68 protein-coding genes and 2 tRNA genes (1 of these 70 running past the window's edge) are annotated in these 55,952 nt (G+C 39.4%); 53 read left to right on the top strand and 17 right to left on the bottom strand.

Translation table 11 applies throughout. The annotated features are described in order from the left end of the window. The 3 genes from QZZ23_RS11260 to QZZ23_RS11250 form a co-directional block, all read left to right on the top strand. Positions 1-1,039: the 3' portion of an isocitrate/isopropylmalate dehydrogenase family protein gene (locus QZZ23_RS11260; protein WP_292470134.1), read on the top strand. The gene continues 89 nt to the left of window position 1, outside the view; 1,039 of the gene's 1,128 nt are visible here — the last part of the coding sequence; the start codon falls outside the window, past its left edge; its stop codon occupies positions 1,037-1,039. A gap of 297 nt (positions 1,040-1,336) precedes the next feature. Next, positions 1,337-1,855: a B12-binding domain-containing protein gene (locus tag QZZ23_RS11255; RefSeq protein ID WP_292470132.1), complete on the top strand. Its 519-nt coding sequence runs from the start codon at positions 1,337-1,339 to the stop codon at positions 1,853-1,855. 212 nt (positions 1,856-2,067) lie between these two features. Next, positions 2,068-2,364: a hypothetical protein gene (locus tag QZZ23_RS11250; RefSeq protein ID WP_292470130.1), complete on the top strand. Its 297-nt coding sequence runs from the start codon at positions 2,068-2,070 to the stop codon at positions 2,362-2,364. An 18-nt stretch (positions 2,365-2,382) separates the two neighbouring features. On the opposite strand, the gene pyrH is transcribed toward QZZ23_RS11250, so the two are convergent. From pyrH to QZZ23_RS11235, 3 genes are all read right to left on the bottom strand, one after another. Continuing rightward, the gene (gene pyrH / locus QZZ23_RS11245; RefSeq protein WP_292470128.1) at positions 2,383-3,087 is read right to left on the bottom strand and encodes a UMP kinase; all 705 of its coding nucleotides are present in this window, start codon (positions 3,085-3,087) and stop codon (positions 2,383-2,385) included. An 8-nt stretch (positions 3,088-3,095) separates the two neighbouring features. Further along, positions 3,096-3,833, bottom strand: coding sequence for a hypothetical protein (locus tag QZZ23_RS11240; RefSeq protein ID WP_292470125.1), 738 nt, complete (start codon positions 3,831-3,833; stop codon positions 3,096-3,098). Between the two features lie 166 nt (positions 3,834-3,999). Beyond that, positions 4,000-4,176: a 4Fe-4S binding protein gene (locus QZZ23_RS11235; RefSeq protein ID WP_292470122.1), complete on the bottom strand. Its 177-nt coding sequence runs from the start codon at positions 4,174-4,176 to the stop codon at positions 4,000-4,002. Positions 4,177-4,448: 272 nt separating this feature from the next. Here QZZ23_RS11235 and QZZ23_RS11230 point away from each other — a divergent pair, with 272 nt between their 5' ends. From QZZ23_RS11230 to QZZ23_RS11200, 7 genes are all read left to right on the top strand, one after another. Beyond that, positions 4,449-5,084: a type IV pilin N-terminal domain-containing protein gene (locus QZZ23_RS11230; protein WP_292470120.1), complete on the top strand. Its 636-nt coding sequence runs from the start codon at positions 4,449-4,451 to the stop codon at positions 5,082-5,084. A 52-nt stretch (positions 5,085-5,136) separates the two neighbouring features. Beyond that, positions 5,137-7,314, top strand: coding sequence for an ATP-dependent DNA helicase (locus QZZ23_RS11225; RefSeq protein WP_292470117.1), 2,178 nt, complete (start codon positions 5,137-5,139; stop codon positions 7,312-7,314). 137 nt (positions 7,315-7,451) lie between these two features. Beyond that, positions 7,452-7,859, top strand: a complete 408-nt coding sequence (locus tag QZZ23_RS11220; protein WP_292470114.1) for a spore germination protein GerW family protein — start codon at positions 7,452-7,454, stop codon at positions 7,857-7,859. A 39-nt stretch (positions 7,860-7,898) separates the two neighbouring features. After that, positions 7,899-8,591 (top strand): DUF2953 domain-containing protein, encoded by a 693-nt coding sequence (locus QZZ23_RS11215; RefSeq protein ID WP_292470112.1) that lies wholly within the window; start codon positions 7,899-7,901, stop codon positions 8,589-8,591. Between the two features lie 27 nt (positions 8,592-8,618). Beyond that, a complete protein-coding gene (locus QZZ23_RS11210; RefSeq protein ID WP_292470341.1) occupies positions 8,619-9,578 on the top strand; it encodes a beta-ribofuranosylaminobenzene 5'-phosphate synthase in 960 nt (319 codons plus the stop codon). Then, positions 9,579-10,628 (top strand): rRNA biogenesis protein, encoded by a 1,050-nt coding sequence (locus QZZ23_RS11205; RefSeq protein ID WP_366931349.1) that lies wholly within the window; start codon positions 9,579-9,581, stop codon positions 10,626-10,628. It begins immediately after the preceding gene. Next, complete coding sequence (locus tag QZZ23_RS11200) at positions 10,628-11,323, top strand: fibrillarin-like rRNA/tRNA 2'-O-methyltransferase (protein ID WP_292470110.1); 696 nt, start codon at positions 10,628-10,630, stop codon at positions 11,321-11,323. Before QZZ23_RS11205 ends, QZZ23_RS11200 begins: the two co-directional genes overlap by 1 nt. A gap of 10 nt (positions 11,324-11,333) precedes the next feature. On the opposite strand, the gene QZZ23_RS11195 is transcribed toward QZZ23_RS11200, so the two are convergent. After that, the gene (locus tag QZZ23_RS11195; RefSeq protein ID WP_292470108.1) at positions 11,334-12,731 is read right to left on the bottom strand and encodes a DUF2254 family protein; all 1,398 of its coding nucleotides are present in this window, start codon (positions 12,729-12,731) and stop codon (positions 11,334-11,336) included. Positions 12,732-12,869: 138 nt separating this feature from the next. Between QZZ23_RS11195 and QZZ23_RS11190 the strand changes: the two genes are divergently transcribed. After that, positions 12,870-13,055, top strand: a complete 186-nt coding sequence (locus QZZ23_RS11190; protein WP_292470106.1) for a type II toxin-antitoxin system HicB family antitoxin — start codon at positions 12,870-12,872, stop codon at positions 13,053-13,055. Positions 13,056-13,241: 186 nt separating this feature from the next. On the opposite strand, the gene QZZ23_RS11185 is transcribed toward QZZ23_RS11190, so the two are convergent. Beyond that, positions 13,242-14,504, bottom strand: coding sequence for a penicillin-binding protein activator (locus QZZ23_RS11185; protein ID WP_292470104.1), 1,263 nt, complete (start codon positions 14,502-14,504; stop codon positions 13,242-13,244). Between the two features lie 170 nt (positions 14,505-14,674). On the opposite strand from QZZ23_RS11185, the gene QZZ23_RS11180 reads away from it, so the two are divergent. From QZZ23_RS11180 to QZZ23_RS11170, 3 genes are all read left to right on the top strand, one after another. Next, on the top strand, positions 14,675-15,346 hold the full coding sequence (locus QZZ23_RS11180; RefSeq protein ID WP_292470102.1) for a winged helix-turn-helix domain-containing protein/riboflavin kinase: 672 nt from the start codon (positions 14,675-14,677) through the stop codon (positions 15,344-15,346). A 19-nt stretch (positions 15,347-15,365) separates the two neighbouring features. Beyond that, positions 15,366-16,103 carry a 3,4-dihydroxy-2-butanone-4-phosphate synthase gene (ribB, locus tag QZZ23_RS11175; RefSeq protein WP_292470100.1) on the top strand — a complete coding sequence of 246 codons (738 nt, stop codon included), beginning with the start codon at positions 15,366-15,368 and terminating at the stop codon, positions 16,101-16,103. Between the two features lie 79 nt (positions 16,104-16,182). Next, positions 16,183-16,257: transfer RNA gene (locus tag QZZ23_RS11170), tRNA-Pro, on the top strand. Positions 16,258-16,345: 88 nt separating this feature from the next. Here the strand turns inward: QZZ23_RS11170 and QZZ23_RS11165 are convergent. Beyond that, positions 16,346-16,753 carry a fasciclin domain-containing protein gene (locus QZZ23_RS11165; RefSeq protein WP_292470097.1) on the bottom strand — a complete coding sequence of 136 codons (408 nt, stop codon included), beginning with the start codon at positions 16,751-16,753 and terminating at the stop codon, positions 16,346-16,348. A 189-nt stretch (positions 16,754-16,942) separates the two neighbouring features. Here QZZ23_RS11165 and QZZ23_RS11160 point away from each other — a divergent pair, with 189 nt between their 5' ends. From QZZ23_RS11160 to QZZ23_RS11150, 3 genes are all read left to right on the top strand, one after another. Then, complete coding sequence (locus QZZ23_RS11160; RefSeq protein ID WP_292470093.1) at positions 16,943-17,794, top strand: ATP-binding cassette domain-containing protein; 852 nt, start codon at positions 16,943-16,945, stop codon at positions 17,792-17,794. After that, the gene (locus QZZ23_RS11155; RefSeq protein WP_292470090.1) at positions 17,791-18,582 is read left to right on the top strand and encodes an ABC transporter permease; all 792 of its coding nucleotides are present in this window, start codon (positions 17,791-17,793) and stop codon (positions 18,580-18,582) included. Before QZZ23_RS11160 ends, QZZ23_RS11155 begins: the two co-directional genes overlap by 4 nt. A gap of 117 nt (positions 18,583-18,699) precedes the next feature. Continuing rightward, positions 18,700-19,614, top strand: a complete 915-nt coding sequence (locus QZZ23_RS11150) for a hypothetical protein (protein ID WP_292470087.1) — start codon at positions 18,700-18,702, stop codon at positions 19,612-19,614. An 8-nt stretch (positions 19,615-19,622) separates the two neighbouring features. Here QZZ23_RS11150 and QZZ23_RS11145 read toward each other — a convergent pair whose 3' ends face one another. The 3 genes from QZZ23_RS11145 to QZZ23_RS11135 all read right to left on the bottom strand — a co-directional run bounded on the left by QZZ23_RS11145 (position 19,623) and on the right by QZZ23_RS11135 (position 22,313). Then, positions 19,623-20,366, bottom strand: coding sequence for an MBL fold metallo-hydrolase (locus QZZ23_RS11145; RefSeq protein WP_292470085.1), 744 nt, complete (start codon positions 20,364-20,366; stop codon positions 19,623-19,625). Positions 20,367-20,378: 12 nt separating this feature from the next. After that, complete coding sequence (locus tag QZZ23_RS11140; protein ID WP_292470082.1) at positions 20,379-21,650, bottom strand: ATP-binding protein; 1,272 nt, start codon at positions 21,648-21,650, stop codon at positions 20,379-20,381. Between the two features lie 159 nt (positions 21,651-21,809). Next, on the bottom strand, positions 21,810-22,313 hold the full coding sequence (locus tag QZZ23_RS11135) for a hypothetical protein (RefSeq protein ID WP_292470080.1): 504 nt from the start codon (positions 22,311-22,313) through the stop codon (positions 21,810-21,812). A gap of 85 nt (positions 22,314-22,398) precedes the next feature. On the opposite strand from QZZ23_RS11135, the gene rimI reads away from it, so the two are divergent. Next, on the top strand, positions 22,399-22,824 hold the full coding sequence (gene rimI / locus QZZ23_RS11130; protein WP_292470078.1) for a ribosomal protein S18-alanine N-acetyltransferase: 426 nt from the start codon (positions 22,399-22,401) through the stop codon (positions 22,822-22,824). On the opposite strand, the gene QZZ23_RS11125 is transcribed toward rimI, so the two are convergent. Further along, positions 22,825-23,490: an undecaprenyl diphosphate synthase family protein gene (locus QZZ23_RS11125; RefSeq protein ID WP_292470076.1), complete on the bottom strand. Its 666-nt coding sequence runs from the start codon at positions 23,488-23,490 to the stop codon at positions 22,825-22,827. It abuts the gene before it with no gap. Between the two features lie 25 nt (positions 23,491-23,515). After that, complete coding sequence (locus QZZ23_RS11120) at positions 23,516-24,700, bottom strand: redox-regulated ATPase YchF (protein WP_292470075.1); 1,185 nt, start codon at positions 24,698-24,700, stop codon at positions 23,516-23,518. Between the two features lie 146 nt (positions 24,701-24,846). Here QZZ23_RS11120 and QZZ23_RS11115 point away from each other — a divergent pair. Then, positions 24,847-24,918, top strand: a tRNA-Arg gene (locus tag QZZ23_RS11115). Between the two features lie 342 nt (positions 24,919-25,260). Here QZZ23_RS11115 and QZZ23_RS11110 read toward each other — a convergent pair. Beyond that, positions 25,261-26,127 (bottom strand): CPBP family intramembrane glutamic endopeptidase, encoded by an 867-nt coding sequence (locus QZZ23_RS11110; RefSeq protein WP_292470072.1) that lies wholly within the window; start codon positions 26,125-26,127, stop codon positions 25,261-25,263. 774 nt (positions 26,128-26,901) lie between these two features. Here QZZ23_RS11110 and QZZ23_RS11105 point away from each other — a divergent pair. The 3 genes from QZZ23_RS11105 (at position 26,902) to QZZ23_RS11095 (ending at position 29,179) form a co-directional block, all read left to right on the top strand. Beyond that, positions 26,902-27,276: a hypothetical protein gene (locus QZZ23_RS11105; protein ID WP_292470070.1), complete on the top strand. Its 375-nt coding sequence runs from the start codon at positions 26,902-26,904 to the stop codon at positions 27,274-27,276. Between the two features lie 46 nt (positions 27,277-27,322). Continuing rightward, complete coding sequence (locus QZZ23_RS11100) at positions 27,323-28,132, top strand: hypothetical protein (RefSeq protein WP_292470067.1); 810 nt, start codon at positions 27,323-27,325, stop codon at positions 28,130-28,132. Between the two features lie 750 nt (positions 28,133-28,882). After that, positions 28,883-29,179, top strand: a complete 297-nt coding sequence (locus QZZ23_RS11095; protein ID WP_292470065.1) for a DUF5658 family protein — start codon at positions 28,883-28,885, stop codon at positions 29,177-29,179. A gap of 21 nt (positions 29,180-29,200) precedes the next feature. Here QZZ23_RS11095 and QZZ23_RS11090 read toward each other — a convergent pair whose 3' ends face one another. Further along, positions 29,201-29,488, bottom strand: coding sequence for a hypothetical protein (locus QZZ23_RS11090; RefSeq protein ID WP_292470063.1), 288 nt, complete (start codon positions 29,486-29,488; stop codon positions 29,201-29,203). 211 nt (positions 29,489-29,699) lie between these two features. On the opposite strand from QZZ23_RS11090, the gene QZZ23_RS11085 reads away from it, so the two are divergent. The 13 genes from QZZ23_RS11085 to QZZ23_RS11025 all read left to right on the top strand — a co-directional run bounded on the left by QZZ23_RS11085 (position 29,700) and on the right by QZZ23_RS11025 (position 39,672). Further along, positions 29,700-30,254, top strand: a complete 555-nt coding sequence (locus tag QZZ23_RS11085) for a hypothetical protein (RefSeq protein WP_292470061.1) — start codon at positions 29,700-29,702, stop codon at positions 30,252-30,254. Continuing rightward, on the top strand, positions 30,214-30,423 hold the full coding sequence (locus QZZ23_RS11080) for a hypothetical protein (protein ID WP_292470059.1): 210 nt from the start codon (positions 30,214-30,216) through the stop codon (positions 30,421-30,423). The genes QZZ23_RS11085 and QZZ23_RS11080 overlap by 41 nt, the downstream gene beginning before the upstream one ends. 134 nt (positions 30,424-30,557) lie before the next feature. Continuing rightward, positions 30,558-31,046 carry a hypothetical protein gene (locus QZZ23_RS11075; protein WP_292470057.1) on the top strand — a complete coding sequence of 163 codons (489 nt, stop codon included), beginning with the start codon at positions 30,558-30,560 and terminating at the stop codon, positions 31,044-31,046. A gap of 173 nt (positions 31,047-31,219) precedes the next feature. Next, a complete protein-coding gene (locus QZZ23_RS11070) occupies positions 31,220-31,375 on the top strand; it encodes a hypothetical protein (protein ID WP_292470054.1) in 156 nt (51 codons plus the stop codon). A 281-nt stretch (positions 31,376-31,656) separates the two neighbouring features. Beyond that, a complete protein-coding gene (locus QZZ23_RS11065) occupies positions 31,657-32,652 on the top strand; it encodes an aspartate-semialdehyde dehydrogenase (RefSeq protein ID WP_292470051.1) in 996 nt (331 codons plus the stop codon). Positions 32,653-32,777: 125 nt separating this feature from the next. Then, a complete protein-coding gene (locus tag QZZ23_RS11060; protein WP_292470049.1) occupies positions 32,778-33,191 on the top strand; it encodes a hypothetical protein in 414 nt (137 codons plus the stop codon). 225 nt (positions 33,192-33,416) lie between these two features. Continuing rightward, positions 33,417-35,033, top strand: a complete 1,617-nt coding sequence (gene thsA / locus QZZ23_RS11055; RefSeq protein ID WP_292470047.1) for a thermosome subunit alpha — start codon at positions 33,417-33,419, stop codon at positions 35,031-35,033. Positions 35,034-35,234: 201 nt separating this feature from the next. After that, a complete protein-coding gene (locus QZZ23_RS11050; protein ID WP_292470045.1) occupies positions 35,235-35,777 on the top strand; it encodes a biotin transporter BioY in 543 nt (180 codons plus the stop codon). Then, on the top strand, positions 35,777-36,601 hold the full coding sequence (locus tag QZZ23_RS11045; RefSeq protein ID WP_292470043.1) for an energy-coupling factor transporter ATPase: 825 nt from the start codon (positions 35,777-35,779) through the stop codon (positions 36,599-36,601). The genes QZZ23_RS11050 and QZZ23_RS11045 overlap by 1 nt, the downstream gene beginning before the upstream one ends. Next, entirely contained in the window at positions 36,586-37,419 is an 834-nt protein-coding gene (locus tag QZZ23_RS11040) for an ATP-binding cassette domain-containing protein (protein WP_292470040.1), read from the top strand. Before QZZ23_RS11045 ends, QZZ23_RS11040 begins: the two co-directional genes overlap by 16 nt. Further along, positions 37,412-38,209 (top strand): energy-coupling factor transporter transmembrane protein EcfT, encoded by a 798-nt coding sequence (locus QZZ23_RS11035; RefSeq protein WP_292470037.1) that lies wholly within the window; start codon positions 37,412-37,414, stop codon positions 38,207-38,209. Before QZZ23_RS11040 ends, QZZ23_RS11035 begins: the two co-directional genes overlap by 8 nt. An 18-nt stretch (positions 38,210-38,227) precedes the next feature. Further along, positions 38,228-38,578, top strand: a complete 351-nt coding sequence (locus tag QZZ23_RS11030) for a metalloregulator ArsR/SmtB family transcription factor (RefSeq protein ID WP_292470034.1) — start codon at positions 38,228-38,230, stop codon at positions 38,576-38,578. After that, positions 38,578-39,672: an SO_0444 family Cu/Zn efflux transporter gene (locus QZZ23_RS11025; protein WP_292470032.1), complete on the top strand. Its 1,095-nt coding sequence runs from the start codon at positions 38,578-38,580 to the stop codon at positions 39,670-39,672. Before QZZ23_RS11030 ends, QZZ23_RS11025 begins: the two co-directional genes overlap by 1 nt. A gap of 12 nt (positions 39,673-39,684) precedes the next feature. Here QZZ23_RS11025 and QZZ23_RS11020 read toward each other — a convergent pair whose 3' ends face one another. The 3 genes from QZZ23_RS11020 to QZZ23_RS11010 form a co-directional block, all read right to left on the bottom strand. Further along, entirely contained in the window at positions 39,685-39,897 is a 213-nt protein-coding gene (locus QZZ23_RS11020) for a hypothetical protein (RefSeq protein WP_292470030.1), read from the bottom strand. A gap of 121 nt (positions 39,898-40,018) precedes the next feature. After that, on the bottom strand, positions 40,019-40,564 hold the full coding sequence (locus QZZ23_RS11015) for a molybdenum-dependent transcriptional regulator (protein WP_292470027.1): 546 nt from the start codon (positions 40,562-40,564) through the stop codon (positions 40,019-40,021). 15 nt (positions 40,565-40,579) lie between these two features. Then, on the bottom strand, positions 40,580-40,786 hold the full coding sequence (locus QZZ23_RS11010; protein ID WP_292470024.1) for a helix-turn-helix transcriptional regulator: 207 nt from the start codon (positions 40,784-40,786) through the stop codon (positions 40,580-40,582). A 117-nt stretch (positions 40,787-40,903) separates the two neighbouring features. Here QZZ23_RS11010 and QZZ23_RS11005 point away from each other — a divergent pair, with 117 nt between their 5' ends. The 9 genes from QZZ23_RS11005 (at position 40,904) to QZZ23_RS10965 (ending at position 49,546) form a co-directional block, all read left to right on the top strand. Then, positions 40,904-42,226, top strand: coding sequence for a tyrosine-type recombinase/integrase (locus QZZ23_RS11005; protein WP_292470022.1), 1,323 nt, complete (start codon positions 40,904-40,906; stop codon positions 42,224-42,226). A gap of 294 nt (positions 42,227-42,520) precedes the next feature. Continuing rightward, entirely contained in the window at positions 42,521-42,811 is a 291-nt protein-coding gene (locus tag QZZ23_RS11000; RefSeq protein ID WP_292470019.1) for a hypothetical protein, read from the top strand. A 367-nt stretch (positions 42,812-43,178) separates the two neighbouring features. Beyond that, positions 43,179-43,316 carry a hypothetical protein gene (locus tag QZZ23_RS10995; protein WP_292470017.1) on the top strand — a complete coding sequence of 46 codons (138 nt, stop codon included), beginning with the start codon at positions 43,179-43,181 and terminating at the stop codon, positions 43,314-43,316. A 168-nt stretch (positions 43,317-43,484) separates the two neighbouring features. Continuing rightward, positions 43,485-45,380: a hypothetical protein gene (locus QZZ23_RS10990; protein WP_292470015.1), complete on the top strand. Its 1,896-nt coding sequence runs from the start codon at positions 43,485-43,487 to the stop codon at positions 45,378-45,380. 666 nt (positions 45,381-46,046) lie between these two features. Further along, a complete protein-coding gene (locus tag QZZ23_RS10985; RefSeq protein ID WP_292470011.1) occupies positions 46,047-46,610 on the top strand; it encodes a hypothetical protein in 564 nt (187 codons plus the stop codon). A gap of 151 nt (positions 46,611-46,761) precedes the next feature. Next, complete coding sequence (locus QZZ23_RS10980; RefSeq protein ID WP_292470008.1) at positions 46,762-46,938, top strand: hypothetical protein; 177 nt, start codon at positions 46,762-46,764, stop codon at positions 46,936-46,938. A gap of 700 nt (positions 46,939-47,638) precedes the next feature. Then, a complete protein-coding gene (locus tag QZZ23_RS10975) occupies positions 47,639-48,322 on the top strand; it encodes a hypothetical protein (RefSeq protein WP_292470004.1) in 684 nt (227 codons plus the stop codon). A gap of 5 nt (positions 48,323-48,327) precedes the next feature. Then, on the top strand, positions 48,328-48,819 hold the full coding sequence (locus tag QZZ23_RS10970) for a hypothetical protein (RefSeq protein ID WP_292470000.1): 492 nt from the start codon (positions 48,328-48,330) through the stop codon (positions 48,817-48,819). A gap of 166 nt (positions 48,820-48,985) precedes the next feature. Beyond that, entirely contained in the window at positions 48,986-49,546 is a 561-nt protein-coding gene (locus tag QZZ23_RS10965; protein ID WP_292469998.1) for a hypothetical protein, read from the top strand. Between the two features lie 34 nt (positions 49,547-49,580). Here QZZ23_RS10965 and QZZ23_RS14710 read toward each other — a convergent pair whose 3' ends face one another. Further along, positions 49,581-49,745 (bottom strand): M48 family metallopeptidase, encoded by a 165-nt coding sequence (locus QZZ23_RS14710; RefSeq protein ID WP_366931348.1) that lies wholly within the window; start codon positions 49,743-49,745, stop codon positions 49,581-49,583. A 620-nt stretch (positions 49,746-50,365) separates the two neighbouring features. Here QZZ23_RS14710 and QZZ23_RS10960 point away from each other — a divergent pair. From QZZ23_RS10960 to QZZ23_RS10920, 9 genes are all read left to right on the top strand, one after another. After that, entirely contained in the window at positions 50,366-50,833 is a 468-nt protein-coding gene (locus QZZ23_RS10960) for a hypothetical protein (RefSeq protein WP_292469996.1), read from the top strand. Position 50,834: 1 nt separating this feature from the next. Further along, complete coding sequence (locus QZZ23_RS10955) at positions 50,835-51,449, top strand: hypothetical protein (RefSeq protein ID WP_292469994.1); 615 nt, start codon at positions 50,835-50,837, stop codon at positions 51,447-51,449. A 15-nt stretch (positions 51,450-51,464) separates the two neighbouring features. Continuing rightward, positions 51,465-52,319 (top strand): hypothetical protein, encoded by an 855-nt coding sequence (locus QZZ23_RS10950; protein WP_292469992.1) that lies wholly within the window; start codon positions 51,465-51,467, stop codon positions 52,317-52,319. Then, the gene (locus tag QZZ23_RS10945; RefSeq protein WP_292469990.1) at positions 52,316-52,792 is read left to right on the top strand and encodes a hypothetical protein; all 477 of its coding nucleotides are present in this window, start codon (positions 52,316-52,318) and stop codon (positions 52,790-52,792) included. Before QZZ23_RS10950 ends, QZZ23_RS10945 begins: the two co-directional genes overlap by 4 nt. A 16-nt stretch (positions 52,793-52,808) precedes the next feature. After that, the gene (locus QZZ23_RS10940) at positions 52,809-53,579 is read left to right on the top strand and encodes a hypothetical protein (RefSeq protein ID WP_292469988.1); all 771 of its coding nucleotides are present in this window, start codon (positions 52,809-52,811) and stop codon (positions 53,577-53,579) included. A 20-nt stretch (positions 53,580-53,599) separates the two neighbouring features. Next, on the top strand, positions 53,600-55,105 hold the full coding sequence (locus tag QZZ23_RS10935) for a hypothetical protein (protein ID WP_292469986.1): 1,506 nt from the start codon (positions 53,600-53,602) through the stop codon (positions 55,103-55,105). Positions 55,106-55,185: 80 nt separating this feature from the next. Then, a complete protein-coding gene (locus tag QZZ23_RS10930) occupies positions 55,186-55,392 on the top strand; it encodes a peptidylprolyl isomerase (protein WP_292469984.1) in 207 nt (68 codons plus the stop codon). Beyond that, the gene (locus QZZ23_RS10925; RefSeq protein WP_292469982.1) at positions 55,350-55,616 is read left to right on the top strand and encodes a peptidylprolyl isomerase; all 267 of its coding nucleotides are present in this window, start codon (positions 55,350-55,352) and stop codon (positions 55,614-55,616) included. The genes QZZ23_RS10930 and QZZ23_RS10925 overlap by 43 nt, the downstream gene beginning before the upstream one ends. Before the next feature lie 62 nt (positions 55,617-55,678). Beyond that, positions 55,679-55,952 (top strand): transposase (locus QZZ23_RS10920; protein ID WP_292469979.1); only part of this gene is annotated, 274 nt, incomplete at its 3' end.

Genomic DNA, 55,952 nt, shown 5'->3' with positions numbered 1-55,952 from the left:
CGAGAGATTTGGATTTGATGTCGAATGGACAGAGTTCCCGCATGGTGCTGACCATTATCTCGCAACAGGTGAACTCATTTCAGAAGATTCTCTGAAAGAGCTTTCTAAGTATTCTGCTATTTACCTTGGTTCAATAGGTGACCCAAGAGTGGCACCGGGTGTCCTTGAGAAAGGTGTATTGCTTGCTGCCAGGTTCTACTTTGACCAGTATATTAATCTTCGTCCTATCAAGTTACTTGAGGGCGTCTGGACGCCTATAAAGGACAAGACTCCTGCAGACATTGACTTCACGGTTGTCAGGGAAAACACGGAGGACTTCTACATCGGTATAGGCGGACGTGCAAAGAAAGGTATCAGCAAAGACCTTCTTGAAGTCTCAAGATCCCTTTACTCTGCAAAGTTCGGTCTTGACATCGAGACTGACAGTGAGGAGATTGGGTACCAGATCGGTATGATCTCTAAGGAAGGTACACAGAGAGTTATCAGATATGCATTCGATCTTGCTGAGAAGAGCAAGAAGCACGTATCATCTGTTGACAAGGCAAATGTGCTTTCTGATATCTACGGATTTTGGAGGGAAGAATTTACAAGTATTGCATCCGAGCATCCTGATGTTACTACAGACTTCAACTATGTTGATGCAATGACCATGTGGTTCGTGAAGAATCCTGAGTGGTTCGATGTTGTTGTAACACCTAACATGTTCGGTGACATAATAACTGACCTTGGGGCAATGGTTCAGGGAGGACTTGGACTTGCACCTGGTGGAAACATCAATCCGGAAGGTACCAGCATGTTCGAGCCAATCCACGGTTCTGCACCAAAGTACAAGGGAATGAACAAGGTCAACCCAATTGCCACTATCTGGGCAGGTGCTATGATGATGGAACAGCTCGGTGAAAAGGAAGCTGCAGATACTATTGTTTCTGCTATCGAGACTAACATACTTGATGCAAAGGTCCGTACCTATGACATGGGTGGCTCTGCCGGAACATCTGATGTTGGTGACGATATCGCAAGAATAGTTCTTGGAAAGTAAATTCTTATTTTGCATCCATCATGGATGCATTTTCTTATATTTTTCTAAGGACTGATATTTAAATCTCTATACTAATTTAGTATTTGATTTATTCTGTTGTTTATCTCATTTTGTTCCATATTTCAGATTGTTCTATTTATTTTGTACGTTTTTATTTAATTATGTATATTCGTGATATACTCTGAAGGTATCATCGACGGGTTTATATATAACTGCAAATTTGTCAAAATTGTTACGTAATTGCGCGGGATACAAGCAATTTGAAATGTAACAACTCCACCTTAAAGGGATGATACATTGTCTCAGGATAAAGATAAAAAACAGCTCATAGAGGATGCAAAGAATTCGATTCTTAATTTTGATGAGAAGAATGCAGAAAATGTAGCTAAAGATGCCCTCAAAATGGGTTTGGATATCAATGACTTTATAGAGAAGGGATATCTTGAAGGCATGAAAGCAGTTGGTGACATGTTTGAAGATGGAAACGCATGTCTCCTTCATATTTTTGCAGCATCAAATACTATGAAAGCAGGTATGTCGGTGTTTGAGGAAAGCGACAGCTGCAAAAAGGGAACAGACAGTATGGCCATCGAACTTGTTAATGAAGGTAAAAGAGACGAGAAAATAGATATTCTCGAAACAATGTTCAGGATAAATGGCTATGAAGTTGTGGAGATACCTGACGATGTTCCTATAGTTGATTTTCTTGAAAAAGATAGAGAATTTGTGGATATTCCCAACTCCTGCAAAGAGGACATAAAGGCTGCAATGGCAGCAAATCCTGGATTAACGACTTTTCAGTTGTGTGTTATTTGACAGCTAATCTTTTTTTGCTATTATTTTTTATACTATTGTTTAATTTGTATTAGGCCATATATCATCATTATCATAGTGATTATATACTCGAGAATAGATATTTTTATATATGATAATTTGCACCCTCTTTATGTAAACTGGTGGCATACTAAGGCCTTTAGGGTTAAATGAATGGCTAATGCCCCTTCATTTAAAGGAGTGTGAATTCTCGTATGGCAAAAACAATTGAAGAACTGGAAAACGACCTTGGTCTCATGAATGAGATGTTTAGGAAATATATACAACTTTCTTTAAATTATCAGAAACAGATAAACCGTGCTGACATTCCTGAAGAGCAGCGCAAGGTCCTCATAGAAAAACTAGAAGCTGAAAACGAGAAAGTCCGCCAGGCAAAAAAGAAGATGGCAATATTTGAGCAGACGATCGACTCTCTCAAAAAGTCCACTGATAAATTAAAAGAGGTTACTTCCTGTAAGGAAGAACCGGAATATCTTGTGGCTTATATCTGAAAGTCACAAACAATTTTTTTAATTAACAATGCGTGTTCCAAGGTAAACGCCTTTTTTATCGCCACTTTTCTTTGTTTCCTGTAAAATAACTTTCAGGACATTCTGTGGTTCACTGCCTTCCATCACTATTGTTTCAATGTTGCAGCGTTCTATTATTTTTGCAGCAAGGGGGTCTACTGGTGATTTTGATCCGGCTTTCATTTCAGTTGTCATTACTGTATTAACAAGCTCCTTTGCTGTCATTGTCTCGTATTTGACAGCATCCGGGTCCTTGCGCGGGTCTGCAGAATATACGCCATCAACGGCTGTTGATATAACTAACAGGTCAGCTCGGAGGTATTCTGTGAGTATTGCAGCAACAGCATCTGTAGTCTGTCCTGGGATGACTCCTCCCATTACAATGATTTTACCAGAGGATAACACATCCTGTGCTTCTTTGTAATCCTTTGGAGGTTCAGGATATGCAGCATCACCCAGAGCGGAAATGAGGAGCTTTGCATTGAGGCGGGTTATATCTATGCCTATGTAGTCACATTCCACTTCGTTGGCACCAGTGCTGCGTGCCACACCGATATAGTCTCTTGCAGCGACCCCGCCTCCAGTAACTACTACAACAGTGTGCTCTTTAGCAAGCTCTTTTAAAGCTTGTGCATATCCCAGAAAACTATCTGGTTTAAGTTCTTTTGCCAGTATTGATCCACCGACTGATAATATAATTAACATGATAATCTCTAGTCGTTACGCTGTCTTGATTTTAAAAGTAACGCCATGGAAATGATCGCAATTGCTCCAATAATTGAAGAAAATCCAGGAACGAGTGTTGAAAGCGACAGTGGAGACTTGTTCATTCCTATACTTTCACTGTGAAGTGCTTTTCCATTGTAAAGTCCAAATATTTTGACTACATCCCCTGGTGCAAGGTCTGTGGAACCATAGTAATAGACTTTTAAGGTATTGTTCCCGTTATCCATTATGATGATGGTATATCTCCCCATGGTCATTTCCATGCTGGAAATATTCCCTACGACTGTCATATATTTTCCATTATGGGAAGGTGAATCTGCAATAATTTCACTTATATTTACAATACCCATATCCTCAATTGGATAATGGAGGACATAAGTGGGTATAAGTGTGCTCTCTGCAATTGGTTCATAAATAAACTCTCCTGTAATTAGAGTCTGTTCACTCACATTGAATCCTTCAAAAAGTTCTATTCTTGATGTTTCTATTTTCAATGAATTTGAATTATCAGTAATGGTTGCTGATTGTTTGCTCAGCTCTGATAAATTTCCAATTACGCTAATTTTACGATAGGCCATAGTACTGTCATACGCAGAGGGATCTTTTTTTATTATGGAAATGGGTACAATTTCCAGTTCAAACATTGATGCATATGCGTTTGTAGCAGTACAACTGAGTAACAGTATTGCCATGAATATTGTTTTTATCATTCTGCTTTTTAGCATAATATCCCTTTATTTAAAGTTTTAAATATGTTAAGCTATCTACTCATATATATTTTGCATCAGATATAAATAGTGTGCATAGCTGACACAATTGTCGCGTGGGGATAAAGAAGAATAGGTATGTAAAAGAGTAGAATTTAAAAGAATATGGAATGAAGATTTACTCTTATTCCATTGTTATTGCGTCTGTTGGGCACACATCAACACATGCACCGCAGTCTAGGCATTCGCTTGCTTCTACAAGTGCAATGTTTTCACCGTTAAGTGTAATTGCCTCTGCAGGGCATTCATCTATACATGTTCCACAACCGACACATTCATCGACAGTAATAATTGCTACCATTTGTTTTACGCTCCTTTAGTTGTACACAATGCACGATTGTGCTTGTATATTTATCTACCATATATTAGTAGAACTCTACATCCTATCATAACAGAACTGAAATAAAAAGTTATCGTTATCCTGTTGTAACAGAGGGGCTGCTGTCCTATTTTCATTAATGTGCCTGCTGACTTACAATTCTGCTATATTCTTTAACGTGTATGTATTATGGTGCAGATTATATATTACAACAATTAAGATTAATTTATATATCAGTTATTAAAATTAACCACATGGAAAAACGAATTGTGATTTTATGGGGTGACATAAGAGGAGTTTCTCCTGTTATTGGAGTTATACTAATGGTATTTCTGACGATTTTGCTGGCAGGTGTTACTGTGTCGGCAGTGTATGGTGATGGTATCAGTACATCACTTTCCAGTGCACCCATGGTTTATGTTAAAGCAGGATCTGAGGGGTCTACTGCTTATCATGTAGGCTTAGGTAAGAACTTCATTTTCCTTGAACATGCAGGTGGTGAGCCTTTATCTGTTGATTCCACAAAAATAGTTATAATCGGCGAAGGAAGAAGCTACACCAGTAACTTCATAGGTGGTATGAATCTATATGGTGATGTTCTCGTCAGTTATGATAACCTTCTTTTTGATGGCAAGGAGTCTGCTTATGCTTCAAGGAATTCTGTTCTTTCCGATGGTTTATGGTCTGCAGGTGAAACACTCATACTCAACGGACATGACAGCATTGATGGTACTTCCGCATCTTCAGTATCTGTTAGTATAAACGGTATTACCAACACTTCCAACAACTATGGCTTGAGAGAGAACGTTGAGATAACCATCAAGATATTAGATCTTGAAACACAGTGTGTAATTGCTGAATGTGAATGTAAAGTAGTTCCTGCAGAATGACCTCTTATGTATCAAAACCGTTTAAGTAATGTGAGGTCATAGGGGTAGTTCGATGAGCAGCAAAAGCGGATACATGAAATATTTTCCCAAAGAAACCTGTTATCCAAATCAGCAGGATGCAATGGATAAGATCCATGCTTCTCTCATAAACAAAGAGATCATACTTTTTGAAGGAGCATGTGGCACAGGTAAGACCCTAAGTGCTCTGGCACCTTCTCTTAATGTGGCAAAACAACTCCAGAAAACGGTTATAATAGCCACAAATGTTCATCAGCAGATGGTGCAATTTATCAATGAGGCCCGTGAGATTAAACAGACCAACGATCTGAAAGTCGCAGTGGTAAAGGGCAAGACTACAATGTGTCCTAATGAAACTGATTATGAAGAATGCAGACTCAAACGCGAGAACACATTTGAACTTCTGGAAACCGAAAGGGAGCTTATTCTTAAAAAACAGGAAATGAAATCCGCTTTCGAAACTTACAAACGTTCAAAGGACCCGGCTCTTGTAGCTCTGCGTGATGCTCTTTCAAAGGAGCTGGATGTTGCTGAGGAGAAGTCAAAAGAGCTTCGAAAGCGATCATGCAATGAGCTTTATGAGGTACTTCGCTACGACGGTGAAGCCTTCAGGCAGTGGTTGTTTGAAGATGTACGAAGCCCCGAAGAAGTTAATGATTATGCATCCCAGAAAGGAATGTGTGGCTATGAACTGCTGAAACGTGAACTCAAAAATGCAGAACTGATTATCTGCAATTTCCATCATGTTTTGAATTCGGATATATTCATGGCCGTGCTCAACTGGCTTGAAAAAGAGCCACAGGATGTCATCGTTATCTTTGACGAGGCACATAATATTGAATCTGCTGCACGGTCGCACTCATCTATTACTATTACAGAGCATACACTGGAAAAAGCAATTGCTGAGATTGAGGCAAATATAGACCAGATGCCTGATGGTGGTATCCATAATTTGCTGAAGATACTTCTCAGCGTAATGCGGGAGATATATAATTCCCGTTTCAAATTCGGTGAGCGTGAGAGGGTCGGAAAGCACTGGTATGATATGCGTATAAGTGATCCTTACGAGCGCAACGACATGGTCTGCGGAAAATTCCTTAAACTTGCAAAGGAAGCAGGTTTCGGGGATGAACCGGAGATACAGAAAGTACTTTCTGAGGCAAGTGCATTCGGTGCAATGCTTGAAGACAACTATCGTGAGCAGTATAAAAAAGGTTTGAGCGCTGTCCTGAAAAAGTCACATATCAGATATGCTTCGGATTTCCTTTCATCATATCTTGTACTGTCTAATAACCTGAACTACTATCCGGTTTTGAATGTGAGACGTGACCCTAGTGATGAGATATATGGTCGCATTGAACTTTTCACATGTATTCCCAAGAATGTAACCGAACCTTTATTTGATTCGGTCTTCTCGGCGGTGCTCATGTCAGCTACACTACGTCCTTTTGATATGGTAAAATCCACTCTGGGGATTGGAAGGCAAACTTGTGAGCTCTCTTATGGAACATCATTTCCTGTGGACAAACGCTTGACTCTTTCTGTTTCAATTCCTCCGTTGTTTTCAAAGACAAGGGATGATCCCCAAACTCTGAAAGTCATTGAAGAGGTTCTGTTTGATGCAGTGGAGCAGACACAGGGCAATGTTATTATCTTCTTCCAGAGTTCTTTTGAGGCTAGAAGGTATTACAGTAAGTTGGAATCACATGTTGATGTGCCTGTTTTTCTTGATGAAGTCGGCGTTTCCTCTCAGGAAGTCAGGGAGGACTTCTTCCGGGTAGGAGAATCAGGTGGTAAGGCTGTGCTTGTTTCATATATATGGGGAACGCTTAGTGAAGGCATTGATTATCGTGATGGCAGGGGAAGAACTGTTATTATAGTAGGTGTAGGCTATCCGGCTCTGAATGACAGGATGAATGCTGTTGAATCTGCCTATGACCACACTTTTGGTTATGGTGCTGGATGGGAATATGCTGTGCAGGTGCCAACCATACGTAAGATACGCCAGGCCATGGGAAGGGTCGTTCGTTCTCCGTTTGACTATGGTGCTCGGATACTTCTTGACGGTCGGTTCACTACGGATGCTCCTAAAAAATTTGGCAAATTTTCTGTGTTCGAGATATTCCCACCAGAGGAAAAAGTGGAGTTTATTGACGTTGCTCCTGAGAAGGTAAAATATTCTCTTATGAATTTTTTCCAGGATAATGAATAATTTCCTACCAATATATGTCTACATTCCGTTGTATTTTCAAAATTCACAGGGGCTACTTCTTTATATTTTAAAAACTCTCTCATTTTCAGGAAATAATATTAGCAATGAAGTTCCATTATCATTACAGGGGTTAAAACATGGCATTAGAAGATTTAATGAAAGAAGTATCCGCAGAGCTTGAAAGACTTGTAAGTACAGAGACCGTTATTGGAAAAACTATGGTAGTAGGGGAGACCACCATTATCCCTGTCACAAAGGTTTCATTTGGTTTTGGAACAGGCGGTGGCGAGGGTAAGAAAAATGGCGCAGAAGAAGGCTTTGGCGGCGGCGGTGGAGCAGGTGCAAAGATAGAACCTGTAGCATTCATTGTTGTCTCACCTGAAGGCACAAAGCTGATGAGTTTAAGTGGCCAGACCGATTTTGGGAAAATACTGGAATCTGTTCCGGGACTTATTGAGAAAGTCAGGTCAATGAAGAAATCAAAGAAAGATAGCAGTTGTGGAGACGGTCCCTGCGAGGGAACAGAAGAGTCTTCAGAAGACTGAACCCTTTTATTTTATTAACGGTCCTGCACAGGAGCCGCTATGCTATCTGTTTTAACGGTGATACTGCTTCTTATTGTCTTTGCAGTCCTGCTAGTCCTCTTTGCAGCTATTGATGTTGTTTTTGACGTGAAAGGGACCACAAGTTCTGTTCAGCATAGTGTTGTTGTTCACTGGTTGCTATTTTCCAAAAAGGTAAGTCCCACGGATGAAAGTGACAAGGATGAAAGCAATGAGATTCCTGAGGTAATTAAGGATGCAGAAAAGGTTGTTACTGAAAAGGTAACAGGGTATTTTGAAGAAGAAAAAAAGGAAAAGGATAAAAAGAAAAAAAAATCTATTGATATATCTTTTTCCGAAATACTACAGGCTTTCAGGCAGCTGAAATCACCTGTTTTCAGACTGCTCAAAGGTCTTATACATGCTGTAAAAGTACCATATGCAAGGGTAAATGCAGTATATGGATTTCCTGACCCGTCCTACACCGGAATAGTATGCGGTTATTCCTATGCCGTAATGTCCTATCTGGCATGCAATTTCAGAAATCTGAGCATGCAGCTGGAGCCGGATTTTGTAGATAGCAGGTTTGATCTTGATATGTCTGGGAAAATAAGGATAAGGCCTTATCGTTTTGTCCCTGTTTTTTTGTTGTTTATCCTGAACCTCAACGTACTTCGATTTTCATGGAACTTCTTTATAAAAAAGAAGTCCAAAAAAACAAGTGTTAATCTTTAATAGTATGTGTCACTGATAATCCATGACATGATTACTATTAAGTCCCCATCAAGACTTCATCTGACTCTTATTGATATGAATGCGCAACTTGGCAGAGTGGATGGAGGCGCAGGTATCTCCATGGCATCACCTCATGTTTTCATCTCTGCAGAAAAGTCAGATACAATTGAAGTGATAGGGGATTCATTCCTTGCTGAAAGGATGATTTATGCCGTAAAGCAAGTACTTCCTGAAGGCGAGGGAATTTGCCTTAAGATAGAAGAGGATATGCTGGCTCACGTCGGTTTTGGTTCAGGTACGCAGGCGGCTTTATCTGCTGCTGCTGCTGTGAACGAGTTGTATGGTCTTGACATGAGTGTAAGAGATCTTGCAATTGCAGTAGGGCGTGGTGGCACATCAGGAATTGGTGTAGCTTCATTTGAAATGGGTGGTTTCATCGTTGACGGTGGTCACAGGTTCAGTGACAAAGGTTCATTTTCTCCATCATCTGCAAGCAAGGCAGACCCGGCCCCAGTGTTATTCAGACATGATTTCCCGGACTGGGATATAGTGCTTGCACTTCCTGACACCCAGGGAGCGCACGATGCAAAAGAAGTCAATATATTTCAGCAGGAGTGTCCCATTCCTCTGAATGAGGTGCAGGAATTATCTCATATCATACTGATGAAGATGATGCCTGCTATTATTGAGAAGGATATCGAAGCGGTTGGTTATTGCATTAATCATATACAGAATATTGGTTTTAAGAAGCGTGAGTTACAGCTTCAGAGTCAGGCGGTGAGGGACGTTATGACTCTGATGCAGGATAATGGTGCCTACGGTGCCGGTATGAGTTCATTCGGACCGGCTGTTTATGGTATTGTTGATAATAGCGAGGATGCTGCTTATCTCAAGGAGGATGTTCAGGAACTCCTTGATAATACAATTGGTGGCAGGGCTATAGTTACCAAAGCAAACAACACAGGCGCTGAGATCAGGAGGGTCTGAATGGTAGATATGGAATTCACTGCATGGTTCGGTAAAATAAAACTGGACTCAGAGGGCAAGATAGAGGATTGTGATTTCTTTGATAAGGATCCTGAAAAACTGGCCAAGCTTGTTGTTGAGCTGGAGGATGATGTTCAGGCTGTTCCGCTGAAGAGGGCTGATCTCCGTGATGCTGCACTAGAATGTGGTTTTGTCGAACTTGACGAGGAATATGATATACTCCTGAGGGATGTGTGTATCAGGGCGGCAAAGAGCCAGATCTCGCAAACCGATACGGATGATTCAAGGATTATTCAGGCAGTTCAGGCGCTGGATGATATAGATAAGAATGTGAACGAACTCAGCGAGCGTCTTTTCGAGTGGTACGGAAGGTATTTCCCTGAACTTGATATGACAGGTGAGGAGCTTGCAAGATTTGTTTCTGCCTATGGTTCCCGGGCAAATGTGCCTGAAGAACATAGGTTATCCGAAAAAGCATCACAGTCCATGGGTGCTGAACTTTCATTTGCAGATGAGGAGCTTTTGAGGGCTTTTGCAAATAATATCTGCAGTCTGTATGACACACGCAGGTATATCGAGAATTATATTAATACGAGCATGGGTTCGGTTGCACCGAACCTTTGTAATGTTACAGGGGCATCCATTGGTGCCCGCCTTATGAGTATGGCAGGAAGCCTGCAGAAGCTGGCTGCTTTCCCATCCAGTACAGTTCAGGTTATCGGTGCTAGCAGGGCACTTTTCAAGCATTTGCGTTCCAAAGCACCATCCCCTAAACACGGAATTATCTTCAATAATCCTGTTATCAAGAATGCTCCCTGGTGGCAGAGGGGCAAGCTTGCAAGGGCACTTGCTTCCAAGATAAGTCTGGCTGCAAGGACCGATTTCTATTCCGGTGAACTGAGTCCTTCCATTAAGGAGGCTCTTGACAGGAAACTGGAAAGTATAAGGCGGGCTAATCCAAACCCTCCAAAGAGGGAACTACAGACAAAACCGCAGGGAAAGGGCGGTAAAAAAACACACAGAGGTAAGAGGAAAGGAGGTAAGCGCTAATGTCAGTCAAAGAGTTACATCGCGGTATCTATGAACTGGATATCAATGATCGGAAGGTGCTTGCAACCAAAAATATAATGCCCGGTCTCAGTGTCTACGGTGAACGTCTCATCAAGGATGATGGTATTGAATACCGCCAGTGGGACCCCAGCAGAAGTAAACTTGGAGCCATGGTGCTCAAGAACTTCGAAAATCCGATAGAACCTGATTCCACAGTACTCTATCTTGGTGCTGCTTCTGGAACAACAGTAAGCCATGTTTCTGATATACTAACAGACGGCCTTGTCTACGCAGTTGAGTTCTCCCCACGCACCATGCGTGACTTAATCCAGCTCTGCGACCAGCGCCCAAACATCATCCCTATACTGGCTGATGCCAACAAACCCCAGTCTTACGCCCATATTGTGGAAAAAGCAGATGTCATCTTCCAGGATGTAGCCCAGCCCAACCAGTCTGAGATCGCCGCCATAAACTCAAAATACTTCTTAGAAGAACACGGTCATCTGATGCTCTCCATCAAGTCAAGGAGCATCGACACCGTAGCCAGCCCTAAAAAAGTATTCAAGGAAGAGGTCCGAAAACTGGAAAGCGACTTTGATATCGAATTCGAGGTGCTGCAAAGAAAAGAGCTTGACCCTTTCCACGAGGATCATTTAGGTCTGGTGGCACGAATGTTTGTGGATGATGAAGAATGAAGAATTAATCTTATTTAGTTTCCGATTCTTTGATTTTATTAAGAGCCGTCGATATTTCAGTTTCCAGATTGTCCCATTCTTTACCTTTAATTTTATCCCTTAATTCATTAAGTGATTCTTTAATAGACTGTGCTATATCGTTAGATTCATCTTTTGCAGGCACACTTTCAATCAAACCTTTAATCGCTACTGTAGCTGTATATTTAAATGATTTTTCTGTAGCTTTAATTGCAATCATGTGAAGGGAATTAAGTATTTCTAATTTGGCAATCAAAAGATTAGGGTTAATTGATTTTTGAGCCAAAAGTCTAAGATTTTCTACAACTTTCTCAGAAATGAAGTCATCTCTAATGCCTGTTTCTTTGATACTACAAACTCTAGTCTCTTTTTCTATTGCTTTGGTTCCAATTGCTTTCAAAGCACCTGCTAAAAATTCAACTTCGAAGCCATTGTTTAGTTCTATTGATTTAGTACCAATATCTTGAAGTGATTTTGAGACTCTAAGCACAGTTATAGCATACTTTTTAGTAGCAGCTTTAATTGCGATTTTTCCTAAACAGTCTATTGTTGCTAACGTAGAATCTGTATTTTTCTCGGCTCCACGAATCCAGATTGACATAATATGATATATTATATATTTAGAGAATTTATCCTCCTCCTTTTTCTCAAAAAAAGAATCTTCTAGAATAGAAGTTGTCCTTTTTTGAATAATCATGAATCCATTTAGAACTGTTTCTGTATCATTTCTGTCAAGGGCAAAATTAATTACCTCAACAATTGGCTGAATTTTGTCATTTTGTTTTTTATTATTGCTGCTGAAATCTGCTAATGCAATTACATTTTCTTTAGTTATTTCATCCGCAAGTATGCCCATTAAACATGACGGCTTCAGCAAATCCAGAGTCTTCAACATATACGGCACCAGACACACAAAAGCAAAGAACCCCATGAAGTAAGCCACAAAAATGGCGCCCTCCATGTAATTTCCTAAAATGCCAAGTCCAATAATCTTAGTTAATCCAAGCCCGTAGAAGATAGTAATAATGTAGATGCAGAGAAGTATCCACATATCGGGGTTCCTTTTGTAGACATCAATGACCCTTGGCGAATAGGACTGGGCTGCGAGCTGCACGGCTACGAGGCTGAGTGTGATAACTAATGCGATGGTGGCTGCAAGGCTCTGAATGAGGGCGCTGAGGAGATAGCGCTCGTTGTCGAAGAAGCCCATGTCGTTTAGTTGGGTGGTGTTGTATTGAGAATAGATGTCATTTGTCCATAGATTATGTATATCAGGAATTAGCAAGAGTATGAAGACAACAAAAATTGCAAGTAAAACTAATGTGATAAAATAGTGTCCTATCCTTGTTAACCACATAAATAGAATCTTTTTAAACTTGTCCAGCTTCATGCCCACATAAATAGAAACAGTTTCAAGAAATAAAACAATATTGAAATGATTTTATTAACAAGCATAGTTTATACTTGAACAGTCATCTATTTTAATTCAGATAACTATCTTTCTCTATAACACTAAATGGTTAAGATCATGACCACATTTACAGTTAAAATTGAGCAGGATGAAGATGGTATCTATGTGGCTTCTGTGCCGGAATTACCGGGTTGTCATACTCAGGCACAGACGCTTGATGAACTCAATTATCGTGTCAAAGAGTCAATAGAACTCTATCTTGAAGTAATTTCTGAAAGTAAATTCGTTGAAAGTGGCATTTGAATTACTTATCGGACCAAGTATACCTATTCTGTAATTTCATTCATCGCTTAAGGTTCAAAATATCATAGTAAGATATTGATAAAAGCCATAAATTTTGCAGGATGGTGCAAATCTCGAGAAATTATCTGCAGAATCAAAAAAGAGATAATAAAAATGTAAATGGTGGTGTGAATACACCAACATTTATTAAACAAATATTAGTTCTTCGCCCCGCATAATGATCATGTTATCCTTGACCGGGAGAAGTATCTTGCCGTAAAGTTCCCACTGGTTACTTCCATCTGCTTCAGTGACGGTCCAGATGTCATAGTTCCAGTATTCTCTGTCTCCATTCTCATTGAGTATTGTCCATCCACTAATTCCAAAATATGTATCTGTAATGGTGTCCATTGCCATTTTGATACTTTCGTCGTCATCTGGGAGAGCATCCAGGTCAACAAATGTAGCTATCCAGCAAGCATCATATGTGGTCAATGCGTAAGACTCGGGAACTCTTCCAAGTTGTTCTTCGATCTTGGGTGCAATCTCCTGATATCTGTCATTTGCTCTCACGTATCCGTACATTGGTGCCTTGAGATTGGTTGCTGCAGCAAAATTGGCTGCATCATCATCGTTGATAAGTCCATCATTCAGTGCTATGCCGTCTGTACCATACCAGTCTACCTCTGAAAGGGCAGGATATTCCTGTGCTAGAGCAAAGATGTCTGTTACCTCTCCATAGGAACAAAGAACCACAGCAACGGATTCCTCGTTGTATTCTGAAGTGGCTGCTACTACTTTCTCATTGAGTGACTCTACTTCTGCAGAAAGGTCCATGTTATTTGTTTCGTATATAACTCCCTCAAGCACTGTACCATCAAGAGCCTCAAAACTCATTTCAATCTCATCAACGAGTCCGTTACCCCACACGTCATTCCTGTACATCGGGATTACAATACTGATCTCATCTTGCTGCATGAATTTAGCCAATGCCATTCCCTGATTGGTGTCATCAGGTACGAGCCTGAACAGATTATCGTCAGGGATTCCTAAAGATGGGGCTGTTGATGCAGTACTCAGAAGGATGATGCCATTCTCGTTTGCATAATCCAGAACAGCTTCTACCTCATTACTTGCCTGTGGTCCGATGACCATCGTAATTCCCATTTCATCAAGTTCCTTGAGCTGTTCCAGGGCTGTCTCAGGATTGCTTTGTGTATCTTTTACAATCACTTCTACGTTCTTTCCGGAACCAAGTCCTGAGAAATAGCCGTTAATATCCTCGGTTGAGACTTCAAGTGCTACCTGGCTTGCTTCTCCGATAGAGGCAAGATTCCCTGTAAGCGGTAAAAGTGCTCCAATGGTGATATCCTCAGATTCACTGGTAGCCTCACTAGTCGATTCAATACAACCTGACCAGAGAGTTGCCATAAGTAAAATGCCTATAAAAATGAATGTTGTTCTTTTCATTTGATCACATTAAGTCCATATACCTGGACAGAATTTATATATTTCGATTGTTTGTTTAATTTAACGTATGACATCTCCTCTTCGGTAGTAAGTTCATACATCAAAACCTTTATTTACTCCTCTCTCATAAATGAGATTCTACTCAAATATGAGATTGATGTGGTAAGTCAATGTACGGAACAACATCCTTGAAAAGACTGGCACTGCTTGGTGCAATTGAAAAGCCTGTGAAGATATCCTCCACTGAGTTCATGCACCACATATCCGCCAGTTCCAAGACAGCTGCAAGGGTTCTTAAACAGCTTGAAGAGGAAGGTTACATTTCCAGACAGCTCGTTGCAGGAGGCCAGCTCGTCCAGCTTACAGAAGAAGGTGTTGGGCTTCTCAAAAAAGAGTATGCTGACTACCAGCAGATATTCTGCAAAGACCATCTTGACCTTGAACTCCGCGGAGAGGTCATAACAGGTCTTGGAGAAGGACAGTATTACATTGCAAAGGACGGTTATATGTCCCAGTTTAGGGACAAGCTTGATTTTAAGCCATTCCCTGGAACGCTCAATGTGCGTCTCAACGATGAGAGTGCCCAGATGCGTGACAACATGGACTTCATAGATCCACTCATTATTCATGGTTTTAATGACGGTGAGCGCAGTTTCGGTGGAGGGAAATGCTATCCCATAGAGATAGAGGGCATAAAGAGTGCTGTCATTATACCTGATAGAACTCACTATCCTGCAGACCTTCTGGAAATAATCGCACCTTTAAAACTGCGTGAAGCACTCGGGATAAGCGACGGTGACGAAGTAAAGATAGTGGTAAGAAACCCCCAAAAATGCAAGTGATGATTGAGAAGTGATAAGTGTGAGTGATAACATGAATTCAGGTGTAAAAGAATACAGCAAGAATATACAGAAAGCTATAACCGCTCTTCAGAAAGGCGAAATGATCCTGCTTTTCGATCTGGAGGGACGTGAGGCTGAGACTGATTTTACCATTGCTGCAAATGCTGTAACGCCTGAGGCTGTCAGATGGATGCGTAAGGATGCAGGCGGGCTTATGTGCGTGGCTTTGGATCCCGCTGTATGTGAACAGCTTGGTCTTCCTTTTATTGCTGATATTATGAGGGATGCAACCCAGTGTAATACTTCCCTCGAAAAGATCGTAGAAAAAGGCGGTGACCTCAAATACGATTCACGCTCATCATTTTCAATATGGGTTAATCATAGGGACACCCGTACTGGGATTCCTGACAATGATCGTGCACTGACCATAAACAAACTTGGTGAGATAGTCGACAGGACACTTAATGGTGAAAAGGTCCATTTCGGCAGTGAGTTCAGAACGCCAGGACATGTTGCAACTCTGCGTGCTGCAAAAGGACTTGTCCATGCGCGTATGGGTCAGACAGAACTCTCCATTGCCCTTGCAAAGATTGCCGGAATCACTCCTGCAATGGTGGTCTGTGAGATGCTGGATGACCAAAATGGCAGGGCTCTTGCAAAAGGCGATGCAAAGCATTATGGTGAAGACCACAACCTTGTCTTCGTCGAAGGTGAGGAAGTTGTTGAGGCTTACGATATATGGCTAAGTTCTCAATAAATACTATTTTGTATTCTTTCGAACCTTCTGTTCTCGGAAACACTAAAATACTGTAGTGTCTATTTAACAACAATCCTGCGGGACTGTAGGGTAGCTTGGTCCATCCTGTTAGGCTGGGGGTCTAGCGACTGGAGTTCAAATCTCCACAGTCCCACTAATTTCTATTATTGATTAATGAGGTATTACACGGAGTGCTATCCTTTATCATATGCAAAATGTTTTAAAATAGACTGGTTCAGTTATTACGGAACCAGTATCTCGTCAATTGCATGGATCACGCCATTACTGCACTGAATATCTGCTTCGATTATCTTTGCAGTATCGACCTTTATTCCATCCTTTACGGTGATCTTCAGTTTGTTCCCACTTATGGTTTCAAGCTCAGTGAGTTCTGCAAGGTCCGCAGTGGTGTATTTTCCTTCAACAATATGGTAGTTGATAATTCCCAGAAGGTAGCCGTGGTCGTCAAATGATTCATCAACAACTTCATCAGGTATAGGTTCAAAAGCGGACTCAACCGGCGCAAAGATGGTGAAAGGACCTTCATTACTGTATTTGTTGACGAGCTTGAGTTTCTCTGCTGCTTTCATGAGGGTTGGAAAAGAACCCTTTTCCTTTGCTGTTGCTATCAGATTTTTCAGTTCGGTCATTGTAAAATCTCCAGATTTCCTTTTAGTATAGATTTGATAGTTAAAATACTGGTTGTACGTTATCTACAAAACCCCATTTCCAGTCGTAATCATTAATACTATGCCTCTCTAACTTTCATAAAGGTGGTATAGATAGCTCCTATAATTGTAGCAAAAGACCTGCAAAAGTCATTCAAAGACCTTGTAGCCGTGAACAAAATAAGTTTCAGTATTGATGAAGGCGAGATGTTCGGCTTCCTCGGTCCGAACGGAGCGGGTAAGACCACTACTATGCGGATGATACAATGTGTTTCCCCGATAACGGCAGGTAAGCTTGACGTTATGGGGATGGATGTTTCTACTCACCAGAGGGAAATAAAATACTTCATGGGAGTTGTTCCGCAGGAGAACAATCTTGACGGGGATTTTACGGTCTATGAGAACCTGCTTGTATATTCCAGATACTTTGATATTCCTCGGGAAGAGGCGGAAAAAAGAATAGAGGAATTGCTGGACTTCGTGCAGCTTCAGGAAAAGAGGGATGTTATGACAGAAAGCCTGTCGGGTGGAATGAAACGCAGGCTTGTTCTAGCAAGAGCACTAATAAATCAACCCCGACTTTTGATACTTGATGAGCCAACTGTTGGTCTTGATCCCCAGGCACGTCATCTCATCTGGGAAAAGTTGCGCAGTCTCCAAAAGCAGGGGGTTACAATTGTTCTAACCTCTCATTACCTTGATGAGGTGGAAAAACTCTGTAACAGGCTTGTAGTTATGGATAACGGAAAGATACTGGTTGAAGGTAGTCCTCGTGGAGTAATTGATGAATTCATAGGTTCGGATATCATCGAGGCTGAACACAGTCCGCAAATTCTGGAATGTCTCATAAAAAAGGAAGTCAATTACGAAGTGATAGGTGATATTGTTCACATTTACCCTGACAATGCCATGGAACTGTCTGAATATCTACTCATGGAATGTTCTCTCTCAAAGATAAGCGCAAGACCTGCAACGCTTGAAGATGTCTTCCTGAAACTCACAGGACGGAGGCTCAGAGAATGAAACTGGTTGACTATTTTGTAATTCCCAGTGTAAGTTCCAGGTCATATAAAGTCTGGCAGAGGAACAAGGATGTCTTCATGAAGGATATAAAGCTGAATTTTCTTCCTCCGTTCCTTGAACCAATAATGTATCTTATCGCACTGGGTTTTGGGTTGGGGAAATTCATTGAGAACATTGATGGTGTCCCATATGCTAAATTCATAGCCCCTGCATTGATAGCTGTTTCAGTCATGTATGCAGCATTTTTTGAGTGTAGTTACAGTTCCTATGTAAGGATGTACTACCAGAAGACATTCGACGCCATCATCGCCACACCTCTGACGATTGAGGATGTGATAGCAGGAGAACTTCTATGGGGGGCTACCCGGAGCATGATAAACGCAACTGTAATGATACCTGTGATAGCTTTTTTTGGCCTTATTGATCTGAAGTACTCTCTTCTCATTATCCCGTTCGCATTCCTTGGAGGACTTTTATTTGCAGCCATTGGTATGTGTTTTACTGCGATAACTCCCAATATAATGTCTCTCAGCTATCCAATACTCCTGTTCATAACTCCAATGTTTCTTTTCAGTGGCACATTCTTCCCGTTAAGTGCTCTTCCAGTACCAGTGCAATATTTTGCCATTGCCTTTTTACCACTTACTCACATGGTGAATGTTATAAGAGCTGTTTCATTTGGGATACTGAGTTCATCCTTATTGTTTGATATTGTGTGGATCTTGATTGCAAGTATAATTTTGCTGATACTTTCCATTAATCTGATGAAGAAAAAGTTGGTAGTCTGAATTAAAATTAATATAATGGAAATTTGACAGATGATTCTGAATGTTATGGAATAATGATATATTATTATACAATGTGTAACGATAGTTTGATAAAATAAATCCTCAATTGGTGTAGCAATGAAAAAATACTTTTTCCTGGCGTTGTGTCTTCTTTGTCTGGTTATCTTTGCAGGAGGCTGCATAGATGATCTTGTGCCTGTGAATAAAGAAGATATTAAACCGGAGATTTCTGAGTACGAGTTTGAGATTTTCCTGAATGGCAGTTACGATAACGGGACGTTAATCCCTACCTCTACATTTTATCTGTCTAAAAATGGGTCTGCAAAGGTTGTTTCCTTAGTTGACAACGAATCAATTATTGATATCATACCTCTGGAAGACCTTAGTACTTCAGACAACGAAGTTGTAAGTAATGTAATCATGCTTGGGGATTTCACTAACAAGACCAATTCAACACCGGGATCGTTCACCGATTTCTCCTTGCTGGAAGAATCTTCTGATATCAATTATACTATTTCAGATGATGTGATTCGTGGGCAAAAGCATGTGTTCATCACATTTGAACAACCATTCACAGGTTTTGTAGCTTATACTATGTCTACTCCGCCGGGCCAGGATTTCCTGTATATTACAACCCCTCCATCTGTAGTGCGCTTTGTTTTACCAGAGGGCTATACAACCGGTAATTCTCTTATTGGAAAGGTCAAACCATCTCCTGATATAATTTATTCTGATAATTATGGGCGTGAGAATCTCGTATGGAATAATGAGGTGACAACAAGTGGTTTTTTGAGCATGCTGGGAAGTTATTCTCAGGAAGATGAGGCTGATATTGAACCTCTTCCAAAGCTCATAAGCGTTAAGTTCTATACAACATCAGCGCCAAGAGATCTTTCAATTGCTGCTGTTATTCTTGGTCTTGTAACTTTGTTTGTATTTTCCAGATACAGAGCTGAGAAGAAAAGGCTAAAAAAGATACGTGAAGATATTGAAAATCAGATAGTTGTTCCTAAAAAGAAGGGGAAGGACTGATATGAGGCTTACGGGTACTGGAAGACCATACCGTCATATCCTAATGGATACTTCTTTATTGCTTCATCATGAGGCTTGAAGAAGTGGCTGAGGTGAGTAAATATCACTTCTTTAGTTTTTATTTCCCTGGCCAGGTCAAAAGCTTCTTCCGTATTCATGTGTTTTTTGACCTCAACTGTGGGCGGGACAATAGCATCTGCAATGAGAAGATCCGGTTCCATTATAAGTTCAATACTCTTTTTTGGAATCTCTCTTTGGGTATCACCGGTTATGACAACTTTCGTAGTTCCATCACGTATCATTACGCCAACTGATCTTTTTACAGGTGGGTGTATTACCTCAAAAAGGGTGAATTCAAGGCCAATAAGCTTAAAAGGTTCGTACATGTTCCTTTCATGCTTTTTAGGACGAAGGAACTGCAGGTAATCAAGAATATATTCGAGTGTTTCAGGTAATCCGTAAACGTCAACATTGTACTGGATCCTGTGGAACTCAGCAAAACCTGCAAAATGATCATAATGGCCGTGTGTCCAGATTACTCCGTCAATATGTTTTGTTTCGGCTTTGAGCAACTGGTATCGAAGGTCCGGTCCAGAGTCTATCAGTACAGTTCCTTCGGAGGATTCCACAAGAATAGCAAACCTGGTTCTCTGGCTTTTCCCGCCTTTGTGTGCATCCTGGCATGTAGGACAATTACAACCAATAACAGGAGTTCCGGTAGCGTCTCCTGTTCCAAGAAGTGTAATCTTCATGAATTGTCCTTTTTAATCTTCATATTCATTTGTCTTGATAATTGCCCTTTCATCGAATGTTGCTACCGCATTGAGCATGTCCTTTTGTGTAAGTTCTGTTCTCTCAGTTACAAGTGCACTAAGCACACCTTCGCGGATAACCATTCTCAGGTCAGAACCACTATAACCGTGTGTGAGGGATGCAATTTCAGCTGTATCAAAGTCGCCGTCTATCTCTTTTGTGACAATGTCAAGTATCCTCTTGCGCATATCTACATCGGGCAGCGGGAACTTCATTATGTCATCAAAACGTCGCCATGCCGCGGAATCAAGCATCTTGGGGTGATTCGTTGCAGCCAGGAGAAGTACACCGTCTGTTGTGAGGCTTATGTTGTCAATGGCTTTGAGCAGTGTGTTTACTGCTCTTTTAAGAGCGGCGTGTTCATCGGATGAACGTGTCTTTGCGACAAAGTCGAATTCATCAATAAAAAGTATGCAGGGGCTTAATCTTTTAGCAAGAGCGAATACTCTGTCAATGTTTTTTGCGGTTTCTCCAAGGTACTGATCTGTTATCATTGACAGCCTTACCTCTACAAAGGGAGTGGCAAGGTGTTCTGACATTGCCTTGGCAAGTGAGGTCTTTCCTGTTCCTGGGGGTCCCACCATGAGTATCTTTCCAACATCATGAAGACCAATGCGTTTCAGGTAGTCTCTGTACTGTATCGCCTTGACTATTTTCTTTGTCTCTTCTTCCTGTTCATGTGTAAGGACAAAGTCTTTCATTGTCTGATAGATATCTTCCGGTGCACTGATATGTGCCAGCTTAAGCATTTCAGGACCACCTTCTTCTTTTTCAATTTCTGCTATCAGGGATTCTATCCATTCCCTGTCAACTTCCTTTGGCCTGACCTTTGTTTTTGCGTTGCTGTAGTCTGCACCTTCAGTTTGCTTTTTTTCATAGTAGAATGCAAGGGCAGGATTGTGCGAGATTCTATCCCGGTTCTCATCCTTTTTCTGGAACCACTCTGCACCAACATCGAGAGCCGTGATTTTTGTAGAGAATTCCTGGTCATCTATAGTGACAAAAGGAAGTGTTTTAATTTTGTTTTTTATATTTTCTTCCTGGAACATCTTCTCAATATCAGTTACTGTAACCCTAATCGGCTTTGGAACGGTTTTATGATCCCTGCTCCAGTAAAATTTTCTTATATCCTTGGGTAAGTCACTTGGATCCATCTCAGGATATTTACTGTATATTTGTGCTGTCAGCAGCAGTTCCACAATATCAAGGGTTATATCGGACATATTCATACCTGTAAAATTATTTTAGTTTGAAACCAAACCATTCAGACATTACATATTATACATCTTTTTAGATATATTTTGTGTACACTTCCTGTAAATATATATTATGTTTTGTAAAATGGGAATTGGTTTTATTCTTGCATTAATGGCGGTACTAAATCAAACAATCTTTATAAGACCTTTTGAAGGTGAGTATATCTCTCCTGCCTGTAGCATTTTCTGTAAGGCATCTTCAAATTTCCCTCCATCAACATCAATTGCCAACGCTGCTATTTTTAGCTCATTATGGGACATTTCTTTGTTGTTGGCCAAGAGAATTTTGATTATTACTTCATCTGCTTTTTTCTTTTTTTGGACTTTTCGGTTGTCAGCAAAGCAGGATGTTTTACTATCAATTTCACTGCCAAATACCTGATGCAGTGTTCTGTCGCCTTTTTCTTTTTCAGTTTGTAGGGTGTATGTTCCCTTTTCTGCTATCTGTGCCTGTATCTGTGTCCTTGCGGAAATTGCCTCGTCAAGATTTTCAGATGAAAAGAAGACGCGTATTTTTCTTGTTATAAGGGTAGCATTACATCGCTGGCAGCGTGTGGTCTTTGAAATCCCGCAATCAATTATTTGTGCTTGTTTCCTGCACTTTGTACATACAATGACTCCATATGTCATTGGCAACTTTTTAGTATTTATTCTATAAATAGTAAGTCTCATAGAGATATGAAATTATAAGTGATTGTAGAAGTGGTCGTGTTAGATGATAATAAGAAGAGCATTGGAATCGGACATCTCTGAAATAGTAGATATTGAAAATTGTTCCTTTCAAGTTCCCTGGCCCGATTTTCTTTTCAAGGCACACCTCAGTAACCCGGGGTTCCTGGTTTATGAGGAGGGGCAGATACGTGGTTATGCAATAGTCAGTTCTTCAGAGGATAGGCAAAAAGCTCATCTTCAGAGCATTGCAGTTCACAGTGATTCTCGCAGGCAGGGAATTGCCAGGAAACTGCTGGAGTGGTGCATAGACCTTGCTAAGGTGCATGGGTTCAATGAAATGATGCTTGAGGTAAGAGAAAAGAATATGGATGCCCGATCTTTCTACTCTGATAATGGATTTACGGTTGAGGGAAAAATAGACGGGTACTATCTTGATGACAATGCAATTGTAATGGGCAAGAAGATATGATCATTTCCCATATCTTCTCTGACGCTTCTGGAAATCTCTTATTATCCTGAGCAGGTCTAATTTCCTTACATCATGCCAGTTTACATCGGTGAAGTAGTACTCTGAATATATTGACTGCCATATCAAAAAATCGGAGAGATGTTTTCCTCCTGAGCGGATAAGTATGTCGGGTTCATGTTTAACCACCAGGCGTGATTCGATGGTTGTTTCAGTTATTTCCGATGGCTTTATTTTTCCTTCTTTTACATTTTCTAGTATGTCTTTTACTGCTTTGGTGACTTCCTCACGTCCGCCAAAACCTACAGACACATAGACTTGGAAATGTTTTCCTTCCTTTTTTGAATAGGTTCCCCCGTTTTCACCGAATATTTCATATCCTGAATTATCCGGCAATTTTTGAAGTATTTCATTGAGTTTTCCGGAAACTTTTTCTATCATTTCTGATTTTAGTTTTTCTTCAGTATCCAGAACATCAATGTAGATACTTGTGATGCTTATGCCAAGCTGTTTGCACCAGAGTATGTACTCCTTTAGTTTCCTGTAGCCTGATTCCTCTTTATGCAGTAGATCTGCCTCGGAGAGTACTAGGGAAACATGATGTGGGCGAGGGTATTTCCCTATCTGCTGCAACAGGTACTTTTCATAGTAGGAAGTTGCAAGTTTCATATGAGGTCTGTAGTTTCATGATTGTTCATTTTGCTGTGGATACTATCTTTACGACATCGCCATCTTTAAGTTCGTGCTTTTCCCCAAGTCGCATTTTTGTTTTCCCGTCCACTGCATAGAGGAAGCCTTTTCCGATATCCGTATGGATCATGTAGGCGAAATCATGGGCATTTGAGCCTTTTTTCATGAGGAATGCATCAGGTAACATCCTTCCGTTCTTGTCGATCCACTTTCCTTCATCCTCTACGGGATAAACAATTATCAGGTCAAGAAGGTCGAAAACTGCGCTGTTGATGCATTTTTGTATGCCTGTACTGTCCATTTTCTGTATGAGGGCACGTACGTTCTCCAGACCTTTTTTCTGGGCAGCGTTGAGCTCTTCAGACACGATGGTGAAGTCGTTATCTCCTGGTTCATATTTTATGGCATGGCCCTTGACTGCTGACCTGAGCGCGAGTTCTGCGGCTGCGCTGGTGGGTACTACTATCTGCTCAAGTGCCTGCAGGTTGGTGACGTTCTCCGGTGGCGCAACATCTGTTTTGTTGGCAGCGATTATCATCGGCTTGCTCAGGATGCGGATGGCATCACAGAAAAGAATAATATCCTCATCGGTCCATTTGGTGAGATGGTTCCTGTCCAGTTTGCATTGGTTAAGGGCGGCATTGACCTGTGGCTCATCCACTCCTGCTCCTGCAAGTTGGTCTGCAAGTATGTGCTCAATGGAAAGTCCTTCTGCTTGTATTTTGCGTGACAGCTTGGTCCAGTTCCGGTTGACTATGCTGTAAATCCACATTGTGAGTTCATGGTTGAGAAAATCAATGTCACCAAGTGGGTCGTGATCCCCGATGTCAACCGGATTTCCTTCTATATCGGTTGCGCCGGAGGCATCTATCACATGGATGATGGCCTGTGCCTGCCTCAGGTCGTCGAGGAAGGTGTTACCAAGCCCGCGCCCCTGGTGCGCATCAGGTACCAGACCGGCAACGTCTATGAGCTCGATAGGAACGTAACGTATTCCGTCAGAACAGTTGCCACAGCGCTTGTCACGGCTTACGCAGGGGCACTCCGCCCTTACGTATGTTACTCCTTTGTTTGCATGAATTGTTGTGAATGGATAATTTGCTATTTCCACGTCTGCCAGTGTTGCAGCCTTGAAGAATGTGGATTTCCCTGCATTGGGTTTCCCTGCAAGTCCTATTGTCATCGACATAGTTAGTAATCAGCCTTGCAGCATTTAACTTTTATTGATTGTGCACACATCTGTCAATGGTAAGGGAAACCAGAATTAGCATGAATATTCACTCGGCAACCAATAATATTTATATATGAGAAAGACAGTAGAGCATGAACCTTAATGTCCTGGTAGGGTAATGGATATCCTTGAGGCTTGCGGAGCCTTAGATCCGAGTTCGATCCTCGGTCGGGACGTACTATTTTTTTTATTTCAAGTAAATTGTAATTGCTTATTCTGCAGAAATCTAACCATTACAAAAACAACATAAAGACAATTCCTATATGTTCTCAAAGAAGGACAGGCTATATAATTTTCCAAAAAGTAACTTTAATTTTTGACTCCGTTTTAGGCTGTTGCCTGCCGCTGTTAGGCGGGAGGTTAGCCGCTTGCCTTGATAGAACTTGTTTATGTAAATAATTACGTTGCTAAACTCCTGAAAAGAATAACTTGATTGCAGCTGAATTTAGAATAAATATGACATCTAGCAAAAACGAAGGTGAAAAAATTTAACAGAAGATGGGTGCAAAACCTAATAGTCAGATCAATGCTATCAAAGGTAATATCACATGCAACACAATATCCGCGGAGAAATGCGATATCATAGCTGATTCTAAACCTTTTTTCCAGTAAAGCCATCCAAATATAATTCCGCCAGCGGCATTTAGAACAATGGTACGAACAATTACCAGTGGTGTGAGTGTTGTTATAGTCATTACCGCTGGTAAATGACCAGCGCCAAAAATAACTGCAGCTAAAACAATAGCTAACCACATACCTGAACTTGTTGGCTTACCTTGGTCTGTTCTTTTGACTTTAAAGAGTATCCATGCAATGAAGGTCATTACGAATAATCTTAACAGGATCTCTTCATTTATCCCGCCGTAAAAAGATGCAAAGAATCCCTGCCATGCAGGAGGATTTATTGAATCCTGAGTTACATTGATTGTTACACCGGACAGGGAAAACAAATAATCCAGTCCAATTATAAGGATGCTGGCCAGGATTCCAAGCCCAACAGATACTCCAAGTATGGATCTGAGATATTTTTTTACATCTCTGCCTTCAAGCCATCCATTGAGGATTGGAAGGCCAAGCCCGACTTTCCTGGCAAGATGAAGGCCAATAAAAATTGCAACACCAAACAGGATTATACTCTGGATAAGTTGAGCAGTCAGGAGTACATATAAAGGCACAGGTAAATTTTGAATTAATTCTCCCTGTAGGGTGAGAGTATAAGGTAATACAGCTATCGTTCCAAAGATACATGCAACTAGTAAAACAGCAAATAATTTTCTGTCATTTTCCATATTATATCTCCTTATTATAGCTCTGTAGAAATCATATTCATGTTTTGTTTTGAGATGTAAATAAATATAGCAGTATTTACTTATTGATTTTCCCATTATCCAACTCTAATATACACCATATTGATACACTTTCTAAGTGTCGCCAAAAGCAGGTTCTTTAGTTACTAAAGTATCTAATTGGATTAACGAATTGAATAAAGAATTAGCTTAACACCTCACTAACCTTCTCTGTATCATAAAACATAAAGCACAAAACAATAACGATTTAATCGATATTTTGAGCAAGAGGAACGCGGATAGTATCTAATATTTTTGATAAGGTACCCTCGATTTTCATTTATAAGTATCTAAAGCAAAAGCATATCTGCATTCAGATTAAAATACATTTTAGATGTCAGGAACTCTAAAGTGCCACATTGAATCGTTTTCCACGAAATATTTATTTTCTGCAGACTGGAAAAAGAGTGACGGCTTGTTCTATTTTGTATTTGTTCCGACACTGCTCATCTTTATCTTTTCTCTCCCGGACAGCTTGAAAGAGGCATATTTCATTCTGTATCCGTCAAGGATAACACTTTATTCGCTTTTTCTCTCAAACTATGTACATAGCAACCTGTCACACTTTTCAGGAAACCTGATAACTTATCTGGCACTTTGTTTTTTGATTTTTAATTTTGAAACAAACAAAAGTAGATTTTATGCATATTCCATACTAATGTTCCTTGTTTTACCCTGGATAATATCGTAGTCTCTTTGAAAGTGATAGGTACTAATACCATATACCAGGGATTTTCAGGGCCTGTAAGCTCGCTGTTTGGGTATCTGACATATGTTGTCTATAGATTTCTCAAGGAACACTGCTGTAAGAGAATGAATCTCACATTTCTTTTCCTGATAGTAATCATGAACCTTTTATTGGTCCTTGAGAACCTGTCTCCACGAATGTTCCATTACGTATTCACAATTACATTTGCACTGATATTGGTCTACTTACAAAAGGATGTTATCGTAGAAGTTATCCAGAAGTCTTTAGATATCAGGAACTGGTTGAGATGTTTCCCGAATTTCAGGCAATTATACACTGTAGGATTACTTATTGTAACCTTAGATTTTATATTCATTCTTCCAGTTCTGGTTCCTCTGGAGATTATGCAGAATGGTTTTATTGTTAATACGATTGGTCACTATACAGGCTACTTTTTTGGGATTTTTGCTCCTCTGCTTCTTTCAGTGATTTCAGATTGATCCTTCGAATTTAACATTTAAATACAATTTACTCCATTCTAATGTCATGAACAATCCAGACATTGCCACATACATCAAGGAAGCCGAAATAATCGAAAAGATGTATGTGAATCTGCTAAACGGCACCACGCAAAGAAGGATGAAGCATATTGATGATGGTTCTACGGGATTGCCGAATGTCGAATATAGGATATGCGTGCTAAATTCTAAGAATGAGGTTTTGCAAAGTACTCTATTACAAAGGTACGGGGCCTGGTATGAAAGCTGCCGGGAGCTTGTTCAGGAATATGTAGGTACTAGCAGGAATTCAAAAGATGAGGATATTGCAGGGCTGCATGAAAAGATAGTAGGTCTCATCGACCTGCATGATTCTGTCAGTAACTCCAACGAGAAGAAGCATCTGAGAAAAGAGTTCATTGCCTGTTTTGATGCTCAGGTCCGTATACTTCACTCCGCAGGATCTCGTATCGCTCTGGCAAAGAACAATCATGAGAGAATGGTTACAGCAGATCTGATAAATTCTGAACTTGATGAGGCCGAAGGTCTGTGTGAGCTGGTGTCCGTCTGTTCTGCTGGTACTGTCGCAGGCGAGGCTCTTGAAAGATATCTGAGGATGTTGTGTGGGGTCAATGGGGTTGAACCGGAGCCAGAGGAAGCAATGGCTGCAATAGTTCAGAGACTTTATAATTCTGATGAGGCTAAAGGGTTCGATTCAGATAAGCTTGTGACAATGGAATATCTTGTGACTTTAAGCGAAAGATGCGCCATTACTGATGAGGACGAAGGGCCGCATGAAGAAGAGGTGCGGGAATTGATTGACCGGATAAGGGAAATGGTCTTTCTGGCATTTTGCTAGATTAGCAGTGCCACAGAGTAATCAATATCTGGTTAATGATTATTTTGTGTTCTGTGTGAAGTCTATCACAGACAATACGTGGAGATTCTGTTTTTTTAAATATCAGTTGTCTGTTTTGTGTCGGTCCATCCTATTGCTGTCTCCTTTTTGTCTACAATCTATATACTTCTAAATACTTTCTTTTCCACACAGTTATATATTTTCCAATCAATCCAATTCTGCAGGGGATCCAAGTATATCTTAACAGGCAGACATTTGCATTCTGACTGCCTGATAATCTCTTTTTTATCTTTGGTTCCCGGATTAATGGAGTAAAATTGCAATGTGTTTGTTTTTGATAGACACTGCTCTTTGGGTTAAAAGACCATTATTTTTATACTGAGTTTCATTTAATTTGTTCAAATATACTTCTCATTAGATGACAGTAGTAAAATTATGACTATCTTTTTATCTTTTTAACTTTATAAATTATTATAGGAAGATATAAATCCTACTTATCTGTTATATTGTGCACAAAACGTCAAAATACAATTAGGTGGTACGATATATGAAAAACAAATTCTATAGGCTTATTTATCTTGATATTTTGTCTGGCGCCTTGGCAGGAATATACAATAAAATCCACTTGGTTTTTTTCTTAAATCGGATTGATGAGCCATTGATGCTAGGTTGCACAGAAATAACACGTTTTTTGATTCAAATGAGATTCGCAGGATTTGCATGGTCAACTATATACAAAAGTGAAAAAGTATGTCATTTTTAAAGGATATCATACCAGTGTTCCTCCTTTTTGTCATCGGGGATACTCTGACAACTCTTTATGCACTGCAAACCGGACAATTTTATGAAGGAAACCCCATACTTTCCCCGATTTTAAGGGCTTACGGGTATAATTTCCTGATACCACTAAAAGTAAGTTTTATGTTCCTGCTGTATCACGTGTACAGGAATGCAGACAGGCCCTACTGGAACTTCACAAGATATTCAGTATCATGTATCGGTCTTCTTGCAACCACAAGCAACATGATGACAATCCTTCATGGATGATAAGCAGGCCGGACTTAACTTTCAGCTCATCATGAGTAGAACAATAAACATCAGGATGCCAAGCAGGAAGATTCCACCAAGCGCCAAAGTAACCTTTTTTCGTTGTGTTTCCTCTTCAGGTGTCATTGGTAAAGGATTAGGATTATACTTTTTTTCCAGGTATGTACCAATACCTACTCCAAGGATAATTCCAATTGCTGGCCCGATGGCAATCATGCCTGACACAATACCTATGGGAATTCCCATGGGAAGGCCCATAAGCATGCCAATTGCTATGAAGTGACCTTTTGGGTATCTTTTCTCCTCCATGGAAATAATCTATTATTTGAATATATAAATAATCTATTGATTCTGATAATAGTAAATAGGCATGTATTTGCCATCGCAGCCTCATTTCATATATTCTTTATCTTCCGTGTCTATCAGCTTTCATAACCACCAATCAAATTGAAGTCTAGGCAATTTTTTAATATGTGCGGATACTTCTGCAACATGAGAACTAAAGAGAAAGTATAGTATAATGAGAAAAATATCAATGTACATTACAATAGTGGTGCTGCTTGTAAGCGTTGTCTTTGTCACAGGGGCAATGGCAGACGATGTAGCTCCCTTAATAAAACCACTGTTCTTTGACAGATCAGTTTTATCAGGATTGTATGTAGGAGATTATGCGGAAGAGGTAGCTACCATCAACATTCCTGAAATGGGCTATGGCATGATCCAGGTAACTTCATCATATTCATACCTGCGCCTGCAGCCCGGTGAAACAAGTTCCTTTACTGTGACAGTCACTAACAGGGATGATGAAGCAGTAAATATTGACCCTGTAATGGTATTGCCGTCCTACACTGAGAATTACCTTGAAAAAGAATGGGTAACAGTAATACCTTCAAACATAGTAATGCAATCCGATGAAAAGAAGGAATTCACAGTTGAAGTTGCAATACCTGATGACGCAGATCTGGGTTACTACAATGCTAATATTATCTTTGACAGGTCTGTAATAAGTGAAGGTGCTGAATCAAGTGTTGCCGATGAAAAAATATCCGCTTACTACTTATGGGAACACAATTGAACTTTCTGTAGAAGTGTGGATTCCTCCAAGCGTCCAAATATCAACCAACTATATCAACGACAGGGTTGAGGCAGGCAAAGAATATGACTACGAAATAAAACTTGTGAACGTTGGAGACGAGAATATTTCCATAACTCTGCAGCTTACAACCGGCAAGATCCTTCTGTAATATCATATTACGATAGCAGTCGTTCATCATTTGATGATGCATTTGCGGAAGATTCTGTCATCATAAACGCTCCTTCAAAAGTAAAAGCAGGCGAAACTGCAATCATAAAGATACACCTGAAAGTCCCGGAATCTATGCAGGGAAGCTACAGCACGGCCATTGATCTTGGAATTGAGGATCCTGCACTGGATGAATGGGAGAACCAGGTACAGTTTTATCTTAACGTTTGGGAACAACCATCAGAACCATTCGTGACAGAATTTGTTAGTTTCTCTGAAGCACCTATTAGGGTCGAGGTATCAATGAACCAGTATGGATATTCAAACTATGCCGGTTACAGTGGTGGGTCTGCAAAACAGCAGCCATCATTTGATATCGTACTGAAAAACGGTGATGAAGAAGTTGAACTAAAACTTGTAAAGGCTATTAGTAAGGGCTCAGTTAATTTCGGAAACAATGATATGATATTGTATTCAGCAGAGTCCTCTGCATACCAGCAGTATTCAACAACCTATACCGAGGTCTACGAAGCAACTGGTGCCATGGGGGAGTGGGAACTTAGCATAATTTCTGCAAACACAGATAACTTTGAATACAGTATTGCCGCAGGTGACAGTGAGTGATAGATTTCTGTCACTTTTTTATTTATCTCACTAGTTTGTAGTTGGAATCTCTGCAATTTTTCCATATTTCTTGTATTCTATAGTGCGATCTGATAATCCGTATCAGTATATTTTTATATAATAAAAAAATATATATCATCATTTAAGCTTATCCGTGAATTCGAGGGGAATTTATGAAAGAACAAGACGAAAGAAAATTTGATGACTTCAGGGAAATGTTCTCCAGATATCTGGAGACTGATGATCTCTCTGAGCAGGAATTTGAACTAAGATATCACATGATTAACTTTGTTAAGACTGCTTGCATTCAGACGCTGGTATCCTACTGATATATACAGAAAACACTTTCTATTAAAAAAAAGGGATTTCTGCTTGTATACCAAGCATTGGCTATCTAATTTCTTTTAATATTTGCAGCATTAATCTTTTCTTTACTTTTTTAGGGATTGATCATATACTCACAGATATGACCGAGGATAATCTTCATATCATTCCATATATATGGTACTGGCAAGAAAAACTCTCAAGGCATTCAATATCGTATATCAAAGATTCATTTAACAAGATTGAGGTTTTAAAGAAATCCCAGCAATCGGACGGATGACATAAAATGAGCTACAAAGTAGGAATCATGGGTGCTACAGGTGCAGTAGGTAGAGAAATAATTGAAGTATTGCACAACAGGAACTTTCCTGTAGAACAGCTAAGACTTTTTGCGTCAGTAAGAAGTGCAGGCAAGACAATGGATACTCCATTTGGAGAAATAACCATTGAAAATGCTGACCTTGCAGATTATTCAGAGCTTGATATTGCATTCTTTGCAATAAGTGGTGGCTGGAGCAAAGAAAATGCTAAGAAGGCAACAAGTGCAGGATGTTACGTGATTGATAACAGCAGTGCTTTCAGGTACGATGATGATGTGCCTCTGGTAGTTCCTGAGATCAATGCCAGTGCAATCGGGGATTCAAAGCTCATTGCAAACCCCAACTGTACAACTGCAATTGCAGCTATTCCTCTGTATGCACTTCATAAAGAATACGGTATAAAAAAGGTAATTATTAGTACCTACCAGGCTACAAGCGGAGCCGGTGCTGCAGGTATGAGCGAACTTTCAGAAGAGACACGCAATTACCTGGACGGTAAGGAAGTCGGAAACAAGGTATTTGCTTATCCAATAGCCTTCAATGCAATTCCGCATATCGATAGTTTCCAGGAAAACGATTACACACGTGAGGAAATGAAGGTCGTCTGGGAAACCAGGAAGATCTTCTCAGAGCCAGACATGTCCATAAGTTGTACCTGTGTAAGGATTCCCACCATGAGGGTGCATGCAGAAAGTATAGTAATCGAGACTGAAAAGCCTGTAAACCCAGAGGATGCAAAGAAGCTTTTAAACTCAGTTCAGGGTGTTGAACTGAAGGATGATATTACTAACAATGTTTATCCGATGCCAATAACTGCTACAAAGAAATACGATGTGGAAGTTGGCAGAATCAGGCAGAACATTGTGTTTGGTGACCATGGTCTTGAGTTCTTCGTATGTGGTGACCAAATTCTTAAAGGGGCAGCACTCAATGCTGTACAAATAGCTGAAAAGTTCTTATAGTCATAAAAAACGATGCATTTTGCATCGTGATCTATTTTTTGTTTTATTTTAAGATATGCCTGGTAAATTTTATTTGTTTTCAGGTAGTTCTTTTAACGGGGTTTTATTGTCCCGGGTGTAAAAATATGAATGAGATCAATATCTACATTGAAAAATTAAATAACAATACATTTCGCTCGTCTGATATCTCTCTTGTCCTTAAAGTCCTGCGTGAGAATGCAAAAAGTGGTCAGATAGAGTTAACTAAAAATGATGTCAGCCTGTTGCAGGTCTATACATTTGCATTGCAGCAACTTGAGCTTGTCAATGGAACTGCTTCTTTTTCAGTACATGCAGGAGACTGGCGTGAAACGGTTGATAATCTTTCCATGCTCAGACTGATAATTGATGGGATGGTACAGAAACAGGTAATATCGAACGTTTCATGGAATGCAGGTGGTCTGGCTATTTTTGATATTCCTGATCCGGGACATTACATGGAATATGTTTATTCTATGATACGTACTCTTCTGAACAGGTTGTATGAAAGGTATTTGTGATAAGTACTAGTAGCAGTTCTTCCAACACTGTAATGCATGTCATATCCCTTCAGGTGATGCTTTCATCTGGCGACTTAATATTTTTCTATAATCTACTAATTGTCAATCAGTTATCTTTATATAGAACTGCCTGCATCTAGATTGAGCAGTACAATTAATAGTACTTTATTTGACAAATATCACTCTATCTTTAATAGTACATTATGATTATTAGGAGGTTAAAAATTGGCAGGACAACCTACATACGCTTTAGGGAACAGAAACAAATCCCGTACAAGGGATGCTCAGAGCATTAATATCCTTGCAGGGAAAGCAGTTGCAAAGGCAGTAAGGACAACACTTGGTCCAAAAGGTATGGACAAGATGCTTATTGATGGACTTGGAGATATCGTCATCACTAACGATGGTGCTACAATCCTCAGGGAAATGGATATTGAACATCCAGCTGCAAAGATGGTAGTTGAGGTTTCAAAGACTCAGGATGACGAAGTCGGTGACGGTACAACAACTGCTGCCGTACTCACAGGCGAACTTCTCACAAAGGCAGAAGAGCTCATTGACAAAGGAGTTCACCCTACAATTATTGCAAGTGGTTACAGGCATGCAGCTAAGAAAGCTGTTGAGATCTTAAAGACCATTACAATTGATGTGTCTACAGATGACAGGGAAACCCTGATGAAACTGGCTAAGACCGCTCTCACCGGAAAAGCTGCAGGAGAGTACAAGGACTTCCTTGCAGAGAAAGCTCTTGATGCAGTTCTCTCAGTTGTGGAAGAAACTGATGACGGTATCAAAGTAGATGTTAACGATATTACTATCGAGAAGCGTGAAGGTGGCAGTATTCTTGACACAGAACTTGTCACTGGTCTTGTCATTGACAAGGAAAGGGTCAGGCCAAACATGCCTAAAAAGGTAGAGAACGCAAAGATTCTCCTTGCAAGCTTCGCAATTGAGCTCCAGAAGATCGAGAAGACCGCAGAGATTAAGATCACATCACCAGACCAGATGAACCTCTTCGTTGAACAGGAAGAGAAAATGGTAAAGGATATGGTCGACAAGATAATTGCTAGCGGTGCGACTGTGGTATTCTGCCAGAAGGCCATTGATGACCTTGCACAGTACTATCTTGAAAAAGCTGGTATCTATGCCTGTAGAAGGATCACAAAGAGCGACCTTCAGAAACTCGCAAAAGCAACTGGTGCAACTCTGTTCCAGGATGTAACTGACATCAGGCCGGAAGACCTTGGTTCTGCTGAGTCTGTGGAAGAAAGGGACATCCACGGTTCAAAGATGACCTTCCTCCTTGGATGCAAGGAAGAGAAGACTGCATCACTCATTCTTCACGGTGGTACATCACATATCGTCGACAGTCTCAACCGTGCACTTCACGATGCACTCTGTGTAATTGGTGTAGCACTTGAAGACAAGAAGATTGTTGCAGGCGGCGGTTCTCCGGAGATAGAACTTGCACTGAGACTCAGGGACTATGCAGCAACACTTAAGGGTAGAGAGCAGCTTGCAGTTGGTAAGTTTGCAGAAGCATTTGAAATAATTCCTCAGACCCTTGCTGAGAATGCAGGTCTTGATCCAATAGACAAACTCATTGAACTCCGCTCACAGCACGAGCAGGGTAACAAGAACATGGGTCTTGACGTCTACACTGGAAAGGTTGTAGACATGTACGAGAACAATGTCCTTGAACCACTCAGGATAAAGACCCAGGCAATTAACGCAGCAACAGAAGCAACAGTCATGATTCTCAGGATTGATGATGTTGTAGCTGCAAACCGCAGAGGCAGCGGAATGCCACCAGGTATGCCACAGCCTGATATGGATATGTAAATTTGTTTTTGGTGCAGGTTTTCCTGCACGTTTTTCTCTTTTTTAGATTGTACTTATTAATTTGTGTCCTTGCGCATAAGGGTTATATATTTTGTAAACCACTAACATTTCATTTAGTTGACAATATTATGTGAGCTCAGAATATCCAGTACAATTGGATTTTCACGACATGATATTTCCACAGACAACTGGTGATTTTCTATGGTAGAAAACGAATGCTCGTATAATAATAACATCCGATACATGGTTTTTGCAGCCATGTTTGCATCCATGATGGCAGTTGGTGCCTACATAAAGATCCCCGTGCCTGTAAGTCCTGTTCCCATTACACTGCAGACTCTTTTCATATTGCTGGCAGGAGCAATGCTGGGTGCCAGGTGGGGAACCATAAGTGTAATCGTATATCTGCTTCTGGGGATTGCTGGCCTTCCTGTCTTTTCAGGTGGCAGTTCCGGTCTGGGTATGTTTTTCGGTCCAACTGGTGGATATCTGCTAGGTTTTGTCTTTGGTGCTTTTGTAATCGGGCTTCTTTGCGATAGATATGGCAAGGACAAGGTACATTTCAATATACTGTTCATGTTGGCAGGAATCTTCATAATATATTCGTTAGGGATTTTTCAGCTCATGAACATTGCAAGCCTTTCTTTCCCCGAGGCGGTAGTGCTTGGTCTTGTTCCATACATTCCCGGAGACATCCTTAAGGTACTTGCATCATCGATCATTGCATCCAGATACTCTATTTAATGATTTACATGATTCACATAAACAATCTGAGCTATCGGTATCCTGATGGTACACTAGTACTTGATTCGGTATCTATGGATGTCCATAAAGGAGAATTTGTAGCCATAGCAGGGAAGAATGGGTCTGGCAAATCAACTCTTTTACGTCACATGAATGGTCTTATGCTTCCTTCTGAAGGTTCTGTTGTCGTAAAGGGAATGGATACTATTGACTCTTCCTTCATATTGAACATCCGTCAGATAGCAGGCATGGTTTTTCAGGATCCACAGTCACAGTTCATAGGGATGACTTTAGAAGAAGACGTTGCATTCGGTCCTGAGAACCTTGGTCTTCCACAGGAAGATATACGAAAGCGTGTGGATATGTCACTTCAGGATGTGGGGATGCAGGAGTACAAACACCAAACTCCTGGGTCATTAAGTGGGGGCCAGAAACAGAAAGTTGCATTGGCATCTATTCTTGCCATGAAACCTGAAATAATATTGTTTGATGAGGTTACTTCTATGTTGGACCCCTATTCACGGGGAGAGATTCTGGGTTTGATTACACAATTACATGAAAACGGGACAACTATTGTATATGTGACTCATCGTCTGGAAGAGCTTGTTCACGCAGACCGCCTTATAGTAATGGAAAATGGTCGTATAACACACAATGGCTACCCACGTGTTATATTAAGCCAGGGGAATGTTGTGGATTCCGGCTTTGAGTTTCCACCCGTAATTGAGCTGGCAAAAAGACTATGCGATTCCGGTTTTATAGATCCGGCATGTTTCCCGCTTTCCCGGGAGAAACTCATGGAGGCTTTATGTCAATTGATGTAAGGAACGTGAGTTTCTGCTATAACAAAGGAACGTCACTTGAAAGACGTGCACTGGACAATGTTAGCTTGTCTGTTGAAAAAGGTGAGTTCGTTCTTATCGGTGGTGAAGTGGGTTCTGGTAAATCTACCCTGATAAGGCACTTTAATGGTCTTCTGAAACCACAATCGGGTTTGGTGACTGTAAGTGGAATAAATTCCACAAATAAGGCCGTAAGATCCAAAGCAGTCCTTTTGATGCAATATCCTCAAAAACAACTCTTCGGAAAAACTGTATTTGATGATGTCTCTTTTGGACCGTCTAACTTTGGACTAAAAGGTGAGGCTCTTAATAAGCGGGTAATTGATGCTTTAAACCTTGTTGGCCTGGATCATAGTGTTTCTGCTCTTTCCCCTTTTAGTTTAAGCGGAGGTCAGATGAGGCAGGTTGCGCTGGCAGGAGTTCTTGCTATGAATCCTGAGTATCTCATACTTGATGAACCTACATCCGGTCTTGATCCCGAGAACCGATCTTTATTGCTTTCAACGCTGAAAAAACTCCATAGCACCGGGATTTCTGTTATTGTTGTTTCACATCAGGTGTGTGAACTTTTTCCCCTTGCGGAAAAGGTTGTCCTTCTTAAACATGGGTCTATAGCTTTCACCGGAACTCCTGCCGAGTACCTGAGATCAGTTTCATCTCCTTTGCCTGAGGTCACTCTCTTAATGAAAGAGCTTAATAAGGCTGGTTTTAATGTGCGTGATGATATTTTCTCTGCTGATGCAGCTTTCCATGAGATTAGTAATGCACTGGTGAAAAAAGGAGTGAAAAGATATGGATGACCTATTTTTATCTTTTGTTCCCGTCAATTCCATACTTCATAGGCTTGATCCCAGGACTAAGATAATTGGTCTTATGCTTGCAAGCATCTGCATTCTCAAAGCTTCATCGTTTATGGAAATTACATTGATAATGTTTGTTTTTTTAATTTTGCTCTTTATATGCCATCTGCCTGTAATGCACTTTGTGCGTTCAGTACGTCCAATGCTATTATTTTTTGCCATACTTTTTCTGGTCCAGCTTTTTTTCACGGAAGGAACGGTAATTTTCAGTTTCAAATGGCTTTCTGTAAGCTACGAAGGTCTTGTACTTGGTACTATCATAACACTGCGTTTTGTTTTCTTACTACTTTTTGCATCTTTACTTACAGCAACAACATCTCCTTCAAGGATTACTGCTGGTATTGAAAGTTTTCTTCGTCTACTACCACTGAAACACATTGGCATTTCCTCACATGATTTTGCTATGATGATGTCCCTGTCCATCTATTTCGCACCGCTGTTGTATGATAATTTCAGGAGCTTGAGGGACGCACAGATTTCTCGTGGCCTGGATATCAAAAAAGAACCGGTGAAAGCTATATTCTCTATTTCCATTCCTCTTGTGGCTACTTCTGTTCGCAGGGTGGAAGAAGTGGCCATGGCAATGGAAAGCCGTTGTTATTCTGGTATTGGACGGACATCTATGTATGTAATGGAATTCCGAAGAATGGACTACCTTTTCTATCTTTTGTATTTCTTTATTTTCAGTTTTTTTACTATGCCTTACTTTAAGGGATATATTATTATATGATCATATGCTCATATATCCATGGTATTTATAGGTCATATTTGTGCAGATGATGATACTATCACTGAAAAAGTCAGGAAATTACCTTCTGAAGAGTCAATATCCTCAATGTGTCAGATATTCAATGCTCTGCAGTGCACCACCCGCCTGAAGATTCTGTTTCTTTTGCTGCAGGGGGAAATGTGTGTGAGGGGGCTTGAGGATGCACTTGGAATATCCCAGTCTGCGATATCTCATAGCCTGAAAAATCTCAGGCAGCTTGATCTTGTAAGAGTAAACAAAGAAGGCAGGTTTGCAATTTACTATCTGGCTGATGAACATGTAGAACTATTCATGTCTATGTGCCGGGAACACGTGGAGGAAACAAAATAATGACATTGTCTGATTCTTTGCTATCTATTATTATCGGAGTTGCAGCAGAGTCGTGGGGTCTTTTTGAAGAGGCAGCACCCTATTTGATTCTAGGCTTTGCTATTGCAGGTCTTTTGCATGTGCTCGTACCTGATGAAAAAATACTGAAGTATCTGGGTAAGTCTGCAGGTAAGTTCAAGTCAGCCCTGAATGCATCTCTGCTCGGTATCCCACTGCCTTTGTGTTCATGTGGTGTAGTTCCAACTGCACTTTCTCTGAAAAACAGGGGTGCTACAAAGGGAGCAACACTTTCTTTCCTAATCTCAACGCCTGAAACAGGTGTGGATTCCATAGCTATCACGTATGCACTGCTGGATCCTATTATGACTGTTTTCAGACCTGTTGCCAGTATGACTACGGCACTGCTAACAGGAATAACAGAAAACATAATAGGCGGGAGAAAAGAAGATTCAACTCCAAAGAAAAACATTCTTATGATGCAGCCAATATCTGCATGCAGTGATTCCTCATGTTCCTGCAACACAGGGGCAGCTATCAGCAGCGATGTTTCACTGGTACGAAGGATGCTGGAAGGTTTGCGGTATGCTTTTGTTGAGCTTCTCGGGGATATTGCCGGATGGCTCATACTTGGAATTGTAATTGCAGGAATTGTATCCTACATGATACCTGCTGAGATAATAGGTGATTATCTTGGGGGTGGTATTTTCTCCATGCTTATTATGCTGGTTATAGGGATTCCGCTCTACATTTGTGCGACGGCTTCAACACCATTGGCAGCAGCTCTAGTTTCAAAGGGAATGAGTCCGGGTACAGCGTTTGTGTTTCTGCTTGCCGGACCTGCAACAAATGCAGCAACTATTACCATGGTTGCAAAGTTTCTGGGGAAAAGAAGCGCAACAATCTATCTTACAATGATTGCAGTGTGTTCATTGGCGTTTGGACTGTTGCTTGATGCAATCTATCTGAGATTAGGAATTGAGGCCAGTTCTATTGTTGGTAGTGCAAGCGACGTGCTGGCTCCCGGTATAAAAACTGGGTTTGCACTAATGTTGATACCTTTCATGGTCTATGGTGTATACAAGCAAAGAAGATAAAATAAGGATAGTTTATTGCTTTTTATGGAGTTCTCTCGAAAGAATTTCTGCCATTCTTTCTTTGAACTCATCTACAACTATGTCTTCCTTAGTATCAATTCTTAATTCAACATCATCAGGTCCTTCGATGTCATCACCCTGAGCAGGTATACTAATTATTTTCCCAAGGGAGCTGCCGTTTTTAATTTTTCCTTTGTCCCACGAAAAATCTTCATGTTTTGGCATAATGTTCCCATTTTAGATTTTAATAGATATAGCTACGATTAATAGGTTGTATGGTTGTATTATAGTGGAATCTGAAAGTATATACGGTTTTTGAATGGATATTTGAAAAATGGGGGATATTTCATTCCATCTTTTTCTCATTCCCAATAAGGACTTCACTCGACTTGATTATTGCAAATACTTTATCTCCTTCTTTTATGTCAAGTCTCTCAACCGCTTCGGAAGTAATAATAGATGTAAGTGTTGATGGTTCAATCTCCAGTCTGATCTTTGAGATAAGTCCTTCTGTTTCCACACCAACAACTGTTGCAGGGATTTTGTTACGTGCAGATATAGCAAGTCCTATGTTCTCCCACGAACCTTCATCTTCCATAGTATTGTTAATGAACTTCCTGTTCATTTCATATTCACTGATAAGCTTACGTCCTTCATCTGTGAGGATGGTTCCCTGGTTCTTTCCGCCTCTGATGGTGGTAACTACATCTCTCCCAAGTCTTTCACTGATTTTGTTCAGCACGTTCCAGGCGTGTTTGTAGGATATGTCCAGTTTTTCACAGGCTTTGCGAAGTGATTTTTCTTCATCTATTGTCTTAAGGAGTTCAACTTTTCCTCCACCAATTATTGGTTTTCCATCTTCTGCAAGCCATACCTTTGTTTTTGCTTCCATGATTACCTCCATTTATTATTCGAGGTCCGATTCATCAAAGATGAACAGTTCATCGATTGTTGTTTCAAGTACTTTTGCTACTTTATATGCAAGTTTTAGTGAGGGATTGTATTTCCCCTTTTCCAGAAAACCGATGGTCTCACGCCGCACGCCAACTTTGTTCGCAAGGTCTTCCTGGGTCATGTCATATCTGGCCCTGAGTTCCTTAATCCTCGTCTTCATTTAATCATCCCTTCATTTTCCGGATTATTCAATGTCCCCTTTCCTGAAAAGAGGTGAAATCACAAGTGCCTTTTTTATATCTATAAAATCTATAATATAATATAAATTGGTGATAAAATGGTATATGATAAGGAAGGATTTGAAAAATGGATTCATGATAGAAATATATCACAATCGGATATTAACATACTGTGGCAATATTACAGGAAATCTATTAATGATGGTTTGAAAGAAAGGACAATTGATAATCACATCAAAGAAACCATATATCTAATTGAATTTGTCAAAAAACCACTACAGGATATCACAAAAGAAGATGTGGAGAATTATGTATTCCGCCTTGAAAACAGGGTACGTGACGGTGAAATAGAAAAAAGTACTGCTACACAACAAAAAATAAAATTTAAACAATTGTTAAGAGGTATAGGTAAAGCAGATACTGTAGACTGGATTAAAACAAAGAAGGTCAAATCCAACCCTAAAAATAAAGATGATTTGCTTACAATGTCAGAAATCGAATTAATGATTAATAAGTGTTCTCAAGTGCGTGATAAGGTTATAATCGCTTTGCTCTATGATAGTGGTTGTAGAGTCGGAGAATTATGTAACCTTAACATAGGTGATGTTGAGTTCAAGGACAAAAAGGGTACTTACATAAAACTTGATGGTAAAACAGGTGAAAGGGAAATACTGCTTTTTAGTTCAGTGCCTTATATTCGTGAATGGCTCAATAGTGAGCATTGCAGGGATAAAACCCCTGATGAACCATTGTTCTTCAATATCGGATATCAACACCAACGATTGACAGATAAGGTTGTTCAGGCAATGATACGTAAAGTTGCACGAGATGCAAAAATAACAAAACGAGTTCATCCGCATTTATTTCGACATTCACGGTTAACACAGTTAGCACAATCCCCAGAGATAAATGAGTTTGTCATGCGTGAGTTTGCAGGTTGGGAAATGTCCAGTACAATGCCTTCTATCTACATACATATGGCACAAGAAACCACCCATAATGCATTAAGGCGGATGCACGGTGAAGAAGTAGATAAAACAGAGATTGAAGAGCCAATACTTCAAAATTGGGTTTGCCACAATTGCAATGAGAATAACGGTAGTTCTAATTTACATTGTTATAAATGTGGAGTAGGAAAGGATTCCCCTATCGTAAACACAGATGATTTTATCGATAAAGTTATGGATAAACTACTCATTAAGATTAAACAAGGTGATGTAACCGCAATGCAGATGTTGAAAAATATACAAAATGCAAAGAAACCGAACAATCCCGATGATGCAAGACCATATGTTGATTTGTATGGGTTTCCAACCGACAATTCGAATGATGATATTCCAGATACGGATATGTCACTTGAAGAAGTACGTGCAAGGCAAAAGGAATTACAGGACATGGAAAAATTACAGGATGAGGGCTAAAATAAAGCCCATAGTGAACATTTTTTAGTTCAGGCATATGAACCCATGCCCTTATATCCGATGGTGCGATTTGACCCGGATTTTTACAATATTTTTATTATCTTTTTTACTTTTATTTTTTCCATAATCGTGAAAGTCAAAAACATTTATATACGCTCACAAATAATATTTTTACATCAAATATAAAAATAATATGAAGGAATCCGTATGAAAAAAATCACAAAAAAAAGTACAGCCAATCGAAATAAAATCGAAGATAATATCTATAAGTATCTATTATCAGCATCAGCCTTTGTGGTGGGGGTAACGTTCCTTTTATACTTACTTGACTTCGTATCATTCGGTAAAGGAACATTCATATTCATTAGTGTGTTGGGAATCGATGCTGTGTTCCTTATGCTCACAGACGATGACCTCGATATCGGCCGAACAATCGGAGCAATCATAGGATTTGCAGTCGGGATAGTCCTCACGGTGACCATATCACCAATCACGACCCCAATCGGAATAGCAATCATTGCTTTTACCGCTTTTAAGCTAGGTTGGTTAGGGGAGAATATGACTACAAAATTTAGTGGAAATTGAGATAACAAGAGATGAGTGGGTGGGGGAGTGATTAATCATGACAATTGGAACCCCACCCAAGAGGTTTTGACGGAATGGAAACCGCCAGTCGATGGTATGCCGTTGGTTGTTGATGGTATGCACTTCAATGTATATTTATAAGTATATATAACTGTTTTGATACTGCAACTGGCACACCCTTTCCCAGTTACGATAATTTTTATAAACATGTATTTAAATAAATCAAAACTTGCACATGTCAAAGGGTTTTCTTGTTCTCATACACAACCATAAATCGAATGCAAGAAGCTTCATTTTCAGGGTGTATCTTTATAAATGTTAGTGATAATATAGGTATGATTAATAATATACTAATAAAGGTAAAAAAATGTCTGAATTCAAAGCATACGGAATAACGCTCACCAAGAAAGTGAGTAAACGATTAGAAGAAGAACGTGGGTACGTCCCAAGAAGCACATACATCAATCATGTGTTAGAAGGCTATTTCGAGGAGAAAGGTGACTAAGAACACGAACTTTGTCATTGAAGCGGCAAATCCGCCACATTGTACAGACTATCGAACACAATAAAGGTGAAACAAAATGGAGATGCGAAAATGAATCTCTCTAAAATATAAAAATAAAAGGCATGGAACAGAATTTGCGGTTCTTTTTCCGTGCAGGATTAGATTTCAATGGTAAACAATAGTAATTATAGTAATGATAAATATAAATGTTTCTGTCTGTATAAAGACGAGTCACCAAGTCCACTGACTCAAAACAAAGAATTAGTCATTAACTCTGGTATTCCTGGTAGTGGAAAGAGTTACGATATTCAAAAATATGTCAATGAACATCCTGATAAAAAGTTCCTAATAATTGCACCGAGGCATGCATTACTTGATGAGTATGATGTTAAATTAACAAACGATCATGTAGTAATCAAGTCCATGAAAGATACATGTGCAGAGTGGGATAATGATACATCTATTGAGAAATTGCATTCTTCTGGTGTAAATCCATACATAATTTGTATCAACAGAAAATGTCATGGTGATTGTGATTATAAAGAACGGTGGAAGAAAGTACGTGACAGAGAAGGTTATATTGCAGTTAATATTTGCTGCACACCTGAAATAATGACTATTTGGAATTATCAGGATTTCGATGGTGTATTCATAGATGAGAGATGTGCAAATAGTTATGATTTAGAATTTGATATCGAGCATATTTTAAAAAATCTGCACAAGATTGTTTCTGAAGGTCAGATGAAGCAACATATCTATGATGATATTGAGAAGCATCTTAGAATTAAAGATGTTCATATGATTGAGCAGTATGGTTCTAGTATTGATGATATGATATACAGATATAATGTGATGATATGTGAAAAATATGCAAACATGAATATGAGAATTAAGAAGGCAAAATGGTGTCTGCTTAGATTCTCGGACGTTGTTGCATATTTAAACTTTTACAATGCTATGAAACATATTGAGGATGATGAAAAAAAACGTGAATGGGAAGGTATGTGTACTCAGGCAGTTAGAGAAATTGCAATGGTCAATTGTGAAATCTCTCAATTAAAAATATGGGGCAATAAATGCAAGGAAGTTGAAGGTTCTGAGATTGCACAAAATATGAATAATGAGAAGATTGCTGAGTTACAAGAAATGAAGATGCAGTTATTTTCAAATATTGCTAATTTAGCTAAAGTAAATAATATAAATAGTACATTCGATACGAGTTTCGAGTTGGAACATATCGATGATGAATATATGTTTGCATGTATTAAGAGCTTCAGGACACATTATAGGATAGCAGATGATGTAGATGCAGCTATTAAAGTTAAGTTCATGCACATGTTGTTTTATATGCACATGAACTCTTGCAGGAAAATTGAGATGGCAGATGCAACCTTACAATTCAGGCAGGAATATTTCTTGAAGGATTTGATGGAGTTCAAGCAGTGGTTTCCCGAATATAAAGTTAAAGTAACAATGAAAATTGCTACAAAAGAAAGTGATTCTGTAATATGGATTCCATCAATAATAACTGACACTATGACACGTACAGGCAATGAAAATAGGAACGAGTGGAATAAAAATTATCGTAATATATTGAGAATGGCACAAAAGCAAGTGAAAATTGGGAAGAACGTCTGTGTCATCACTTATATGGACAAAATTAATTTTACTGATGATGAAAAAGATGATGGCACAATATTTACACTTCCCGCTCTATACTATAAGAGTGCTCCGGGAGTAAATAAATGGGAAGATTACAATGCAGTGTTTGTAGTTTGTACTTGGATTCCACACCAAGACGAACTTGAAGGTTTTTGGAATGAGTATTATTTGAAGGAACATGGCAAGATGCCCGGTTTCAAATGGATTACAAATCATAAAGAAAGAACCGTAATGCCATCACATCCATTGGTTAGAGATTTATTTATAAAATTTATTCTCAATGGAGAAATCTACAATACATTACATAGGCTCAGACCTGCAAATAAACAAACTGATATGTTCTATTGTGCTTATAATATTCCGCCTGCTTTGAAGGAAGAATTCAAAGTTATGGTTTGTTAAAAAACCTCTATATTAATTAAGGGAACAGGGGAAGCCGACCGATGCGTTTCAGAAAATAATTTTCGTTCCCAAATACACGGTTTTTAAGTCAAAAAACCAACGATTTTTCGCTATCAATAAGAACTGTCAAAACGATTGACAGAGCAAATTAAAAAATGACTGTCAATCGTTTATACTGTTTGGGACGTATACTTATTTTTAAACTTTGTAAATAAACTTATTCGATAGCGGCTAATTTCCAAATGATTGTTTTACCACTCACGAACAAACCAATTATTCCGGTTTTAAAATACAAATCATACATTCATGGAATTTTCTATACAATCTTTCCCCAACAAAATAATAAATACGGTATAAGTACGAGCAACAAAACCGCACACTGAAGAAGTACTTATTTAAATACACACGGATAAGTTATAAGTGAATAACCAAATGCAAGAGCACCACTGGATGAATTCACAGACGGTGACTGGAAAAATGATAATCCGCATGGGAAGCTGCTATACTGATAATATGAGAATACGGCAAGTAGATTCTATACATAGACAAAGAATGAATTTTATTTCCAGAGAACTGATGGAAATACTTGATTATAAGTTCAACATTACTATAAACAACCGTAAACTAAAAAAAGAACAATCTCTTTTATCCAATATTTTGAGTTAGGTGATTAATATTAAACCAATAGCTATTCCATTTAGAGAATTGCTCGAAGAATTTACACGTGATGATATTGAATCTCTATTGGACGGTTTCAAGTGTTCTAGAGAAAGCTTTATCGAAGGATTCGTTCGTGACAAATGTGTACATTCTGAAAATATGGGAGATACAAAATCATACTTCATTTTAGATGAAAATAGTGATGATTTGTGCATTTTAGGATATTATGCATTAACATTAAAAGTTATTTATCTTGCAGAGATAAGTGGCGGTAAAGCTAAAAAATTACATCAAAAAGAAAAGACAAATTTATATATTCCTACTTATTATATTGCGTTATTAGCTAAAAATGATACCTATAAAGAATCCATAGAAGGGAAATATGTATTAGAAAGTGCTCTAGCAACTATACAAACTGCTGCGCAAAGTGTTGGCGGCAGAGTCGTATGGGTTGAAGCTAAAAAAGAACATAGAGGTGTTGTTGAATTTTATCAAAATAATGGATTTACTGAATTTCAAGTAGAAGAACAATCTGATGGATTTTATTCTCATTTATTGAAAATCGTGTAAATGAAGAATGATAAGTTTTTATAGGATAATGTAATTGCTTGGATACTTAATAAATAATAGATTGAATCTTAAAATTCTAGCGTGCGATATATGTACAAGTTATAACTTATTATAGAATGGAGAAAAAAAGCCAAACATAGGAGAAATAAAAATGGCTGGAAAATACTTATTGCAAAACTGCCTTTGTGTGGAAGATGGTGTAGCAGTTAATACTGTAAATACTCTTATACAAGAAGAAAGTCCACAGCGTGTGTACACATCTGCATTTAATAGAGTCCCTCAGGAAAGAAGGGCTTTTTTAAAGAAAGTAAAAATTAACAAAGCATAAACTTTGTTTTTACTTTTTCTTAATCTGTCTTCCTTAATTTTGTTATATCATTTGTTTTTATCATTATGTATTGGTTGTTTTTAATAATAGCTTCTTATAGTTATAAAAAATAACTACTTTTCAGTTTAAGCTCTAGCACATTCTGAAACGTATACGTTAAGGTTGTAGGATTGAAATGCTGACACCTTGCAACCTTGATATTAAGTCTGCTTTTCACTAAGACGTATTCTAATTCTTGAATTTTGTAGCATAAATGCAGGTATCTTACAACTTTTCTGTAATATCACCGCATCATCTGACTATTCAATGTACGACAATCTTAATTCATGCGTATCTTACAACTTTTCTATATTTTGACTTTGTCGTATATACATTCCTGTAATCATTCAAAGATACATTCATTTTCTTTCATACTGCCATGATATTACAATTTAATATGAAATAATCGCATAGCATAGACATGTTATCATTTTGAATTTTATACGAATGTTTATATATGGGTATAGACAGCTTTAATATTGTCTATATAAGCAGGTGATTTGAAATCAGATACAAAAAGTTCACCCTAAAAAATAAAATTCTTGCATGTATCGGTGATGATGCATTAAGTGGAAAAGAAATACGTGAACGTGTAGGTTATCCTTCAAATCAATATCGTAATTGGAACTCCGAACTTTATGTACTCAAAAAAAGAGGATATTTGAAAACTAAAAAAGATAGCAATCCCATGCTTTTTTCGTTAACAAGTAAAGGAAAACGCCATCATGAGAACCCATACATTTGGTTGGAAAAGAAACGTAGTAAAAAGCAGATTATTTATCAAAATGACATATCCGGTGAATCCAATGAATCTGGTGACTCTCATACATCGGGTGGTTCTTATGTATCCGGTGGTTCTGGTGTCGGAAATAATGCAGATAACACGCACCTACTTGAAGAATTATCCGAAAAAGATTCTCAAATAATGAGACTTCAAGAGGTCATACGAACCTTGTCAGAGGAAAAATACGAAACAAAACAACAATTGCATAAAATTACAAATCCTGGACCAATTGACCCGATGAAAGAAAAGATGCTCAATGATAGGAAAAAGGCACGTTACAGCATCGCACAGAAGTGGTCACGTAGATACCTTACTTATGAATTTTTCCGTGAATGGACTAGTGAATTTCCGTATATGATGCGTGGACACAAGAAACTCAAACGGAATTGTGTTGAGATATTAGGTCGAAATAACCCCGAAATTGCAAGAGGACACGTAGACCACGCACTACGACCTCAAGAGATAGCAGCAGCTCAGTTCAGAATTACCGAAATCAAGGAAAATGGGCTTTTGATAGAGTCAGAAGCACTTGCAGGTGGTAAAAAATTATTAGTATGGTGATTTAAATGAAAAAAAACACAGATACAAGTATAAAAATAAATGAAGACGACGACGAACAACCAAACAATCAGGAACAATCGAAATTAGAATTAAAAGACCTCTTGTATTTTTGGGAGTCAATCAGTTGTTGGGAGAGAGACCAGTCGCTTAATACCGTTTGTGAATTGATGGATGAGACGGATATAAAAATGTGTGAGCAAATCGAATATCTCGTCCGGTACAACAACATTGAGAAACAATCGGGAACAAAACCATGTTCACCAAGTGAAGAACCTTATCCAAAGAAGAAACCAAATTATGAACAGAGCATGAAAATCATACGGACACTTTCACATGCTGAGCTTATACAACTTGGTGAATATTGTGGAATGAACACGCCAAAAATGAGTCTGTTGAAGGTTTCAGATTTGCAAAAAGTGTACGATGAAGCGTTGACATGCCGGAGTATTACGTTATTCTTTGGAATAAGGAACTATATAGGCGAGAAGTATCTGTGAATTCACATATCCTCTGTATTTTTTCTATATGTAGCACCCTCCGACACATGCCACCACTTTGTTACTTCGTCTGTGGTGGCAGTCTACTACTGCTTACCACATGCTCGTCAGCACTTACATATAGAACTCTAAAAACTATCTCAAACAATTAAAGATGCAGGTATAAATGACAGATGATACATGTATTTGTTGTGGGCAATCTTTACATACTCAAGGTAAACCATTATGTCACTATTGCTTGTACAGGTCTGAGATTGGTACTGCAAAATATCTCATGTTTAAAGCTATGCTATCCAATGGTAATGAGTTCTTTACTATCAATGAGATATTAGATATGACAAATGAACGTAGACGTTCATTGGGTTTGTCTGAAGTCAAATATCATGCCATACAAACGATTTTACGGAGATACTCTAAGTTCTATAACGATAGAAAAATTAAAGGTAGTGGATATCTCTTATTAGTGCAACCGGATAAAAAAGGTAATAATGGTAGACCAAAATTAAAATTTAAACTAAGTGCTCGTCTTGTAAAACGATTTAAAAAATATGATAATAGATGGAATAGTGGACTTCCAGTTAATATTAGAAATAAGAATGGTGGTAAGTTCAAGATGACGATGGATTATAAATCACGTTCAAATTCAATAAGAATGAGATTAAAAACTGGAATTATTCAACCATACGAGCATATGATATATTTGAGTAAAATTAATTTAATTGCTTGAACCGTCCTCGTCAGATACAATGACTTATTACCACCTATAAATCCAAAATCTTCCCATTAACCCTTAACCACTCTTTCCGTTGTTCATAATCCGGCATTATTGTTTTAATGGAATCCCAATATTCCTTTGAGTGGTTCTTATGCTTCAAATGACACATTTCATGAACCACCACATAATCGATAATTGAGGTATGTGCCATAACAATTTCTATGAAATGGTTATTAATATCATGCCATGCTGGATGCTGTCGAGATAAAATATAACGAACTGAAGTATCCTCACCTGTCAGGCACGGACTGGCTACATATCTGCTCTCACAGTGCGTTCCTATGGAAGTTATTTCGTTCAGGTTGAATCATAGTAGTACGATGACCACTGCGAAATATTATGCCAGGATTACGCCAGACATTGAGAGGGATTTGATTAAGCAGCATGTGGCGAGTTTTATGGGAAAATGAAAAGAAAAGTATTAATAAATCTGTTTATTTCGCTCGGAATGTAATATACATTCCAAACATGAAAAATTAGACTGTAATTATTAGACAATGACTATTCCTACCATTGCCGATCTATGGTCCTATCCAATCATCAATAAGCGGGTCTGTAGAAAACCTATCAAAATCAGACTCAATTGACTGAAAATAGCTAATTTATTCAATAACATATAGCACTTTCAAAATTATTGTTCACTTTGATTTACGTTTGAATATTGAGGATTTCTACAGAGCCGTTTTTGGAGCTAATTAAATATCCTCAGAATACACAATTGAGTTACAATTGTCTTTATATATAATAACCCATTTATATATTGTGAGGAATATGATTGATAACCGTGGCCAGATGCACATAGATTACCTAATAGGCATCGCTATTTTTCTGACAAGTGTCATATTTGTATTCTCATACACAGCAGGGCTTTTCACCCCTTTCCAGTCAAACTCAGATGAAGTGACGCTCATAGCTGACAGGATCTCAACAAATATGGTTGAACAAAACATGAGTGCTGGAAATCCTCAAACACCTAATCTGCTCAATGGCACAAAAGTTGATGATTTCTTTAATCAAGATTATGAAAGTACAATTGATTACTATGGAATGAGTAGTTCCTACTTGCGGTATGACTTCAACATCACACTGGAGAGCATCCCATCGGGTTCACTCATTTATTCCACAGGCAAACAATTGCCCACACAGGGAAACATAGGTCAGACTAAAAGAATAGTTATTGTCCGGAATGAAAATACCAGGAATGAAACTCAGAGAATGCTATTTGTGAGGGTGTGGTAATATGGTCACTGGAAAAATTCCGTGCAATATCAAATTCGATACATCAGCCCAGTTACACACTCTGGAAGCTCTCATGGGCCTCATTATTGTCACAGGAATAATAATATTCACAGTGCAGGCAACTTCACTTACCCCCCTTACATCCTCAACGGCAAATGCACACATAGAAGCACAGCTTCAAACCCTGGCACAGGATATGTTGACCATGCTCGACCATTCCCAATCAGGACATAATTCCAGTCTCAAAGAAGACATATTGGACTGGGACGGAGATGAGTATAGCTGGAATTCTACAGATTACGTATCTGAAAACAAGAACACCCTTGAAAACAGCTCGACCGCTGATCTATTGATGGCTGTAATCACTCCCAAAGGTATAGCACACAATGTGCAATTTGCTGTAATCAATGATGCAGGAGCCGTAATGCCCCTGGACTACATCTACAATGGCGAGCCTTCAGATAACGCCGTAATAGTGTCCAGAAGAGTACTGTTGTCAGATTCGGATATACCAAATTCATCTCAATTCCAATCCTACACGGGCATAGCAGATGCTGATACAAGTACGGACTTCTATAATCTCATTGACGTGAAAATGATTTTATGGAGAATGTAAAAAGAGGGTGTTAACATGAAAAGACTGAACGAATCCGGACAAATGATATTAATTGCCAGTTTTATAATCGGAATAGGCATCGTAGTCCTGACTGTCATGCTTAACAACATCGTCTATGCAAGCAACACGGCCTCAGAATCCAGTATCGAGACAAACGTCTTTGATTTTTCCAACGTTGTGCAGACCACTACCGAAGCTTATGAAAAGGCTTATGCAGACTCAAATAATGGATATGACAATGCAACATTCGATGCCTACATGGCGAACTACTCGGAAAAGATGACAGAGAGCTATTCGCTTTCAGGCTTCATGTTCTCCCTTGACTCTGGTGCATTGCAGGACACCTATTTGAGTCAAAATGGACTCGGTAATGGGAACAACGACTGGGCCGTCATTGAAAGAGTCAATTACACTGATGCCTTCTTACTAGGCAGACTTAACGTGTCCACTCTGGGAAATGAATCAAATAAGTTTGTAATAGAAGCAAACAATCAATCAGGCACTACAATCTGGTCAGCCAGCTTTTTCAATTCAAGTGGCAACATCAACCTCAATGTATGCAACAGTAGCTCCATACTGAATTCTAAAAATGATTCATTTTCCGAAATCAACATTACCTACAATGAAATTGATGGAGGGTTCTTCGATTTCGATTTCTCCAACCAAGTCGCAGGTGAAACCTACAGTATCAAATTCATAAATGGAAGCCAGGCCATGGGCACTTTTCTCATGTCAGGTGATCTTGTCAACAGAGACCCGTTCTACATTGAAAGAGTAGAAGTCGTCAATAGTACAATGAAACTGAACAAGAACGGACATCTTGAGATCAATGTGACAATACCTATTACGTTACCGAAGGGGCAGATATGATTCGGCAATTCAAAGATGACGAGAGAGCGGTATCCATCACAGTAGGATTCATATTGACTATGGCAATTACAGTAATAACTATGATGGTTGTGATTAGCTCTTTCTATAGTATGATGGACAGGGCGGAACAAACCATAATGCGAGATGAGTTTGAGATACACGGGAACGATATGGCATTGCAGATATCCAATATCGATACTGCTGTGCAGATAACCAGAAGTGCAGGAGGAGAAGTAGGCAGTTTCTTCTTCCAGTTACCACTTCCGGATGAGATTGCGGGACAGCAATATTCAATGGAATTATCAAACCAGACCGATGAGATCATATTTGAATCCCATGGAAAAGATGCAACCAGACTAAAAGTACCTTACAAAGTACACGAAACCGAAGTGGCATCGGTAAAATTGTTCAGTGGATCAGATGAATTCATATTGTACTACAATCCAGCCTCAAATATGATAGAAATATATTAAAAACAGGAAGAGTTGCATGAAAAATAATTTTACTAAATCGGATGATGCAGTATCAGAAATGATAGACTACAGCATCATTCTAAGCATCATACTTCTTGCAACCGGAATCATCGTAGTAGCTGGCGTGCCGATGTTAGAACATATGCAGGAAACCCAGCACACCGAGAATATAAAGCAAAGTTTTCAGGTGCTTGCACCAAATGTGAATAAAGTAGTATTCGGGAATGCCCCTGCTCAGTCAGTTGAGCTGAAAATGTACGGTGGGTCTCTTTCTGTTAAAAAGAATAATTACATCAATATCAGCATGCAGGTCTGGAACAATTCAGCGGGTTCCTCTGAAACATTATCATTTGGAAAGCAGATGAGAAATATAGAGAATGATTTTCAGGATACTTTGATTTCTTATGAAAATAGCGGTGTTTGGGTCAGATACAGTTCAGGAGAGTCAATCATGCTTGTACAGCCACGTTTCACCTATGCAAATAATGTACTTATGATACCGGATGCAAGTATGTCAGGCAGCAGTTCGGTTTCCGGATCAGGACTTGTACGTGTTACTGCTGATGCAGGAAGAAGATCCATTGAAAGCTACCAGAATGTATCACAGGTCAACATAACGATAACTAGCGATTACTTTGAAGCATGGGAAAGATACCTGAACGAACATCTTGATATGTCAACCATAGATGTTAACGAGACGGCTCTAACTGTTTTAGCAGGTAAGAGTTATACCGAAAATATAGATGTATACATCGTCAAGGCGACTATGGATGTAACTATCGATTAATGATCATATGGAGTGAAAAAATGGGAAAGGATTTGTCAGGGAATAAATTTGCTGTTTCGTCAGTTATAGGAATCATAGTAATGCTGGCAATCACTCTCCTGTCAATAGGCATAATGTTACTCTACACCATGCCTGCAATAGATAGCATGCAAGATATGGCCAAGGCCCAGAAAATAGAACAGGCTTTTACGGTTTTTGACTCAAGGACAAGCAAAGCAGCCCTTGGAGAATCACCTCTTCAGACAACCGGACTTTCCCTGATGGGTGGTAATGTTGAAGTGAGAGGAGAGGAGGATGCCTACAATGAAAGCCGGATAATGATCATAGGACTTTCAGCCGATTCTACATGGTATAATGAATTTTACAATAATAGTGGCTATTGGAACGCATGGGCAGACTATAAGAATAAGACAGACTTTGCAGGATTTAACGCATCGATGGGAAAAATCGTATACACATACAATGATCGCATAATTGCATATGAGGGCGGAGGAGTCTGGTCCAAATATCCCACAGGCGGAACAATAATGATATCGCCTCCTGAGTTTCACTTCAATGGTGAAACCCTGACACTTCCCATTATGCAGATAAAAGGGAATACTTCCATTGCAGGAACCACCGATGCATCAATCTCCATTGCATCCTCCAACGACCCTGAGATATTATTCCCGAATACCATCCTCAACAGTATTTTTGTCAATCCACTTGATGTTGACAAGATAATCATTTACATCCAGAGCGAGTTCTATGACGGTTGGGCAGACTATGCAGAAACTCTTATATCCACCACAGCAACCCTGGATTATGAGAACAAGACAGCTATTATCGAACTGGATACAGAACCAGAAATGGGAACGATTAGTCCTTTACCAAATTCGTTTAAGATTCCCGCTTTGAACCACACTAACACCACACCATTTGACAATTTCTCATTTTATTTATTTACTAGTGATGATTCAAGTTTCTTTGTGGCCTCGGGGATGACCCTAACTGCCACATCCGGAACGAAAACCCTCGTATATAGCTTCTATAAGAAAGACAAGGCTAATATAATACTGGCTGCAGCCCCGTCTATGACTTCTTATGGACTCGAATATACCGATAGTTCAGTAGGAATTAGCGAAATATGGGAAAGCAGTTCTGGCAGTACTTTTCCCGTTAATGGACAAAAAACCCCTACAAAGCAGGCAGAATCCACAATCGATATCATCAGTGATACTTACCTGATGTATTACGACACCAGTAATAGTGAGTACTCATGGGGTCCTGTCGGCTCCACCTCTTCAACTCCAGACATAACTATAACAGATAGTAACGCAAATCGCACCCAGTCATTGAACAACATTACTCATCACTATATGAAACTCTTGGCACAAGATGGTACGATCGAATGTACTCTAGAAGAGAAGGGTAATCAAAAAATTGAGTTTGAGAAGTCCTCATATACCATACTTTATGACGCGGAGGGTCCTATACTCACTTTCCTGCACGTGACGAGAAACGAGCTTGAAGCTACCATCGATTAAGTGCTTGGGCAAATCCGAACAGCCTTAAAGAAAACCTTAAATCCGGCACACCCATTAACAAATCTCATTAAAGTGAACTCATGAAGAAAGTAATCATTGAAACCGACAAAGGAACCATTGTTCTGGAACTGTTCGAGAAAGATGCACCAAAAACCGTGACAAACCTCGAGAAACGAATCAAAGAAAGGGTCTATGACGGACTCACATTCCATAGAGTAATTCCAAACTTTATGATCCAGGGAGGATGCCCATCAGGAACCGACCCATGTGGCCCGGATATTCAATAAAGTGTGAAACAAAAAATAACCCACGTAAACACGGCAAAGGTACACTTTCAATGGCACATGCCGGAAAAGACACAGGTGGAAGCCAGTTCTTCATTACACACTCAGTACAGCCACACCTTGACGGCGTACACACTGTATTTGGTCAGGTAATTGAAGGCATGGATGTCGTCAATAAGATCAAAGGAAAAGATGTAATGAAAAAGTTCACTGTTCTGGAAGAGTAACTCAATGAACCTATCTCAAAACTATAAATACTACTTCGTAGGATTTTATTATGGGGATATGAATGGAATTCAGAGAACTCTCTGATGAGCAATGGATATTTATTCGACCGCATTTACCACCACAACCAATAACTGGAAGAAAGAGAGCTGATGACTGTAAGGTCATCAGTGGTATTCTCTTTGTCCTGATAACCGGTTGTAGATGGGGGGATATGCCAACTAGCTATGGTTCCAGAGCAACTGCCTGGAGAAGGCTAAAAAGGTGGTCAAAGGAAGGAGTATGGAATGAGATTATGGAATCCCTTCGGGATTCCGCTTACCAGAAAGGTAAGTTCT

It is taken from the genome of Methanolobus sp., from assembly GCF_016278385.1.
Classification (GTDB): Archaea; Halobacteriota; Methanosarcinia; order Methanosarcinales; family Methanosarcinaceae; genus Methanolobus.
Note: the sequence above shows the minus strand (reverse complement) of the source record. Positions and strands in the feature narration are given on the sequence as shown.

What these genes read in the sequence shown, in the direction of transcription:
- QZZ23_RS11250 (WP_292470130.1), top strand. Translation starts at nt 2,068, where the DNA reads ATGGCAAAAACAATTGAAGAACTGGAAAACGACCTTGGTCTCATGAAT.
- pyrH (WP_292470128.1), bottom strand. Translation starts at nt 3,087, where the DNA reads ATGTTAATTATATTATCAGTCGGTGGATCAATACTGGCAAAAGAACTT.
- QZZ23_RS11240 (WP_292470125.1), bottom strand. Translation starts at nt 3,833, where the DNA reads ATGCTAAAAAGCAGAATGATAAAAACAATATTCATGGCAATACTGTTA.
- QZZ23_RS11235 (WP_292470122.1), bottom strand. Translation starts at nt 4,176, where the DNA reads ATGGTAGCAATTATTACTGTCGATGAATGTGTCGGTTGTGGAACATGT.
- QZZ23_RS11230 (WP_292470120.1), top strand. Translation starts at nt 4,449, where the DNA reads ATGGAAAAACGAATTGTGATTTTATGGGGTGACATAAGAGGAGTTTCT.
- QZZ23_RS11225 (WP_292470117.1), top strand. Translation starts at nt 5,137, where the DNA reads ATGAGCAGCAAAAGCGGATACATGAAATATTTTCCCAAAGAAACCTGT.
- QZZ23_RS11220 (WP_292470114.1), top strand. Translation starts at nt 7,452, where the DNA reads ATGGCATTAGAAGATTTAATGAAAGAAGTATCCGCAGAGCTTGAAAGA.
- QZZ23_RS11215 (WP_292470112.1), top strand. Translation starts at nt 7,899, where the DNA reads ATGCTATCTGTTTTAACGGTGATACTGCTTCTTATTGTCTTTGCAGTC.
- QZZ23_RS11210 (WP_292470341.1), top strand. Translation starts at nt 8,619, where the DNA reads ATGATTACTATTAAGTCCCCATCAAGACTTCATCTGACTCTTATTGAT.
- QZZ23_RS11205 (WP_366931349.1), top strand. Translation starts at nt 9,579, where the DNA reads ATGGTAGATATGGAATTCACTGCATGGTTCGGTAAAATAAAACTGGAC.
- QZZ23_RS11200 (WP_292470110.1), top strand. Translation starts at nt 10,628, where the DNA reads ATGTCAGTCAAAGAGTTACATCGCGGTATCTATGAACTGGATATCAAT.
- QZZ23_RS11195 (WP_292470108.1), bottom strand. Translation starts at nt 12,731, where the DNA reads ATGAAGCTGGACAAGTTTAAAAAGATTCTATTTATGTGGTTAACAAGG.
- QZZ23_RS11190 (WP_292470106.1), top strand. Translation starts at nt 12,870, where the DNA reads ATGACCACATTTACAGTTAAAATTGAGCAGGATGAAGATGGTATCTAT.
- QZZ23_RS11185 (WP_292470104.1), bottom strand. Translation starts at nt 14,504, where the DNA reads ATGAAAAGAACAACATTCATTTTTATAGGCATTTTACTTATGGCAACT.
- QZZ23_RS11180 (WP_292470102.1), top strand. Translation starts at nt 14,675, where the DNA reads ATGTACGGAACAACATCCTTGAAAAGACTGGCACTGCTTGGTGCAATT.
- QZZ23_RS11165 (WP_292470097.1), bottom strand. Translation starts at nt 16,753, where the DNA reads ATGACCGAACTGAAAAATCTGATAGCAACAGCAAAGGAAAAGGGTTCT.
- QZZ23_RS11155 (WP_292470090.1), top strand. Translation starts at nt 17,791, where the DNA reads ATGAAACTGGTTGACTATTTTGTAATTCCCAGTGTAAGTTCCAGGTCA.
- QZZ23_RS11150 (WP_292470087.1), top strand. Translation starts at nt 18,700, where the DNA reads ATGAAAAAATACTTTTTCCTGGCGTTGTGTCTTCTTTGTCTGGTTATC.
- QZZ23_RS11145 (WP_292470085.1), bottom strand. Translation starts at nt 20,366, where the DNA reads ATGAAGATTACACTTCTTGGAACAGGAGACGCTACCGGAACTCCTGTT.
- QZZ23_RS11140 (WP_292470082.1), bottom strand. Translation starts at nt 21,650, where the DNA reads ATGTCCGATATAACCCTTGATATTGTGGAACTGCTGCTGACAGCACAA.
- QZZ23_RS11135 (WP_292470080.1), bottom strand. Translation starts at nt 22,313, where the DNA reads ATGACATATGGAGTCATTGTATGTACAAAGTGCAGGAAACAAGCACAA.
- rimI (WP_292470078.1), top strand. Translation starts at nt 22,399, where the DNA reads ATGATAATAAGAAGAGCATTGGAATCGGACATCTCTGAAATAGTAGAT.
- QZZ23_RS11125 (WP_292470076.1), bottom strand. Translation starts at nt 23,490, where the DNA reads ATGAAACTTGCAACTTCCTACTATGAAAAGTACCTGTTGCAGCAGATA.
- QZZ23_RS11120 (WP_292470075.1), bottom strand. Translation starts at nt 24,700, where the DNA reads ATGTCGATGACAATAGGACTTGCAGGGAAACCCAATGCAGGGAAATCC.
- QZZ23_RS11110 (WP_292470072.1), bottom strand. Translation starts at nt 26,127, where the DNA reads ATGGGAAAATCAATAAGTAAATACTGCTATATTTATTTACATCTCAAA.
- QZZ23_RS11105 (WP_292470070.1), top strand. Translation starts at nt 26,902, where the DNA reads ATGAATCTCACATTTCTTTTCCTGATAGTAATCATGAACCTTTTATTG.
- QZZ23_RS11100 (WP_292470067.1), top strand. Translation starts at nt 27,323, where the DNA reads ATGAACAATCCAGACATTGCCACATACATCAAGGAAGCCGAAATAATC.
- QZZ23_RS11095 (WP_292470065.1), top strand. Translation starts at nt 28,883, where the DNA reads ATGTCATTTTTAAAGGATATCATACCAGTGTTCCTCCTTTTTGTCATC.
- QZZ23_RS11090 (WP_292470063.1), bottom strand. Translation starts at nt 29,488, where the DNA reads ATGGAGGAGAAAAGATACCCAAAAGGTCACTTCATAGCAATTGGCATG.
- QZZ23_RS11085 (WP_292470061.1), top strand. Translation starts at nt 29,700, where the DNA reads ATGAGAAAAATATCAATGTACATTACAATAGTGGTGCTGCTTGTAAGC.
- QZZ23_RS11080 (WP_292470059.1), top strand. Translation starts at nt 30,214, where the DNA reads ATGAAAAAATATCCGCTTACTACTTATGGGAACACAATTGAACTTTCT.
- QZZ23_RS11075 (WP_292470057.1), top strand. Translation starts at nt 30,558, where the DNA reads ATGCAGGGAAGCTACAGCACGGCCATTGATCTTGGAATTGAGGATCCT.
- QZZ23_RS11070 (WP_292470054.1), top strand. Translation starts at nt 31,220, where the DNA reads ATGAAAGAACAAGACGAAAGAAAATTTGATGACTTCAGGGAAATGTTC.
- QZZ23_RS11065 (WP_292470051.1), top strand. Translation starts at nt 31,657, where the DNA reads ATGAGCTACAAAGTAGGAATCATGGGTGCTACAGGTGCAGTAGGTAGA.
- QZZ23_RS11060 (WP_292470049.1), top strand. Translation starts at nt 32,778, where the DNA reads ATGAATGAGATCAATATCTACATTGAAAAATTAAATAACAATACATTT.
- QZZ23_RS11050 (WP_292470045.1), top strand. Translation starts at nt 35,235, where the DNA reads ATGGTAGAAAACGAATGCTCGTATAATAATAACATCCGATACATGGTT.
- QZZ23_RS11045 (WP_292470043.1), top strand. Translation starts at nt 35,777, where the DNA reads ATGATTTACATGATTCACATAAACAATCTGAGCTATCGGTATCCTGAT.
- QZZ23_RS11040 (WP_292470040.1), top strand. Translation starts at nt 36,586, where the DNA reads ATGTCAATTGATGTAAGGAACGTGAGTTTCTGCTATAACAAAGGAACG.
- QZZ23_RS11035 (WP_292470037.1), top strand. Translation starts at nt 37,412, where the DNA reads ATGGATGACCTATTTTTATCTTTTGTTCCCGTCAATTCCATACTTCAT.
- QZZ23_RS11030 (WP_292470034.1), top strand. Translation starts at nt 38,228, where the DNA reads ATGGTATTTATAGGTCATATTTGTGCAGATGATGATACTATCACTGAA.
- QZZ23_RS11025 (WP_292470032.1), top strand. Translation starts at nt 38,578, where the DNA reads ATGACATTGTCTGATTCTTTGCTATCTATTATTATCGGAGTTGCAGCA.
- QZZ23_RS11020 (WP_292470030.1), bottom strand. Translation starts at nt 39,897, where the DNA reads ATGCCAAAACATGAAGATTTTTCGTGGGACAAAGGAAAAATTAAAAAC.
- QZZ23_RS11015 (WP_292470027.1), bottom strand. Translation starts at nt 40,564, where the DNA reads ATGGAAGCAAAAACAAAGGTATGGCTTGCAGAAGATGGAAAACCAATA.
- QZZ23_RS11010 (WP_292470024.1), bottom strand. Translation starts at nt 40,786, where the DNA reads ATGAAGACGAGGATTAAGGAACTCAGGGCCAGATATGACATGACCCAG.
- QZZ23_RS11005 (WP_292470022.1), top strand. Translation starts at nt 40,904, where the DNA reads ATGGTATATGATAAGGAAGGATTTGAAAAATGGATTCATGATAGAAAT.
- QZZ23_RS10995 (WP_292470017.1), top strand. Translation starts at nt 43,179, where the DNA reads ATGTCTGAATTCAAAGCATACGGAATAACGCTCACCAAGAAAGTGAGT.
- QZZ23_RS10990 (WP_292470015.1), top strand. Translation starts at nt 43,485, where the DNA reads ATGGTAAACAATAGTAATTATAGTAATGATAAATATAAATGTTTCTGT.
- QZZ23_RS10980 (WP_292470008.1), top strand. Translation starts at nt 46,762, where the DNA reads ATGGCTGGAAAATACTTATTGCAAAACTGCCTTTGTGTGGAAGATGGT.
- QZZ23_RS10970 (WP_292470000.1), top strand. Translation starts at nt 48,328, where the DNA reads ATGAAAAAAAACACAGATACAAGTATAAAAATAAATGAAGACGACGAC.
- QZZ23_RS10965 (WP_292469998.1), top strand. Translation starts at nt 48,986, where the DNA reads ATGACAGATGATACATGTATTTGTTGTGGGCAATCTTTACATACTCAA.
- QZZ23_RS14710 (WP_366931348.1), bottom strand. Translation starts at nt 49,745, where the DNA reads ATGGCACATACCTCAATTATCGATTATGTGGTGGTTCATGAAATGTGT.
- QZZ23_RS10960 (WP_292469996.1), top strand. Translation starts at nt 50,366, where the DNA reads ATGATTGATAACCGTGGCCAGATGCACATAGATTACCTAATAGGCATC.
- QZZ23_RS10955 (WP_292469994.1), top strand. Translation starts at nt 50,835, where the DNA reads ATGGTCACTGGAAAAATTCCGTGCAATATCAAATTCGATACATCAGCC.
- QZZ23_RS10950 (WP_292469992.1), top strand. Translation starts at nt 51,465, where the DNA reads ATGAAAAGACTGAACGAATCCGGACAAATGATATTAATTGCCAGTTTT.
- QZZ23_RS10945 (WP_292469990.1), top strand. Translation starts at nt 52,316, where the DNA reads ATGATTCGGCAATTCAAAGATGACGAGAGAGCGGTATCCATCACAGTA.
- QZZ23_RS10940 (WP_292469988.1), top strand. Translation starts at nt 52,809, where the DNA reads ATGAAAAATAATTTTACTAAATCGGATGATGCAGTATCAGAAATGATA.
- QZZ23_RS10935 (WP_292469986.1), top strand. Translation starts at nt 53,600, where the DNA reads ATGGGAAAGGATTTGTCAGGGAATAAATTTGCTGTTTCGTCAGTTATA.
- QZZ23_RS10930 (WP_292469984.1), top strand. Translation starts at nt 55,186, where the DNA reads ATGAAGAAAGTAATCATTGAAACCGACAAAGGAACCATTGTTCTGGAA.
- QZZ23_RS10925 (WP_292469982.1), top strand. Translation starts at nt 55,350, where the DNA reads ATGCCCATCAGGAACCGACCCATGTGGCCCGGATATTCAATAAAGTGT.